Source organism: Paraburkholderia sp. SIMBA_030 (assembly GCF_046535245.1).
Taxonomy (GTDB): domain Bacteria; phylum Pseudomonadota; class Gammaproteobacteria; order Burkholderiales; family Burkholderiaceae; genus Paraburkholderia.
Genome location: NZ_JAWRXB010000020.1, coordinates 113,407 through 171,077, shown reverse-complemented (window position 1 = coordinate 171,077; position 57,671 = coordinate 113,407). Strand labels below are relative to the sequence as shown.

The window sequence follows — 57,671 nt, the reverse complement described above, 5'->3', positions numbered from 1 at the left end:
TGCCGCGCCGACGCCCAGCTGCCCGCGGTTGAACGAAAACGTGTACATGAAAATGGCCGGCAGCGATGAAGACGTACCCGGACCGCCGGCGGTCAATGCGACGACCAGGTCGAAGGTCTTGATCGTGATGTGGCAGAGAATCAGCAGCACGGAGAAGAACACCGGGCGCATGCTCGGAATCACGATCTTGCGGTAGATCGTGGGCAGACTCGCGCCGTCCATCTGCGCTGCCTTGAAGATTTCAGCATCGACGCCGCGCAGGCCAGCCAGGAACAACGCCATCACGAAGCCGGTGGATTGCCACACGGCCGCGACCACGACGCAGAAAATTGCCTTGTCCGGGTCGCCGAGCCAGCTGAACGAGAAGCTAGTCCAGCCCCAGTCGTGGAACACTTTTTCGAGGCCGATGCTCGGCGTCATGATCCATTGCCATGCAGTACCCGTCACGATGAACGACAGCGCCATCGGGTACAGGAACACGGCGCGCAACGCGCCTTCATTGCGGATCTGCTGATCGAGCAGGATGGCGAGGAACAGACCCAGGCCGATACAGATACCAATGAACGGAATGCCGAACCAGCCGAGGTTCGCGGCCGAGGTCCAGAACACGTCATTATCGAACAGCTCGCGATAACGATCGAGACCGACAAATTCATAGCGCGGCATCAGCCGCGAACTGGACAACGACAGATAGCCGGTAATGGCGATGAAGCCGTACACGAAGATCAGGCTGATCACGACGCTGGGTGCGAGCACCAGCTTCGGAATCCAGCGATCGGCAAGCGCCGCCATCGGCGACGCGCGGCGGGTCACGGAGGCCGTATTTTTCCCGTTTCCGCTGATAGAAGCAGTCACTACTCGACTCCTGCTGAAACTGTACCGCCGGGGCGCTCACGCCAGGAAAACGCGAGGCCGCAACGGCATTGGTGTGACTCTATGAAACCAGGGGCGGAGCCGCTCCAACATGCGGCTCGAAGGACGCGCCCGGTGTCCGCCAAGGGAACGACCGGGCGCACCGCTTCGTTGACTTCGCTTACTTGGTTTTCGCTGCCTTCGCGAGCGCTGCAACCGCGCTCTTCGAATCTTGCTGAGAGTTCATGAACTTCGTGACCACGTCCGAGATCGCGCCGGCTGCTGCATCCGGCTGAGCCATGCCGTGTGCCAGCGAAGGCACGTAGCCGCCCGACTTGATCGCCACTTGTTCATCCGCGTACGACTTCTTCGCGCAGTCGTCGAACTTGGCCATCGACACGCCCAGACGGACCGGGATCGAACCCTTGTTCAGGCTGAACTGTTCCTGGAAGTCCGGCGACATGATCGTCTTGGCCATCGCGAGCTGACCCGGCGTTGCTGTCTTCTGGCCCTTCTGCTGGAAGAACACGAACGAGTCGACGTTGAACGTGTATGACTTTTCCGTGCCCGGCACAGCGGCGCAGATGTAGTCCGAGCCCGCCGTCTTGCTGGCGTTGGCGAACTCGCCCTTGGCCCAGTCGCCCATGAACTGCATGCCGGCCTTGCCGTTGATGACCATCGCCGTTGCCAGGTTCCAGTCACGGCCGGTGCGGCCCGCGTCGAAGTAACCCTGGATCTTGCGGACCGTGTCGAACACGCCGACCATCTTGTCCGACGTCAGCGTCTTTTCGTCGAGGTCGACCAGCGCCTTCTTGTAGAAGTCGGAGCCTTGCGACAGCACCACGTCTTCCCACAGCGTCAGGTCTTGCCACGGCTGACCGCCCATCGCGATCGGCTGAATGCCGGCCGCCTTCATCTTGTCGGCCACGGCGAAGAATTCAGGCCACGTGGTCGGCGCCTTGCCGCCTGCCTTGTCGAGCGCCGCCTTGTTGATGTACAGCCAGTTCACGCGGTGCACCGAGAACGGTGCGCCGACGTAGTGACCGTCCGCGTGCATGATCTTGTCGATTTCCGGCGGCAGGTTCTTCTTCCAGTCGCCAGCAACCGCGTCGATCGGCACCAGCACGCCTTGCGAAGCCCAGTCCTGGATCAGCGGACCCTTGATCTGCGCAGCGCTCGGCGCGTTGCCAGAGATCACCTGCGTCTTGAGTGCCGTCATGGCAGCCGCACCTGCGCCGCCAGCAACCGCGAAGTCCTTCCACGTGTAACCCTGCTTCGTCATGTCGTCCTTGAGGACGCCGACGGCTTTCGATTCGCCGCCCGAAGTCCACCAGTGCAACACTTCGACCGACTCGGCGGCCTGCACGGCCGACACGCCACACATCAGACCCGCGGCGCACAAAGCGCCCATGATCGCGCGAATTTTCATTGCTTATCTCCTCCAGACACCTGAACAAAAAAACAAATGGCCCCTGATGTCGCCAGGGTGCTGTGGTTGGTTCAAACAGGCAAAACACTGGGCGATCGAGCACGGTCGGGCACATGCGCGAAGCATGCGCCGGCGGACCGGAGTTCGGCCGCTGGAAGCTCAAGAGATGAGTGGTTCGAGATGCAACTGACTGTCTCCTCTTTTGATTTTTGCCTGCCCGCGTCGCGCGCGGCAGACTCGAGGTGCCTCGCACGTTAACCCTGACAACCCGCCTGACAGCTCACCTGGAATTGCCCGGCAACCGCCTTGCCGACCGCTCAGCCACCCGGCTTTCCGCAAGGGCCGCCGGGCATGCTGGCACGTGCCGGCACGGAATGTCCGTTAACATGCAGGGGGCGCCCGCCGATTCGGGAAAACGCGCATCCTGCCTGACAGCGCACGCTTTTTTCATCGAATTAGCGCTACCTCTTGATTTGGATTGTAGTTAAACTACAATTCAGTGTCAAAAAAAATTTTATCGGACTACGGTCGCCCTTTTCGGTCACCACGGCGGCCCCCAGGATATCGACGGAGACTCATGCAAACCGACTCAAGTTTCACCTTCGTTCTCTTCGGCGGAACCGGCGATCTGTCGATGCGCAAGATCCTGCCGGCACTGTTTGAAGCACACCGCGCAGGCGGCATGCTGGCCGACAGCGGCAAGATCGTCGCAGTGGCGCGGCATGCGGCTGATCGTGACGGCTATATCGAATGGGTCAATGAGCACGTCAAGCCGCACGTCTCCGGGAAAGGTGTGGACGAGACCGCGTGGGCCAGCTTTCTGCAGCGCATCGAGTATGTGAAGCTCGACCTGGGCAAGCCGGAAGACTTCGTGCTGCTGCGCGACGCCGTCGGCCAGCGCGCCGGCATCCGCGTGTTCTATCTGGCAACGGGTCCGTCGCTGTTCGTGCCGATCTGCCGCGCCTTGGCGTCGGTGGGGCTGAACGAGAATGCGCGCATCGTGCTGGAAAAGCCGCTCGGCTACGACCTGAAGTCGTCCAACGCAATTAATGATGCGGTCGGCGAAATCTTCGCTGAAGAACAGATCTACCGGATCGACCACTACCTCGGTAAAGAGCCGGTGCAGAACCTGCTCGCGCTGCGCTTCGGCAATGCGCTGTTCGAGCCGTTGTGGCGCCGCGAGTGGGTCGAGAGCATCCAGATCACGATCGCCGAAGAACTCGGTGTCGAAGCGCGCGGCGACTTCTATGACAACACCGGCGCATTGCGCGACATGGTGCAGAACCATTTGCTGCAACTGCTTTCGATCGTCGCGATGGAACCGCCCCACTCGATGGACTCGGATTCAGTGCGCGACGAAAAGCTGCGTGTGCTGCGCGCGTTGAAGCCGATCGATCCGAGCGAGATCAGCAAGGTCGCGGTACGGGGCCAATATCATGCCGGCGTGATTCGCGGCAACTCGGTGCCGGCCTATGCGACCGAGCCGGGCGTGAAGCCGGACAGCACGACCGAAACCTTCGTCGCAGTGAAAGTGGAAATCGAAAACTGGCGCTGGGCCGGCGTGCCGTTCTTCCTGCGCACCGGCAAGCGTCTGGCGGATCGCGTCGCCGAGATCGTGGTGAATTTTCGTCCAGTGCCGCATTCGGCATTGGGCGCATCCGCACTGCGCGGCGGTGCGAACCGTCTGGTGATCCGCTTGCAGCCGAACGAAACCATCCGCCTCTACTGCCTCGCGAAGCAGCCGGGCGAAGGCATGAGTCTCGCCAGCGTCCACCTCGACCTCGCGTTCGACCAGTTCTTCCGCGAAGGGCAGATGGAGGCGTATCAGCGTTTGCTGCTGGACGTGATCCACGGGCGCCTCGCGCTGTTCGTGCGGCGCGACGAGCAGGAAGCCGCATGGCGTTGGGTCGAACCGATCCTCAACGAATGGGCGGCCTCGAACAAGCCGCCCAAGCCGTACGCATCCGGCACGTGGGGACCGGCGGCCGCGAGCGCGATGCTGGCGCAGCACGACACCTGCTGGCTCGAAGAAGAGAATTGAAACACGGCGCTGTGCTGTGCTCGATTGAACGCAGTACATCGCCCGAAAGACCGACCGACGAACTGAACGGAATGGCGCCGGTATCACCAGGGCGCCCGCGAGTCATCCCCCTCGCAGGCGCCGCGTGAGAGCAACGCGGCACATTCCGCAGACCTAACAAGAAAGCAGCACGGAGGAGAAGTGATCGAGCTTCACGCTTTCGACGATCAACGCGCCCAGTCCGACGCGTTGGCGAAAGCGGTTGGCGACGCGTTACATGCGTCGCTCGCCGCACAGGCGGCCGCGTCCGGTACCGGCACGTCCGCTACCGGCACGTCCGCTACCGGCACGTCCGCTACCGGCGCGCGCCCTGCAACGCTTGCAGTGTCCGGCGGCACCAGTCCACGTCCGTTCCTGCAGACGCTATCCACGCAATCCTTCGACTGGGCGCGCATCGCCGTGACGCTGGTCGACGACCGCTGGGTGCCGGAAACGGACAGCGCAAGCAATGCACAGCTCGTGCACGACACGCTGCTGCAGAACGCCGCAAAAAACGCCGCTTTCTGGCCGCTGGTCGACACCGCGCAAGACCTGAACGCGCACATTGCCGCGCTGAACGCCGACCCGCGCTTTAGCGCCGTGCCGGACGTCGCGATTCTCGGCATGGGCGAAGACGGCCACACCGCGTCGATTTTCGCGGATGCGCCCGAATGGGATCACGCGATCACCACGACCGAACGCTTCGTTGCCGTGCATCCCGGCAACGCGCCGCATGCGCGTGTGAGCTGGTCGTTGTCCGCGTTGAAAGAAGTGAAGCACCTGTTTCTGCTGATCGCCGGACCGCGCAAGCTGGACGTGCTCAATGCCGCCGCCGCTGCGCCACAAAAAAATGCCATCTCGAAGTTGGCAAACGACAAGGGAGTGAGACTCGATGTCTACTGGTGTGCAAACTAAGGCCGTTCCGGGCGCGGGCCAGCACGCCGATGGACCGAGGCTGCTGGCCGACATCGGCGGCACGAATGCGCGCTTCGCGCTCGAGACCGGCCCGGGCGAGATCACGTCCGTGCAGGTCTATCCGTGCGCGGACTATCCGGGCGTCGCCGAAGTGATCAAGAAGTACCTGAAGGATACGAAGATCGGCCGCGTGAATCACGCGGCGATTGCGATTGCGAACCCGGTCGACGGCGATCAGGTGAGCATGACGAATCACGACTGGAGCTTTTCGATCGAAGCGACGCGCCGCGCGCTCGGCTTCGACACGCTGCTGGTGGTGAACGACTTTACCGCGCTAGCGATGGCGCTGCCCGGCCTGACCGATATGCAGCGCGTGCAGGTGGGTGGCGGCAGCCGCCGGCCGAACAGCGTGATCGGCCTGCTCGGCCCTGGCACCGGCATGGGCGTCTCCGGCCTGATCCCCGCCGACGACCGCTGGATAGCACTCGGCAGCGAAGGCGGCCACGCCACGTTCGCGCCGGCCGACGAACGCGAAGACATCGTGCTCCACTATGCGCGCAAGAAGTGGTCGCACGTATCGTTCGAACGCGTGGCCGCGGGCCCCGGCATCGAAGTGATCTACCGTGCGCTGGCGGGCCGCGACAAGAAGCGCGTGGCCGCGAGCGTCGATACGGGCGAGGTCGTCAAGCGCGCGCTCGAAGGCGAGCCGCTGGCGGCGGAATCCGTCGACGTGTTCTGTGGGATTCTCGGCACGTTCGCGGGCAACATCGCGGTGACGCTCGGCGCGCTGGGCGGGATCTACATCGGCGGCGGCGTCGTGCCTCGGCTAGGCGAATTCTTCGTGCGCTCGTCGTTTCGCAAGCGGTTCGAAGCGAAGGGCCGCTTCGAGGCGTATTTGCAGAACGTGCCGACCTACGTGATTACCGCTGAATATCCGGCGTTTCTCGGCGTCTCGGCGATTCTTGCGGAGCAGTTGTCGAACCGCGCGGGCGGCGGCTCGTCGGCCGTGTTCGAGCGGATTCGCCAGATGCGCGATGCGTTGACGCCGGCCGAGCGCCGCGTGGCCGATCTCGCGTTGAATCATCCGCGCTCGATCATCAATGATCCGATTGTCGATATTGCCCGCAAGGCGGATGTCAGTCAGCCGACGGTGATCCGCTTTTGCCGCTCGCTCGGCTGTCAGGGGTTATCGGATTTCAAGCTGAAGCTGGCGACGGGTTTGACCGGCACGATTCCGGTGAGTCATAGCCAGGTGCACCTTGGCGATACCGCGACGGATTTCGGAGCGAAGGTGCTCGATAACACCGTGTCGGCGATTTTGCAGTTGCGTGAGCATTTGAACTTCGAGCATGTCGAGCGCGCGATCGATCTGTTGAACGGCGCGCGGCGGATCGAGTTCTATGGACTCGGCAATTCGAACATCGTCGCGCAGGATGCGCATTACAAGTTTTTCCGGTTTGGTATTCCGACTATTGCCTATGGCGATCTGTATATGCAGGCTGCGTCGGCTGCTTTGCTGGGCAAAGGCGATGTGATTGTCGCGGTGTCGAAGTCAGGGCGTGCGCCCGAGCTACTGCGTGTTCTGGATGTCGCCATGCAGGCGGGGGCCAAGGTGATTGCCATTACTTCCAGCAATACGCCGTTGGCCAAGCGGGCCACCGTTGCTTTGGAGACCGATCACATTGAAATTCGCGAGTCGCAGCTGTCGATGATTTCGCGGATTTTGCATCTTGTGATGATTGATATTCTTGCCGTTGGCGTCGCTATTCGGCGCGCTGTGCCCAGCGCGGATGTGGCGGAGACTGTCGCCAAGGCGCGGCAGGGAGCCGATGATGATGCTACCGCTGTGCTCGATTGGCTGAGCCATGGGGCGGCTTCTTCGGCACGGGATTAGGTTTTTTTGGCCTTCGCAGCGGCTTGGTTGTGAGGTTGCGGCGTTGGGTTTTGCTTGAGGTTGTTTGCCTGTGCGGCGCTTTGGTTGTGTGCCTGCGGCGTTGGCCTTTCCTTGCTTTGTTATTGGTCTATTAGCGTTCCCCCTGTGCGGGGGGCACCTACTTTTCTTTGCCGGCCGCAAAGAAAAGTAGGCAAAAGAAAGCGGCTCACACCGCCAGTTCTTAAGCGGGTCCCCTGGCTTGGAGGAGGTAGTGGAGCATCTGGAATCGGTGTTCTCGCACACTCCGCGCTGGTGACAAGGCCGTCATACTTCCGGCGGCGCTGCGCGCGCCGCGGCGGTACTTCATCAAACCGCCTGGCGATTTTGGCGCTTACGCCTGGTTCGGCACGGTGGCCCGCCCTCGTGTCACCAGTGCCTCGCTAAGGCAATAGCATCTCACTCGGAGTGGTGGCCGCACCCGCACACCTAGGCACTTCAGCTCGGTGAGGCGCCGAAGTGAAGTGCCGCTTGCGCTTTAAGGATTGCTGGAAAAGTAACGCCCGGCAGTGAATTCGGCGACACGCAGAATGCTACGGCTTGAAAGGTACCGCGGCGTTCGCCTCAACGTGCCGCGAAAACGACCAGAAAAGTAACGCCTGGCAGTTAATTTGGCGAGGCGCGGAAGATTGCCACGGTTTGAAAAATGCCGCGGCGGTTGCCTCAACATGGAACGGAAACGACCAGATGGTTTTGTGAAGTACCGCCACGGCGCGCGCAGCGCCGCCGGAAGTATGACGGCCTTGTCACAGGCGCGGAGTGTGCAGGAGCACCGATTCCAGATGCTCCACTATTCCCTCCAAGCCAGGGGACCCGCTTAAAAGTTAGCGGTTTGAGCCGCTTTCTTTTGCCTACTTTTCTTTGCGGCCGGCAAAGAAAAGTAGGTGCCCCCCGCACAGGGGGAACGCTAATAGACCAATAACAAAGCAAGGAAAGGCCAACGCCGCAGGCACACACCCATAGCGCCGCACAGGCACAGAGACTAAAGCAAAGACCACCACCGCAAGGCGCCCCTAGCTGTTGCCAGCCGTCTCCGACAACCGCTTAAGCGTCGCGACCCTCGCACCAATAATATCGATACGACCGCGCTCATCAATCAACGGCGTTGCAGCATCGAGATACGCCATCCATGCCTTCTGCGCGCGCACGAGCGTAGGGCGCGAACGCACGGGCATCTTCAACTGCAAGCGACGATAATAACGATTCAAATCAAACATCGCATGTTCGCAATGCGCGTCCGCGGTACAGGCCCGCAGGCGGCGCGGCGCGTCGGCGCCGGAACCCGCCTGAGCCACCGCGCTCCGCAATGCAAGTGCCCGATCCCGCACCGGCTGCAACTGCATATCGGCCTCGGCCAACACATACATCGAGCCATGTGTCGTTGCGAACACTGCCGCCAGTAGCTGCTTCTCAGCATCGCGCGAGGCCTGCCAGCGCGCCTGGCTCTTTTCCCACTGCTTGCGCTGCATGGGCGACAACTTCGGCTGAAGCTGCTGCCACGCATTGTCCAACGCAGCCTTCCAGCCGATCCGCGCGTCGTCCATGCACTGCACCTGCCCCGCCGTCGACGACATGTCGCTGCGCGCAAGACACGCGCGCATCGCCGCGTCGATCGGATCGGCGGCGGCCACTTCGGCGTGCGCCGCAAGCGGCGCCGTGCCGAGCACCGCCATTGACGCCAGCGCCAGCGCGAAAACAGCGCGACGCCAGCCGTCAATCGCGAGCAGGAACTTCACCATCCGCATCGTCAGGCGCGCACGCAATCGACGAAGTATTCGATGCGCCCGTTGATGGTTTCGCCGACAAGCCCGTGGATATCCGTGTGGAAACCCGGGAAGCGCTCGTTGAATTCGCGCGCAAAACGCAAATAGTTGACGATGGTCTTGTTGAAGCGTTCGCCCGGAATCAGCAGCGGAATGCCCGGCGGATACGGCGTCAACAGAATCGACGTAACGCGGCCTTCGAGTTCGTCGATCGGTACCCGGTCGATCTCGCGGTGCGCGAGCTTGGCGAACGCATCCGACGGCTTCATCGCCGGCTCCATGCTCGACAGGTACATCTCGGTCGTCAGGCGCGCGATGTCGTTTGCACGGTAGACGCTGTGGATCTGCTCGCACAGATCGCGCAGGCCGACGCGCTCGTACATCGGATGATGCGAGACGAACTCGGGCAGCACGCGCCACAGCGGCTGGTTGTTGTCGTAGTCGTCCTTGAACTGCTGGAGTTCGGTGACCATCGAGTTCCAGCGGCCCTTGGTGATGCCGATCGTGAACATGATGAAGAACGAATACAGCCCGGTCTTCTCGACGATGATGCCGTGCTCGGCCAGATACTTCGTGACGATCGCGGCCGGAATGCCGGACTCGCCGAAGCCGCCGTCCATATCCAGACCCGGCGTGACGATGGTCGCCTTGATCGGGTCGAGCATGTTGAAGCCTTCGGCGAGCGGGCCGAAACCGTGCCACGGGTCGTTCGGGCGCAGCATCCAGTCTTCGCGCGAGCCGATGCCTTCTTCGGCAAACTGGTCCGGGCCCCACACCTTGAAGAACCAGTCGTCGCCGTATTCGGCGTCGACCTTGCTCATCGCGCGGCGGAAATCGAGCGCTTCGGCGATCGACTCTTCGACCAGCGCGGTGCCGCCCGGCGCTTCCATCATCGCGGCAGCCACGTCGCACGACGCGATGATCGCGTACTGCGGGCTGGTCGACGTGTGCATCAGATACGCCTCGTTAAAGCGATGCTTGTCGAAGCGGCTGTTCTTCGAATCCTGCACGACGATCTGCGACGCCTGCGAAATGCCGGCCAGCAGCTTGTGCGTGGAGTGCGTGGCGAACACCAGCGCGCCGATGCGCGGACGGCCCGCGCCGATCGCATGCATGTCCTGATAGAACTCGTGGAACTCCGCGTGCGGCAGCCAGGCTTCGTCGAAGTGCAGTGTATCGAGCCAATCGCCGAGCATTTCCTTGATCATCTCGACGTTGTAGATCACGCCGTCATACGTGCTCTGCGTGATGGTCAGGATGCGCGGCTTGAGATTCGGGTTTTTCGCGAGCGCTTCGCGGGCAAACGGATTCGCCTCGATCTTCTTGCGGATGTTTTCCGGCTCGAATTCGCTGCGCGGAATCGGGCCGATGATGCCGAAGTTGTTGCGCGTCGGCGTGAGGAACACCGGAATCGCGCCGGTCATCGTGATCGCGTGCAGGATCGACTTGTGGCAGTTGCGGTCCACCAGCACGATGTCGCCGGGCGCGACCGTGCCGTGCCAGACGATCTTGTTCGAGGTCGACGTGCCGTTGGTCACGAAGAACACGTGGTCGGCACTGAAAATGCGTGCGGCGTTGCGCTCGGACGCGGCGACCGGGCCGGTATGGTCGAGCAGCTGGCCGAGTTCGTCGACGGCGTTACACACGTCGGCACGCAGCATGTTTTCGCCGAAGAACTGATGGAACATCTGGCCGAGCGGGCTCTTCAGGAACGCGACGCCGCCCGAGTGCCCCGGGCAATGCCACGAATAGGAGCCTTCATCCGCGTACTGCACCAGTTCCTTGAAGAACGGCGGCGCGAGCGAATCCAGATACACCTTGGTCTCGCGGATGATGTGGCGCGCGACGAATTCCGGCGTGTCCTCGAACATGTGGATGAAGCCGTGCAGCTCGCGCAGGATATCGTTCGGCAGATGGCGCGAGGTGCGCGTTTCGCCGTACAGGAAGATCGGAATGTCGGCGTTACGGCGGCGCACTTCGGTCACGAACGCGCGCAGCGCAATGATCGCGGCAGCCAGCTCCGGCGTTTCGCCCTCCACCACCACGTTATCGACGTACGGCAGCAGCTCGTCGTCGTCGATGGACAGGATGAAGCACGACGCGCGGCTCGACTGCTGCGCGAACGAAGTCAGATCGCCATAGCTCGTCAGCCCGAGCACTTCCGCGCCTTCTTTCTCGATTGCTTCGGCCAAAGCCCGGATGCCGGAACCCGAGATGTTCTCGGAGCGGAAATCTTCGTCGATGATGACGACGGGAAAACGAAACTTCATGGGCGATTCTCCAAAAAGAACGACCGCTGCTTTCGACTAAGCAGCGGTCACCCGAATAGCTGGTGGGTCAGTGCTGCCGGGCGTCACGTCTTGGGCAACGTGACGCCGTGCTGACCTTGATATTTGCCGCCGCGATCCGCGTACGACGTTTCACAAATCTCGTCGCTTTCGAAAAACAGCACCTGGGCGACGCCTTCGTTCGCGTAGATTTTCGCAGGCAAAGGTGTCGTATTTGAGAATTCGAGCGTGACGTGGCCTTCCCATTCCGGTTCGAACGGCGTCACGTTGACGATGATCCCGCAACGCGCATACGTGGATTTGCCCAGACACACGGTCAGGACGCTGCGCGGAATGCGGAAATACTCGACCGTGCGGGCCAGCGCGAACGAATTCGGCGGGATGATGCAAACGTCGCCCTTGAAGTCGACGAACGACTTCTCGTCGAAATTCTTCGGATCGACGATAGTCGAGTTGATGTTGGTGAAGATCTTGAATTCGTCGGCGCAGCGAATGTCGTAGCCGTAGCTCGACGTGCCGTAGCTGACGATCTTCCGGCCGTCTTCGGAGACGCGGACCTGATCGGGCGCAAACGGCTCGATCATGTTGTGCGACTCGGCCATGCGCCGGATCCACTTGTCGGATTTGATGGTCATAGTTAAACGCTGCTCGACGTGGGTGACAGATGTGTGACGGGTAACAAACCGGTAATGACCGGGCAACTGCGAGTGACGGTCCGCGGAAACGCTGTTGAGCCGGCGCCGCCGGGTCAGGCGTCCCCGGCTACGCGTCCCCAACGAAAGGCGCTTATTTTACGCGATTGAGAGAACGCTGCCGCGTATGTGGCCTGACAGCGGCCCGATCCATGTCCGGAGCCTGCTGCCGCGCGACGAAACGGCCATCCGCGCGCTAGCGATGCAAGCGGCATGCATGACTGACGCTCGTTAGCGCGTCATTGACGGATCAACCCGCATGCGAGCGCCGGGCCCGCGCCATGTTGCGGATAGGCATAGGGATCCGTGGGGTCGTGATGCAGCAGTACGGCGCGTTGCAACACCGACCGGATACCGTCGAGCGACACATCCGGCGCGACGATGAAGCCGGCGGCCACGCCGTTCGCATCCGCGTGAATGTTGCCGAGATCGCCCTCGACCCGCGCGCCCGCCTTCAGACGCTCGGCGGCCGGCGAGAACACCTGGCCGGCGCTGGAGCCGTCGGCGGCATTGCAGTCGCCGCGTTCATGCACTTGCAAGGCGTGGTCGCTATTGGGCGGCAAGCCCGTCAGGTTGTAGGTGACCTGCACGCCGTCCGAGCGCTCGATAAACGTCACGAGGCCGCGCGCCTGGTTGCCCACGGTGGGCAGCAACTGCGCGTCGGCGCGCTTTTCCTGTGGTCTCAGGAAGGCGCTGCAGCCGCATAACAGCACACTGCTGGCAGCCAGGACGATGAACGCATGCACCGCCTGCCCGTCGATTCGTTTTCCCATGCGATCCCTCTTGTCGGCCAGGCGGCCGCCCCTGCGGCCGCCGAGCCGAACTTGTGAAGCCGACATGATACCGCGAGAGCTGGCGCAAATTGACGCCTTGCGCCCCCGTCCGAACGACTGCTCAGGTGTTCTGCACGACGATGTTGGGAAACTTCGACGTCATGTCGCGAGCCCGCTCGGCGATATGGACCGCGACCTTGCGCGCAATCGACCGATAGATATCCGCGATGCGCCCTTCCGGGTCCGCCACCACGGTCGGCCGGCCCGAGTCGGCCTGCTCGCGAATCGCGATATCGAGCGGCAGGCTGCCGAGCACCTCGACGCCGTATTCCTTCGCCATCCGCTCGCCGCCGCCCGCGCCGAAGATATGCTCTTCGTGGCCGCAGTTCGAGCAGATATGCATGCCCATATTCTCGACTATGCCGAGGATCGGAATGCCGACCTTCTCGAACATCTTGAGGCCCTTCTTGGCGTCGAGCAGCGCGATGTCCTGCGGCGTCGTGACAATCACGGCGCCCGTCACCGGCACGCGCTGCGACAGGGTCAGCTGAATGTCGCCGGTGCCCGGCGGCATGTCGACGATCAGATAGTCGAGATCTTCCCAATTGGTCTGCCGCAGCAGCTGTTCGAGCGCGGAGGTGGCCATCGGGCCGCGCCACACCATCGGATTGTCCTGCTCGATCAGAAAGCCGATCGAGTTGGCTTGCATGCCATGGCCGGTCATCGGGCTCATCGACTTGCCGTCGGGCGACTCCGGGCGGCCAACAATACCCAGCATCATCGGCAACGACGGGCCGTAGATGTCGGCATCCAGCACGCCGACCGACGCGCCTTCGCTCGCCAGCGCCAGCGCCAGGTTCACGGCGGTCGTGCTCTTGCCGACCCCGCCCTTGCCCGATGCCACCGCGACGATATTTTTGACGTTCGGCAATAGTTTGACGCCGCGTTGCACGGTATGCGCAGCGATTTGCTGGGACACCTCGACGCGCGCGCCGACGACGCCCGGCACGGCTCGCAGCGCATCGGCGAACTGCGTGCGGATGGCTTCGAACTGGCGCGCGGCCGGATAGCCGAGCACCACGTCGACGCTAACCGTGCCGCCCTCCACAGCCACGTTCTTGATGTTCCTGGCGGCCGCGTACGGTCGGCCGGTATTGGGGTCGGCGACGGCCGCGAGGGCAGCGTCGACCAAAGCCCGATCGATACTCATTGACACTCCGTGGGGAACACTTGCGGCGCGGCAGAATCGAAGCCTCGGCCACACGCCGGAATTTGAAAGAAATTGTTAGACAGGATTGCGAAAACCAGGTATGCCGGGCACCCTTCGGGCAGGCGGAACGCCATGGGGTCGCATCGCTGCGTACTTCTTCCATCATTGTAGTGGTTGGCGCCAAGCCTTGCCGGAAGACCCTTCTTGGCTGTCGGACCGGACTGACAAGAGCCTAGGATTCTGCGGTTGTCTTGCTGGCCGTTTTACTAGCGCAACTTTCGCCGCTTACAGTTGCCGCTAATCACTGCTTTACCCGCTTCAATCAAGAGAGGAATCAAAATGAATGCAAAAATCATGACTCGCCTGGCTGTCTTCGCCGTCGCCGGTTCGTTGCTGGCTGGCTGCGCGACCCAACAGGGCACCAACACGGCTGTCGGCACGGGCGTGGGTGCAGGCACCGGCGCGGCACTTGGCGCGATCTTCGGCGGTGGCAAGGGCGCGGCAATCGGCGCGGGCGTCGGTGCTGCGGTCGGCGGCATCACCGGCTACAACTGGCAAGCCATTCACAACAAGCTGTCGGGCGCCACCAAGGGCACCGGCACGCAGATCACCGAGCAGCCGGACGGCTCGCTCAAGCTGAACATCCCGAGTTCGGTCACCTTCGACACCAACAGCTACGCGGTCAAGCCGTCGTTCGCGCCGGTGCTGGATCAGCTGACGCAGACCATGACCCAGAATCCGGAACTGACCGCCCAGGTGGTCGGCCACACGGATAGCACGGGCCAGCCGGCTTACAACCAGACGCTGTCGGTCAATCGCGCGGAAAGCGTGACGGGCTACCTGGCGCAACGCGGCGTGACGCCGCAGCGCCTGTCGGCACAAGGCATGGGCCAGAACCAGCCGATCGCCGACAACAACACCGACGCCGGCCGCGCTGCGAACCGTCGCGTGGAAATCTACCTGCGCGCCACGGCTCAGCACGCAACGCAATAAGGACAAGGCTCGAAAGGGATAAATCAGCCGGGCGCCGGGCTCTTTTACGCTTAATCGGCCGGTGTCCGGAGCGCCGTAGAAATCCGACGAAGGCAGTTCTCACGCGAGTTCGAAAAAAATTTCGAACTCTGCCGAAAATCCGCTGTCTTTCTCTACGGTACGTGGCTGGTTATGCCGCCGCGTCACCATTCTCCTCTTGTCGTTGTTGCTCCGGGGTTAATAGCCCCGGCTTTTTTTTTGGGCGCCCGGTTTATATAACTTCGCCCCCAGCTCTGCCGGCAGCCGTGACCCAGCCGGCCCGCGCCGCGCCCCTGCCCTGCTAGAATCAACCTTTCGTCCCACCGCAGGCTCCCACCATCCTTATGTCAGCACCCGCAACCGATCTCTCCGCAGGCGCGCCGCCGGGCCGTCGCCAGATTCTCGTCACGTCTGCCCTTCCGTATGCGAACGGGCAAATTCATATTGGCCATCTGGTCGAATATATCCAGACGGACATCTGGGTCCGGACGTTGCGAATGCACGGGCACGAGGTCTACTACGTGGGCGCCGACGACGCGCACGGCACGCCGGTCATGCTGCGCGCGGAAAAAGAAGGTCTGACGCCGAAGCAGCTGATCGACCGCGTCTGGCAAGAGCACAAGCGCGATTTCGACAGCTTCGGGATTTCGTTCGACAATTACTACTCGACCGATTCCGAGGAAAACCGCGTCCAGAGCGAATCGATCTACATGGCGCTCAAGGAAGCCGGCCTGATCGACGTGCGCGACATCGAACAGGCGTATGACCCCGTCAAGGAAATGTTCCTGCCGGATCGCTTCATCAAGGGCGAATGCCCGAAGTGCGGCGCGAGAGACCAGTACGGCGATAGCTGTGAAGTATGCGGATCGACTTACCAGCCGACCGAACTGATCAATCCGTACTCGGTCGTCTCGGGCGCCACGCCGATTCGCAAGACCTCGACACACTACTTCTTCCGCCTGTCCGACCCGCGCTGCGAGAATTTCCTGCGCGCGTGGGTGGGTGGTCTGGCGCAGCCGGAAGCGACCAACAAGATGCGCGAATGGCTCGGCGACGCCGGCGAAGCCAGGCTTGCCGATTGGGACATCTCGCGCGACGCGCCGTATTTCGGCTTCGAAATTCCGGGCGCACCCGGCAAGTATTTCTATGTGTGGCTGGATGCGCCGGTCGGCTATTACGCGAGCTTCAAGAATCTCGCCGACAAGCGCGGCCTCGATTTCGACGCCTGGGTTCGCAAGGGTTCGACCGCCGAGCAGTACCACTTCATCGGCAAAGACATTCTGTATTTCCACACGCTGTTCTGGCCGGCCATGCTCGAGTTTTCGGGCCATCGCACGCCGACCAACGTATTCGCGCACGGCTTCCTGACGGTGGACGGCGCGAAAATGTCGAAGTCGCGCGGCACCTTCATCACGGCGCAAAGTGTGATCGACACCGGTCTGAACCCGGAATGGCTGCGCTACTACTTCGCGGCCAAGCTGAACAGCACGATGGAAGACCTCGACCTGAATCTCGACGACTTCCAGGCGCGCGTGAACAGCGATCTGGTCGGCAAGTACGTGAACATCGCGAGCCGCGCGGCGGGTTTCCTGATCAAGCGTTTCGACGGCCGCGTGCAGGACAGCGCCATGCAGCATCCGCTGCTCGCCACGCTGCGCGCCGCCGTGCCGCAGATCGCCGCGAACTACGAAGCGCGCGAATACAACCGCGCGCTGCGTCAGACCATGGAACTGGCCGACACGGTCAATGCCTACGTCGACACCGCCAAGCCGTGGGATCAGGCGAAAGACCCGGCCAACGCGGTCGCGCTGCATGAGACGTGCAGCGTGAGCGTCGAGGCATTCCGTCTGCTGTCGCTGGCATTGAAGCCGGTGTTGCCGAAACTGGCCGAAGCGGTCGAAGGCTTCCTCGGCATCGAGCCGCTAGCGTGGGCCGACGCGAATGTGCCGCTGAGTTCGGCGCGTCCGATCAACGCGTACAAGCACTTGATGACGCGCGTCGATCCGAAGCAGATCGAAGCGCTGCTGGCAGCCAATCGCGATTCGCTGCAAGCCACGCCGGAAGCCGCAGCGCCCGCTGACGCCAAGACCAGGTCCAAAGCGAAAGCAGCAGCCGCCGACAAGGACGAAACGTCCGGCATCATCTCGATCGACGACTTCGCCAAGATCGATCTGCGCATTGCGAAGATCGTCGACTGCAAGGCCGTCGAGGGTTCGGACAAGCTGCTGCAACTGACGCTCGACATTGGCGAAGAGAAAACGCGCAACGTGTTCTCGGGTATCAAGTCGGCGTATCAGCCGGAGCAACTGGTCGGCAAGCTGACGGTGATGGTCGCGAATCTCGCGCCGCGCAAAATGAAGTTCGGCCTGTCCGAAGGGATGGTGCTGGCAGCATCGGCCACGGATGAGAAAGCGGAACCGGGCCTGTACGTGCTCGAACCGGACAGTGGTGCGAGGCCGGGCATGCGGGTGAAGTAACAAACGCGGCGTCAAACGCTTCAGCCTCGAACAAAAACGGCACGCTGTAACCGGCGTGCCGTTTTTTTATGCCGTTGCTTTGCTCAACCCTCCATCACCATCGCATCCGGTCGAAGCGCCGTGTGTAAAGCAGAACCATACCGTCGAACGTGCCGCCGTAGGCCGCGACCGACCAATACCGCGTCAGGTTGACCGTCACCTTGATCGCATTGCTCGCCGACTGCAGCCCCTGCTCGTAGCCGATCACGAGCCACTCGTTGATCGCCTTCGACACCATCACCACCTGCGGGTCGGTCAGCCCGACTTCGCTTCGGCCAATCGAAAACTCGTCGAGCCCGAAAGACTGCGCGATCCGCTTGCCGCTCGCGCTGCCGAGCAACGCCAGCGCGCTCGTCATGGTGCTTTGCTGACCGAGGTTATTGCCCTGGTCCGTGCCGTGGCCGAACAGCAGCCATGAGAGCTTTTCGTTGTCCGGCACGTTCGGCTCCGACACCAGCTTCGCGACCGGAGACTGGATCGTACCCGTGACTTGCACGCCCGCCTCGACCTGCTGATTGCGGCGCATCGCAAGGATGTTGATGCCTGGATTGGCCACCGGTCCATTGAACGTGAAGAAACCGTTCTCGATGCCGAGCTTGCGGCCGAACTCGGTGTAGGTCGAGCCCGGCGTCACGCGAACATTGCCGACTGCGCGCAGCGGCAGATTCGGCGCGCTCAACGCGGTGATCGTGCCGGTCAGGCCCAGGTCGGCGCCTTGGCCGCGGAAGCGGAAGTTGTTGCCGAGACTGATGTCGATGTTGGCGCGCGGCGCGAACGGGCCGACCGGCTTGTCGGTGCCGGCCACCGGGGCCGGCCGCTCGCCCGCCAGCGTGCCGTCCGGGCGCACCACCACCACGTCGTCACCGAGCTTCGGCGCGGACTGCTCCGGCATGTCGAACAGCGCGTGATCGACCGCGAACTTGCCGTTGATCGCCATGCCGCCCTGCGGCCCCGCGTTCGCGACGCTCGCGCTCCCCGACAGCGACATGTTGCGGTCGGGTGCGGCGAACAGCTCCAGCTTGTCGGCGACAATGCTGGCGCTCAGATCGGGCTGCGCGCCGTCCAGACGCACGCGGCCGGTGGCGCGCAACGTGCCGCTGGCGCCGTGAAATTCGACCTGCTGGAAGTCCACCAGATTTTCTGACAGCGCAATGCGCACCACCCCGTCTTTCAGCTGCACGCCCTGATCGACCATCGTCGCCGACAGCCCGTCGCCGAGCAGCGAGCCGGACAGATTCGGCTTGGCGACCGTGCCGCCGAGCGCAAGCTTGAGCGCGAGGTGGCCGTCGAGCAGATAGCTCGGGCCGAACAGGCCGCCGGTCGTTTTCAGCGACGGCACGTTCGCGTTCACGTTGCCGTTCAGCGCGCCCTCTTCGTTGACGGTCAGGAAGCCGTCGCGCATCACCAGCGTGGTATGCGCGTCGGCGTCGATCACGCCGATCCGGCTGGCCTGCGCGCGCACGGTGGCGTTGAGCCGGTTGCCGCCGCTGAATTCGGCGCGTGCGGCCATATCGGTAATGCCCAGCGACGCGAGGCCGCGGCCGATTTCGACCGTGACGTCGCCGCTGCGGCGTTTCAACTGGATGTGACCGCTCGCGGTACTACCGAGCGCGAAGTCCCAGTCGCTGTCGAACACCAGATCGGTTTTGACGGCCCGCGGCGCGCCGGTGATCTCGTGCCGCAGGTCCTGCAAGCGCGCCAGCGAAATGTCGGTCAAGCTGCCCGCCGACTGGATTCTGCCGTGGTCGAGGACGAACGATTTGAGGTTCAGCATTGCGCCTTCGAGCGTGAGACGTGTCGCACCCAAGGTGACGCGGTTCGGCCCGGCGCTGACGGCCAGCGGCGACTCGAGATTGAGCGCCGGCGTGCCGCGGTTTTGCAGGCGGCTGACGGTGCCGTCCCAGCGCGTGCCGTCGCGTGCTTCGGTAAGCTTGCCGTTGGCGGCGAGCGTCAGATCGAGCGGACGGTCCTGCAGCTTGCCGGTGGCCGCCGCCTCGAGCGTATGGTTCGCGCGCGTGCCGGACAGGCGCGCCGTGAGCGTGATCAGATCGACGCCGCCCGCGCTCAGATTGCGCGCGTCGGTGGTGAAGACGAGCGCGCCGTTCGCGCCGTCGCGCAGTTCGGCGTGGCCTTCCGCATGACCGATCCGGTTGGTGCCGAACGCTACGCTGTCGGCCTTGTACTTCAGCACGACGTTCGGATGCGCGAACGAGCCGGTGACGTCGCCATCCGCCGCGACGAGCCCCGCGAGGCCGAAGCCGAGGCGCTCCAGCTGCGGCGCATCGACGCGAAACCGCAGCCGGTCGCCGCGGGCGCCGAAGCTGCCTTGCAGATCGACCTGGTTGCCGGCCACCGACAGATTCGCGCGGCTCGGCAGAATCCGCGAGCCGGCTAACTGGACCGTGCCGCCACCGGTCAACGGCAGGCCATCGTAGACGCTCGGGCCCAGTTTGAATTCGGCCTTGGTGGTGAAGGTCGGGCCGAGTACGCCGGCCGCCGTCAGCGTACCGGTCACCCGCGCTTCGATCTTGCGGGCGGGCCGCGCGCCGCGCGGCGGCATTTGCGAAGTCAGCGTCAGCGGATCGAAATCGGTCAGCTGCGCTTTCAGGTTGTAGGTGGAATTCGCATCGTGCTTGAGCGCGCCGGACAGGTCGATACGGCCCTTGCCCGAGGTGACGCGCACGTCGTTGAAGCTCATCCGCGCGGGATCGAACGTCACCTTGCCCTGGGCGCGCAACGCCGCCTTCGGGTCGGCGAGATCGAGCGTCATGCTCTGGATGTCGTCGTTCAGACGGATGCCGATGGGACCGGCAAGCTGCGTCGGCCGCACGGCCGCTTCGAGCGCGTTCAGATCGAGTCCGGCGACTTGCAGATCGAACTGACCGCGCTTGCCGGTCAGCACGCCGCCGCCGGAAAGGGTAGCGTTCTTCACGAGCCGCACGTTCAGGTTGGAGATGCGCTGCGCCTGGGCGTCGAGGCGCACATTGGCGCGGGCGTCGATCACGGGCAGCAGGTCCTGGTCGATCGCGCCGGGTTTGGCGTTGACGATCGAGATCTGACCGGCCACAGCGAATCCCGAGGCGGCTTTCGGCGACGCCTCGGTGTTGACGCCGCCCTTGCCGCTTTTGACCGCCGCGCCCGCCGCATCCCCCCCAACCGGCTGCAACTCCGCCCGCACCGCCAGGTCGGCCAGCGGCGCACCGGGCGCGAACGCCTGCGGGTTGACGTGATCGAATGTGAGCGTCGCGCGTTGCAGCGGCACGTCCGCAAACGGCGCGGCCTCGATCTGCGCATGGCCGGAGAGCTTCATGCCGCTCGCATCCAGCTCGGCGACCAATTTTTCGAGCGAGCCGGTCAGATGCCCGCCGACCTGCACCGGCTCGTCATTGACCTTGCCCGAATAGCCGATGTCGCCCGTCAGCGGAAACGGCCGCACACCGTCGAGCTTCGCCGCTGCGGTCACCGCGCCGAACGGCGTATCGAGCCGGTCGATCGCGGCCTCGTGATGGCGCCCGTCGCTGCGGCCATGAAAGACGAAGCGGGACAGTTCGGTCGTCGACGCGCCCTGACGCAACAGCAGCTTCTCCACCTGCACGTCGCGGATGTCGAGTTGCAGCGGCAAACGCAAGTCTTGCGGCAGCCTCAGCGGCGCGCTGCTGCTCGACGATGCGCCCACCCGCGCGTCGATCGTACCGACGTGCAAATAGTCGATCGCGAAGCGCCAGGGCTCGCGAGTGAGCGCCCAACGGCCGGCCGCACGGTCGATCTGGATATCGGTGCCGCTGCCGTCGAAGCTGCGCCAGCGCAGCTGGCGCAGTTGCACGCCGCGCGCGAGCGTACCGCTTTCCAGCGTGCCCGTCAGCCTGCCGCCGAGCAGCTTGACGGCCGCGTGCCACGCATAACTGGTGCCGCGCTCGGTTGTCAACGCGCCGTACAGCAGGCCAATCGCCACCGCGACCAGCAGCACGAGCACCGCGACCGTCCACGCGAGCGTTTTCAACAGCAACCGCACGGGCCGGCGCTTAGGCGGCGGCGCAGGAGGTTGCTGACCCGGCGGGTGATCGCCGGGCGGCTGCGCAGGGGGTTGAGCGGAAACGTCCGTGGTCATGCGTGGTTCATGTGAGTGCAGGTTTCCATCAGAAAGCGATGCCCAGCGTCAGATACGGCCGCACGCTCCTGTTGCGAATCCCGTAGGCGACATCCACGTTGACCGGCCCTACCGGACTGCGCCAGCGCGCGCCCACGCCGACACCAGGATAAAAGACTTTCTCGCCCCAGGTATCGGTGGCGGTGCCGACGTCGAAGAACACCGCCGCGCCCCAATCGTGACTGAACCAGTGCTGATACTCGGCCGCCGCAGTGACCAGATATTTGGTCGGCAGCACCGAGCCGTCGACATTATTACCAATGCTCTGATAGCTGTAGCCGCGGATCGAATTCGAGCCGCCCGCGCGGAACAGCAGCGAAGCCGGAACGCCGCTTGAACTGCCGCTCGTGAACACGCCGCCGAGTTCGGCGCGCAACAGCACGAGGTCTTCCTTGCCGATCGGCAGGTACTGCTGGCCGCGGGCATAGCCGCGTATGAACGTCTGATCGGTCAGCGCGCCTTTGACCGCAAAGCCCGCTTCCACGTGAATCAGGTTGCCCGAACGCGGGAACAGCGGGTCGTCGGTATCGCGGCGGGTCCACGACCACGACGGCACCAGCGCGCGGCTGGTGATCGGCGCAATCGCGTTCTGGTCGAGCCGGTCCCGATAGAAGAGGATCGAATAGTTGTAGTCGATGAATTGCGCCGTGCGGGCCCGTTGCACGCCGGCGCGGAGACTGTAGATGCGCGTGTCGGAAACGTCGGTATTGGTGTAGGACGCCAACACGCTATTGGTCCACGCACGCGGCCCGGGCGGCATCGCGAGCTGGATTTGCCCGTACTGTTGAACCTGGTCGATGCGGCCGGCGATCGTGAACGGCCAGGCTTTGCCGAAGGTGTCGAGATACGAATACGAGCCCTGGATCAGCGGCCCGTTGTCGGTCGAGTAGCCTATCCCGCCGCGTATATTGTTGTACGGATATTCCGACACCTTCACATGCAGCGGCGTCTCGACCGGTTTGGCCGGATCGCTATCCACATCGATGGCGACGCTCGCGTAATACGGCGTGTTCTGCAACTGCCGCTGCAACTCGGCGACGCGCTGCACATCGTAGACATCGCCGACCGAAATCGGATTCACGTTATCGACGATATGCTCCGGATAGCGCCGCGTGCCGGACACGTCGAGCTTGCCCATCGTGAAGGTCGGCCCGCTGTCATAGGTGACGGACAGCTTCGCGTCGTGCGTGCGCGGGTCGATACGCGCTTCGGAGCGGTAAATCTTCGCGCCCAGATAGCGGCGCGCCTGCAGCGCCTTAAGCGACGCGTTTTTCGCGTCGTCCCAATCGCCTTGCGAGAACGGATCGCCTTCGCGCAGCGAAAATGCGAAGCGCGCGGCATTTTCCTGCGCCGGATCTTCGGTCAGCACCGGGCCGCGAAACGACAGCGAAATCGACGAAATGACGGTTTGCGGCCCGGGGTCGACGCTCACCGTGACGCGCTTCTGGCCGTCGACGGTTCGCACGTCGGTGCGTACGACCGGCGTGAAATAGCCTTGCGTGGCGGTCAGATCGCGCACCTGCTGCGGGGTCGCGGTGATGAGGAACTCGAACTGGTCCTCACTGATGTCGGCGCGCTTTGCGAAGCGCGCGAGGTCCAGATGCGCTTCGAGCAGCTTGCGCAGCGAGCGCGGCGAAGCCTCGATATCGACCTTGTAGCTGGCGCTGGCACGCGCGGCATGCGCGTCGGCGGCAGCCAGCGTCAGCATGACGATGCCAAACGCCAGCCACGCGCGCAGCCAGCGCCGAACGGGCGTCATGCGCCCGCGCGGCGCACCGGCTGCATCGGCCGCATCGGCATTAGCGCGCCGCACACGCGGCGTTTCGATCGCACATCCCGCCAAACAGGACCTCCGGCCGTGGTTAGTGAATTCTTTCGCTCGGGCTCGCCATGACGGCCGAAGCTCGCTATTTGACCACATCGGCACGGCCACGCGATCTATTGGAAGGGCGCTCGCGCAATGGCCAGACGGCGCGCAAGCCACGCTGCGCGTGGCACCCGTCGTGGTGCACACGCCCCCAAGCCGGTGGCGCGCCCGCCTTTGACTCGCCGCCGCGCGGGTTCCGGGCGTTTTTTGCTCGCCTGCCGCCGTTTTTCGTCCACGCGCGGCGCTTGCGGTAAAATCGCGAAGTCAAAGCGGCAGCCTTGCGGGTTCCTGTCAGGGACCGGCAGAACAGCCGCCATTTCACCCATCACGGACGTCGAGCCATGTATCAATCGGACATCACCCAGTTCCTGAACCAGCTCAAGCAACAAAAACCGAATCTGGAAGCTGAACAGCGCCGTGGCCGGTCGCTGCTGTGGGACAAACAGCCGATCGACCTCGAAGAACGCGCCGCGCAGAAAGCCTCGCGCGTAGAGCAGACGCCTTACTCGTACTATCAAAACTTCTAAGCGCGTGAGTCACGCCGACGAGGCCCGCGGCGCAACGCCGGCTCCCGCCGACGCCGCGCTTGCCGCCCCCGCCACCGATTCCACGCCCGACACGGTCGACGGCATTGCGTTCGCACGCCTGTACGGCGAGCCGCTCTTCAAGCTGCCCACGGATCTGTACATTCCGCCGGACGCGCTCGAGGTGTTTCTCGAAACGTTCGAAGGCCCGCTGGATCTGTTGCTCTACCTGATCCGCAAGCAGAACTTCAACGTGCTCGACATCCCGATGGCGGACGTCACCGTGCAGTATCTCGGCTACGTCGACCAGTTGCGCCAGACCAATCTCGAACTCGCGTCCGAGTATCTGCTGATGGCGGCGATGCTGATCGAGATCAAGTCGCGCATGCTGCTGCCGGTGAAGAAAGCCGATAGCGGCGAAGAAGCCGAAGATCCGCGCGCGGAACTGGTGCGCCGCCTGCTCGAATATGAGCAGATGAAACTCGCCGCGCAGCGCATCGACCATTTGCCGCAGCTTGGCCGCGATTTCCTGCGCGCCGATGTCTATATCGAACAGAGCATCACGCCGCGCTTTCCTGATGTGAACAGCGAAGATCTGCGCGCCGCATGGGCCGACGTGATCAAGCGCGCCAAGCTGGTCCAGCATCACAAGATCTCGCGCGAAGAGCTGTCGGTGCGCGAGCACATGAGCACGATCTTGCGGCGCCTGCAAAACTCGCGTTTCATGGAGTTTTCCGACCTGTTCGACACCGGCAAAGGCGTGCCGGTCGTGGTCGTGAATTTCATCGCCATGCTTGAACTGTGCCGCGAATCGCTGATCGAAATCACCCAGGCCGAACCGTTCGCACCGATCTACGTGCGGCTTGCTTATTTGCCGGCCTGACGCCGCAAAGCGGGGCCGCCTTGCGCCACAGTGGCCGAAAACGCCTCGTTTCGGTGCGCCCCTGCAACAAATCCACTACAATCCGGCGCTCCGAACCTGTCATTACCAGTGAGGCCGCGGCACGCGTGAAAGCCTGAGTTTTGCGCCAACCGAGCCTCGCGCCGTGCGAGGAAACCCCGTCCGATCATGAAAGTCATCAGCTCGATCCATGAATTACGCGACCAGTTGCGCGGCCAGAATCGCACCGCCTTTGTGCCGACGATGGGCAATCTGCACGAGGGCCATCTGTCGCTGATGCGTCTTGCGCGCCAGCACGGCGATCCGGTGGTGGCGAGTATCTTCGTCAACCGGTTGCAGTTCGGCCCGAACGAGGATTTCGACAAATATCCGCGCACGCTCGAAGCCGACATCGAAAAGCTGCAGAAGGAAAACGTCTACGTGCTGTTCGCACCGACGGAAAAGGATCTGTATCCGGAGCCGCAGGAGTACCGCGTGCATCCGCCGCACGATCTGGGCGACATTCTCGAAGGCGAATTCCGGCCTGGCTTCTTCCAGGGCGTCTGCACGGTGGTGATGAAGCTGATGTCGTGCGTGCAGCCGCGCGTCGCGGTGTTCGGCAAAAAGGATTACCAGCAGCTGATGATCGTGCGCAGCATGTGCCATCAGTTCGCGCTGCCGACCGACATCATCGCCGCGGAAACGGTGCGTGACGCCGACGGCCTCGCGCTCAGCTCGCGCAACCGCTTTCTGCAAACGGCCGAACGCGCCGAAGCGCCGACGCTGGCCGCCGAGCTCAATCGCGTGCGCGATGCGGTGCTCGCCGGTGATCGCGATTTCGCGAAACTCGAACAGGCGGCGATGGCGGCTCTCGCCGCGCGCGGCTGGCAGCCCGATTATGTCGCGGTGCGCAAGCGCTCGAACCTGCTGCCACCGGGCGCGCAGGACACGGACGCGCAACTGGTAGTGCTGGCCGCCGCCAAGCTCGGCGCCACTCGCCTCATCGACAACCTCGAAATCTGAATCTGACGCCGTTTGGTCCGCGCGAAGGCGCACAGCGCGCGCGCAAGAAGCTACAAGGGATTGATCATGCAACGCAACATGCTGAAGTCGAAGATCCATCGCGTCGCGGTCACGCACTGCGAACTGCACTACGAAGGCTCGTGCGCGATCGACGAAGACTTGCTCGAAGCTGCGAATATCGTCGAAAACGAACGGATCGACATCTGGAACATCAACAACGGCGAGCGTTTCTCGACCTACGCGATCAAGGGCGAACGCGGCAGCGGCATGATTTCGCTGAACGGTTCGGCGGCGCGGCGCGCGCAGCTGGGCGATCTGGTGATCATCGCGGCATTCGCGGTGGTCGATGAAGCGGAATTGAAAGCAGGCTGGAAGCCGGATCTGGTGTTCGTCGACGACAACAACAAGATCAAGGGCAGCCGCGACCACGTGCCGACCCAGAACTGGACGTAAGTCTCGCGTCCATCGCACGATTCCATGCAGCGGGCGGGCGTGCCGCATGCCGGCGCGCGTCAGCCCTTCTTGGTGGCCCCGTTCGTCCATTCGACGATCGGCTGCCATTGCTCCAGATCCTTCTCCACGCGGCTTTTCGCAACATCCCACAAAGTCAGGCCGTGCGCGGCCAGTTGCACGTAATTCTGCGTATCGCGTAGAAAGCCCAGCACCGGCAGCTTCAACCCTTCGACAAAACGATGCAGTTGCTCCGCTGAGCGTGTGCGCGCATCAACCCGCATTCCGACCACGCCGATCTCAATCGCGCCCCTCCGGACCGCTTTTTCCTTCGCCAGGCGCTCGAGAAAGTCCTGGGTGGCGAGAATATCGAACATTGACGGCTGCAACGGCACGATCACCTTGTCGGCCAGATCCAGCGCGATATTCAGACGATTGCCATGCAAGCCGGCCGGCGTGTCGATCACTGCGTGCTCGAGTCCCTTTGGAGGCCGCGCGGGGGCATCCTGGTTCACCTCCCAGGTTTCGATAGGCGGTAGCGTGGCGGGCCGCAGCGACAGCCACGCATTCGAGGACTGCTGCCTGTCCAGGTCCGCCAGCGCGACCCATTCGCCGGCCGCCGCGAAATAGCCCGCCAGATTGGTCGACAGCGTGCTTTTGCCCACGCCGCCCTTCGGATTCGCCACCACGATCACCGTCATGAATTCTCCCGGAAAGAAGGCTGGCGCTGCCAGCCGGTTTACCGCGTTTTTTGCTCTGAATTGGCCTGGCGTGTGTCCTGATCCGCACCGAATTCAGGTCCACCTGCTGATCTAGCCGTTGATAATATCGACAAATGCATCCAGGCCGAAGCCCCCGCACGGCTAATTGACGGCCCGCGGCAGCCGATTTTTCCACCGAGGACTCGAATCTCATGAGCAAACTACGCCCGGAATACACCATCGACCGCCTGCATGAGCGCCAGCGGGGCAAGCTGCCGGACTTGCTGGGCGTGCATGTCCTCGAACTGGATCAAGGGAGTTTGATCGCCGAATTGACCGTGCGCAGCGAATTGCTCGCGCCGAACGGCTTTTTGCACGCGGCCACGGTGATCGGCCTCGCCGACACCGCTTGCGGCTACGCGTGCCTCGCGCACTTGCCGGAAACGGCGCGCAATTTCACGACCATCGAGTTGAAAAGCAATTTTCTCGGCACCGCCACCGAAGGCACGATCCGCGCGGTCGCGAGAGGCGTGCATCTGGGGCGCAGCACGCAAGTGTGGGACGCCACCGTCACCGATCCGGGCGGCAGGACGATGGCGCTGTTTCGCTGCACGCAGATGGTGTTGTATTGACTGAACGACGCGACGCGACGCGACGCGGCGCAGCGCAGCGCCGCAGCGCCATAAAAAAAGCACGCGGCCTTACGGCGCGTGCTTTTTTACTAACTATTCCGCCGGCGGATGGCCGGAGTGGCCTGGCGGCCGCCTGCGCAGCCGCCCAGAGTATCAAGCGGTCACGGCGAGCGGCGCCTTCGCCCCGCTCAAAGCCAGCGCGCCGCCACCGAGCAGCGACTGCACGGCCAGCGTCACCGCCCAGAAGGCCGGATATTCCCAGCCGCCGTTCGGCGACGCGAAACCCCAGCCGTTATGCAGATGCGCCGACATTGCGCCGAGCATGAACGGCAGCAGCACCAGCGCGACCCAGCGGACCTGCACGCCCAGCAGCAGCGCGATACCGCCGATCAGTTCGACGAACGCCGTCAGGTAGCCGAGCCAACCCGGCAGGCCGAGCGATACAAAGAACTGCGCTGTGCCGGGCAGCGTGAAAACGAAAATCTTCTGCAGGCTGTGCGCGAGATATAGGACACCCAGCGCGAGGCGAAGCAGTAAAGCGGCCAGATCGGCGGAGCGGTTCGAGGTCATGTCAGGTCCTTTGGAGAGAGGCGGCGCATGTCCGCCGTCGATGTAAAAGACTTTATTCGAACCCCTGCGGGTGAAAAATCATCTACGCCGCTTTGATTATTTCCTATCAAGAGTTAATCTGCGCCGGCGAGTTAACACAGATCAGCCAATCGCGGCAAAAAGTTTCGGCAGATCGAGGTGCGCCGCCAGCGTATCGGCCAGCCGGTCGAGCGAAGCTTCGCGCAGCGCCGGGTAATCGATTGTCCCGGCGTCGCTCAGCCCCGCCCACGCCAGTAGCGCGGCACAAGCGGCCGGCGTGTCGAACAGGCCGTGCACGTAGGTGGCGAGGATTTGCCCATCGGTGGAGATTGCGCCATCGGGATGCGCGTCTTGCGCCTCGCCCAATTGCAGCGCGGGCGAAGCCAGCGCCGGGCCTTGCGTCGCGCCCATATGGATTTCGTAGCCGGCCACCTCGGGCGCGCCCGGCAAGGCGAGGCGCCCGGTCACGTTCTTCAGCGTTTTCTCGCGCGTCAGCACGGTCGAGTAATCGAGCCAGCCGAGGCCCGCGATCGTGCCCGGCGCGCCTTCCACACCGTGCGGATCGGCCACTTCGCGCCCGAGCATCTGCATACCGCCGCAAATGCCGATCACACGTCCGCCGTACCGCAGATGCCGTTGCAGCACCGCGTCCCAGCCTTGTGCGTGCAGAAACGCCAGATCGCCCGGCACGTTCTTCGAGCCCGGCAGGATGATCAGATCCGCTGGCGGCAGCGGCGTGCCGCTTCGCACGTAATGAAAATCGACTTGCGGATGGGCGCGCAGCGCGTCGAAGTCGGTGTGATTGCTGATGTGCGGCAGCACCGGCACGACCACGCGCAACATGCGCCCGGCGTCACCGCTGTGCGCTGCACGCAGTTCGGGCGGCAGCATGTCTTCCGCGTCAAGCGTCAGGCCGTGCAGGTACGGCACAACGCCGAGCACCGGCTTGCCGGTCTTCGCCTCGAGCCAGTCCAGGCCGGGCTTCAGCAAGCTGACGTCGCCGCGAAAACGGTTGATGATGAAGCCGCGCACACGCGCCTGCTCGCTTGCCGACAAACACGCGAGCGTGCCGGTCAGATGCGCGAACACGCCGCCTCGATCGATATCGGCCACCAGCACGACCGGGCAATCGACCGCTTCGGCGAACCCCATGTTGGCGATATCGCGCTCGCGCAAATTGATTTCAGCGGGACTGCCCGCGCCTTCGACGAAAATCGTCTCGTACGTCGCTTGCAAGCGCGCATACGATTCCAGCACCGCCTCGAACGCGACCGGCTTGTAGTCGTGATACGCGCGTGCATCGAGATTCATGCGCGCCTTGCCGTGGATGATCACCTGCGCGCCGCGGTCGCTGGTCGGCTTGAGCAGCACCGGATTGAGGTCGGTGTGCGCGGCAATACCCGCGGCGACCGCCTGCAAGGCTTGCGCGCGGCCGATCTCGCCGCCGTCGATCGTCACCGCGCTGTTGAGCGCCATGTTCTGCGGCTTGAACGGCGCGACCCGCACGCCGGCGCGCCGCGCGAGCCGGCATAAGCCGGCGACCAGCGTGCTCTTGCCCGCATCGGACGTGGTGCCCTGAATCATCAGCGTGCCGCGCGGCACGGGTGCATCGTCATGCACGATCGAAGTGGTGGTCACGGGAAATTGGGCTCAACGATGGGAAGGCCATGAAGCGGCAATCAAACGACAATGAAGCAGCAATGAAGCGATTCGAACGCGGCATTATCCCATCGCGCCGGGAGCGGGTGCGCGCCGGTACAATCACGCGATGATTTCCCGCGACCTCATCTTCGTTCTCGGCGGCGCCCGTTCGGGCAAGAGCATGCATGCCGAACAGCTTGCGAACGACAGCGCACGCCCCGTCACGTACATCGCCACCGCGCGCGTGGCCGGCGACGCCGAGTTCGGCGCGCGCATCGCGCATCATCGCGAGCGGCGTCCGGCGCACTGGCAGTTGCTGGAAGCGCCGATCGATCTCGCCGGCGCTGTGACGCAAATCGACGCGCCTGAGCACTGCATCCTGATCGACTGCCTGACGCTGTGGCTCGCCAACTTATTGTGTCCGCCTGAAGGCGACGGCTTACCCATCGATCGCTATCACGCGCATGTCGCCGCGTTCGAGGCCGCGCTACTGAATGCCAAAGGCAAGATCATCGTGGTCAGCAATGAAATCGGCCTGGGCGTGGTGCCGCTCGGTGCGGCCACGCGTCTCTACGTCGACGAACTCGGGCGGCTCAATCAACGCATCGCCGCATTGAGCACGCAGGTCACGATGCTGGTCGCGGGCTTGCCGCTCGCGCTGAAAACGGCAGGCCGCGCGTGATGCTGTCGCTCCCCATGATCGTCACGCTGGCGACCGCCGGCGTCGCCGTCGACCGCTGGTTCGGCGAGCCGCGCCTCGCGCATCCGCTGGTCGGCTTCGGCAAACTCGCGATCCGCCTCGAAGCGCGCTACAACACAGGCCGGCGCTTGCGGCTCAAGGGCCTGCTCGCGTGGTCGCTGGCGGTCGTGCCGCCGGTGTCGATCGCCTGGTGGCTGGTCAGCGTGCTGCCGTTTTTCGCGGCCTGCGCCGTGCACGTCGCGTTGCTGTGGTTCGCGCTCGGCGCGCGCAGTCTGCACGATCACATCGCGCCGATCGCGCAGGCTTTGGCGCAACGCGATCTCGCGCAAGCGCGCTTGCTGACCGCGCGCATCGTGTCGCGCGAAATCGCGCATGCGGATGAAGCCGCGCTGTCGCGTGCCGCGGTCGAATCGGCGCTGGAAAACGGCAACGATGCGATCTTCGGCGCGCTGTTCTGGTTCGCGATCGCGGGCGGTCCGGGCGCGCTCGGTTTTCGTCTGGCCAACACCCTCGACGCGATGTGGGGCTATCGCACACCGCGTTATTTGCGCTTCGGCTGGGCCGCTGCGCGCCTTGACGACGTGCTCAACTGGATTCCCGCACGCCTCACCGCGGCGAGCTACGCGCTGCTCGGCGACACGCACACTGCATGGCGTTGCTGGCGCGAGCAGGCGCCGCGCTGGGACAGCCCGAACGCCGGACCGGTGATGGCCTCCGGCGCGGGCAGTCTGAACGTGTTGATCGGCGGCCCGGCGGTTTATCACGGCGCGCTCGAACATCGGCCGACGCTCGGCGCCGGACAGCCCGCGAACGCCGGTCATGTGACGGCGGCGTTGATGCTGGTCGAGCGCGCGGTCATTCTCTGGTTGGCGGTGCTGATCGTGCTGGCTTTGCTGAGCGTGCCTTTTCATGGTTGATCACACAAATGAGCACATGAATGAGCGCATAGCCGATCTCATGGTCGATTCCAGCGCGGTGGTCCACGGCGGCAATCTGCACGAAGCTGCCGCGCGCTACGGCATGCCGTACGCGCAGTGGCTCGATCTGTCGACCGGCATCAATCCGCACGGCTATCCGGTGCCGCCCGCTCCCGCCGACGCATGGCGCCGCCTGCCCGACGAAGGCGACGGCTTCGCCGCCTGCGCCGCGCATTACTACGGCGCGCCCGATGCCGCGCATGTGCTGCCCGTCGCCGGGAGCCAGGCGGCGATTCGAGCGCTGCCGTCGTTGCTGCCGCGCGCGACGGTCGGCATTGCACCGCTCACGTACAGCGAATATGCGCCCGCATTCCAGCGTGCCGGACATCAGGTTTTGCCGCTGGATGTGTCGTGCGAGACCTTGCCCGATACGCTCACTCACGTGGTTATCGTCAATCCGAACAATCCGACTGCCGAGCACCTAAGCGCCCGCAAGCTGCTGCAATGGCATGCGCAATTGAGCGCGCGCGGCGGCACGCTGCTAGTCGACGAGGCCTTTGCCGATACGATGCCTTCGGCGTCGCTCGCGGCATGCACCGATCGCAACGGCTTGATCGTCTTGCGCTCGCCGGGGAAATTCTTCGGCCTGGCCGGCGTGCGCGCGGGCTTCGTACTCGGCGTGCCGGCGTTGCTCGAAGCGTTGCATCGTGCGCTCGGCGCGTGGACTGTCAGCGGCCCGGCTCGTCATGCAGTCAAAGCCGCATTCGAAGACGAAGCGTGGCAACGGCAAATGCGTGCCCGGCTTGCTGCCGACAGCGCGCGTCTCGTGAACCTGTTGGATACGCAAGGTCTTGCCACGCGCAGCACGCCACTTTTTGCGTGGTGCGCCGATGCGCGCGCCGCCGCGTTACATGACGAGTTGGCACAACGCGGCGTGTGGACGCGGTTATTCACGGCGAATGGCAGCGTGCGCTTCGGCCTGCCCGCGAACGAGGCTGAATGGGCGCGCCTCGACGAAAGTTTGCGCGACGGCATGCGCGTTATAGACGGCGTCAGCGCCCAATGACTCGACTCGCCCGCTTCGCCATCGCCACCGTGCTCTTCGCTACCGCTTTGCACGCGCACGCCGCGATCAACGTCACCGACGACACCGGCGCGACCGTCACCCTGCCCGCCCCCGCGCAACGCGTGATCAGCCTTGCGCCGCACGTCACCGAACTGCTCTATGCCGCGGGCGGCGGTGCGAAACTGGTCGGCGCCGTGTCCTATAGCGACTATCCGCCTGAAGCGAAACAACTGCCGCGTGTCGGCGACAACAAGGCGCTCGACCTCGAACGCATTGTCGCTTTGAAACCCGACCTGATCGTCGTGTGGCGTCATGGCAATGCGAAGCGTCAACTCGATCGTCTGCGCGAGATGCATGTGCCGTTGTTCTTCAGCGAGCCGCGTCGTCTCGACGACGTCGCCGTGTCGCTAACCCGACTCGGACAGCTGCTCGGCACCTCGCCCGCCGCCGATGCCGCGGCGGCCGCGTTCCGTCGGGACATCGCGCAATTGCGCACGCGGTATGCGAGCCGGCCGCCTGTCAGCGTGTTCTTCCAGGTATGGGATCGACCGTTGATGACGCTCAACGGCGAGCACATGATCAGCGACGTCATTGCGCTGTGCGGCGGCAGCAACGTGTTTGCGAAACTGGCACCGCTGGTGCCGACGGTGTCGACCGAAGCTGTACTCGCCGCCGATCCGGAAGCGATCGTCACTGCCGCGCCCGGCGCGACCAAACCCGACACGACCTTGCCGCAACTCGACAGCTGGCGAGCATGGCCGGGCTTGAAAGCCGTGGAGAGCAACAATCTGTTCGCCATCGACGGCGATCTGATCAACCGCCCGGCGCCGCGCATCGCGCAAGGAGCGAAACAGCTATGTGAAGACCTGGACGTGGCGCGTTCGCGAAGGAAGAGCGGCGCGCAATGAGGGCGCGCGATGACGTCAATGAAGCAGCGGCGAGCCGTCAGCGTGTGGCGGTATCCGGGCGCTTGAACGGCCAGCGCTCGAACTCGGAAAGCCGCAACCGGTAACGCGCGACGTTACCCAGATAAAGATGGTCCAGATCCGACTGGATCGCGTCGACGAAAGAAGACAAATCGCCCGCGGTGACGAGATTCTGCGCAAGCGTTTCGATCTCGCCGCGCGTGCCGGCCAAGCCGCCGCGAATCACCTCCTGCACCACCTGTATCAACGCATTGCGATACTTGAGCCGGAATGCGTCCGGCTCGCCGATCGATTGTCGAATCGCCAGATAGCGTCGACACGAACGCTCGTAGGCCCAGATGAAAACATCGCGCAGCAGCTCGACGCGATTGGTTTCGTACACGCCGAGCGTACCTTCGATATAAGCCTTCTCGGGTACGTCGACAAACGACAGCGGACAGAGATTCTGCCGGATCAGCGGGATGTTCGCGGTCAGACGCGAGACCCGTTTGTTGACGTCTTCGAATGGCTGCAGGTACGGCAGGTGCACCATGCCGAAGAAAGCCTGCTCGAATGGATCGTCGATTTGCGCCGCCTTGTTCAGCAGCGCCTCGAAGCATTCCGCGATCTGCTGCGGCACGGCAAGCGGAAAAAACACGGTGCCGCTGATCTCCACTTCGCGCGCGCGCAAACGGCCGCTGGCGAACGGGTCCGACATCAGGTTATCGGAGAGAATCGCGTGGAGGTTCAGCACGGTGAAACGGTTGAAGCCAACCTCGTCGGCGCTCTCGACAATCATCTCGATCGCGGCCTTGTGGTTGAGGATCATCTGCGTTTCCTGGGCGTCCTTGCCTTCCGCGATTTGCCCTTGCTCGATCAGGCGCACGGTATCCAGCCGCGTATAAGTGTTGCCCTCGAGCCGCGACGATGCCCACGACAAATCGATCAGAAGCCTGCTCATGATGTCGCGCGCGTAGGTGCCGGCCGGCCGCGCGTCCGCCGACGTGCGGCCCCACTCATGCAGGCGTTCGCGCTGCGCCTGGGATAGGTAAGCGTCCTGATTGGGACGGTAGCGTTCGAGAAATGCGCGGTTGTAGCCGACCGGCCGGCGCTCGTGCAGCGGCTTGTTCACCTCCGCGCGAACTTCCAGGCCTGCGGTCGACACAGGCACGTAGGCTTCGCCTGCGGTGCTGGCGCTTGTGAGAGCCTGGGAAGGAGAAACGGCCTCGCTTGAAGCGGAAATCCGCTTATAAGCGACCGCTCTGCCGCCGCCTTCCGAGGTAATCCGGCCGGCTTCCAGCAACGCATCAAGACGGCGTTGCAACGTGCGGCGCGGCATCGGATGCCGGCGTGCGGCAAGTGCCGCGGCAAGCGCGCGGGCGCCCTGCCCCTCAACGCTTGCGGCGATGAGTTGCTCGATCAGATCCAGTTCCTGTTTGATGCCGTTGCTGTTCATATGCGCCGCCGGGAAGTCGATGTGGCGCGATTACCCCTATTCACGCCACTTTTCTCATTGAATTGTGGCACAAATCGGATTATTCGCGCCACTTTCAAGTAAAAAGTGGCTCGAATAGGGTCTTTCTCGACAAATCTTCAGGAAAAGTGGCGCGAATAGAAATCCAATCGACTGGCGTCCGGCCGCCGGGGGGAAGCGGCAAGCCGCCCACGCAAAGCACTCAAGCATTCCACCTCACCAACGACCATTGCTGCGCATCATCGTCCCTATGTAGCCAGACGATTCCAGGCATCTCCAGCGACCACCGCAGACAGTTCTCCACCGGCACGTCCAGCACCAGCGATGCGATCACGCGAATCACGCCGGCATGCGTGACGACATACGCCGGCGTCAACTCGCGCGTCTGCGCGAATGCCTCGAACCACGCGCGCACCCGCGAGACGAATTGCGCGACGCTTTCGCCGCCATGCGCGCGCGCGTGTTCGAAGTTCGCCGCCCACTCGTCCAGCAACGCACGATCGATCGCGTCCCAGCGCTGCTGCTCCCAGGCACCGAAGTTCATTTCTTTCAGACGGTCGTCGTGACTGAGCGCGCAGCCGAACTCGTTCGCCATCACCTCGGCCAAGGTCGCGCAACGCGTCAACGGACTCGACATCAAGACGCGCGGTGGCGGCACCTGCAAAGTCGCGAGTTTCAAGGCAAGCGCGCTGGCGCAAACCTCTACATCCCCGGCAAGCGCTACGTCGCTTTGGCCATAACACACGCCCGCATCGAGCGCGACAGCGGGATGACGGATCAGGACGATATCCATGCGAGCCCCACGAGGTAGATGCTCAATTCAAAAATCTGTTGAGCGAAGCCCAGGCAGTCGCCGGTGTACCCGCCGATGCGTCTGACGAAATAACGGCCCATCGCAAAACGCAGCATCGCCAGGACGGCGAGTGTCACGCAGGCAAACCGCCAGTCGGGCCAGTCAGGCCAGAACAGCCACGGCAAACCGAACGCCGCGGCACAGCTCAACGCGGTCGCGCTCAAGCGTTGCGCGACCGGTTTGGCCTTGCCTTCGGCACGCACATAGTCGAGTGTGGCGAGATAGCTGATCGCGCAGACGCGGCTGGCCGCATGAGCCGCAATCATCAGACTTGCCGCGCGCATCGGCGGCATGGCGGCGAGCGTTTGCCACTTCAACGCAAGCGCGATCACGAGCGCGATAGCCCCGAATGCGCCAATCCGCGAATCGCGCATGATGCGCAACACATCGTCGCGCGCATAGGCGCCACCGAACGCATCGACGCAATCGGCCAGACCGTCTTCGTGAAACGCGCCGGTGACGACGAGCGACGCAGCCATCGACAGCAGCACCGCCACGCCCGCCGGAAAGACCCGCAACGCCGCGAGATAGACCAGCGCGCTCGAGCCGCCGATCAACACGCCGACAAGCGGAAAATAGCGCGCCGCCGCGTTCAGATAGTGCGGCTCATAGCCGACCCAACGCGGCACCGGCACGCGCGTGAAATAGCCGAGCGCCGTGAAGAAGTAGCGCAGTTCCGCGAGCGGATTCATGAGCGGAGCGGGCCTGCGAGTTTGCGAGGCCACTGATCGCGAGGCTGCTTATGCATCGCGATCGGCGACGCCGGCCGATTCGAAACTCGCCATCTCGCCGACGAACGCGGCCGCCGCGCGCAGCAACGGCACCGCGAGCGCCGCACCGGTGCCTTCGCCGAGACGCATATCGAGCGACAACAACGGCAGCGCGCCGAAATGGTCGAGCATGCGCCGATGCCCCGCTTCGTTCGACGCATGCGCGAACACGCAATACTCGCGCACGTTGGGCTCGAGCGCGTCGGCGACCAGCAACGCCGCGGTCGCGATGAAGCCGTCGACCAGGATCGTCATACGCGCTTCGGCGGCGGCGAGATACGCGCCTGCCATCATCGCGATTTCGAAGCCGCCGAAGGTGGCGAGCACGTCGAGCGGATCCGTGGATACGGCGTGACGCGCGAGCGCCGACGCGAGCACGTTGCGCTTTTTCGCGAGCCCCGCGTTGTCGAGACCCGTGCCGCGGCCGACGCATTCGTCGATCGGCACACCGCACAGTCGGCTCATCAAACACGCGGCCGACGACGTATTCGCAATCCCCATCTCGCCGAAGCCGATGACGTTGCTGCCGAGCGCTGCGTGATGCCGCACGCGAGCAGCGCCCGCCTGCATCGCTGCCAGCGCTTCGTCGCGCGTCATCGCGGGTTCGTGCGCGAAGTTGCGGGTGCCGGCCGCGACCGGAATGTCGGTCAGACCTTCAGTAGACGGCAACGGTGTCGCGATCCCCGCATTGACCACTTCGAGTTCGGTACCGGCAACGCGGCTCAATGCATTGATCGCCGCGCCGCCCGCGAGGAAGTTGGCGACCATCTGCGCGGTCACGGCTTGCGGATAGGGACTCACGCCTTCATCAGCAATGCCGTGATCGCCGGCAAACACGATCATCGCCGGACGGTCGACCGTGGGACGCGTGGTGCGCTGGATCAAACCCATTTGACGCGCCAACGCCTCGAGCCGGCCGAGGCTGCCGGGCGGCTTGGTCTTGGTATCGATGATGTGTTGCAGTTCGTCGCGCAACGTTTGATCGAGCGGTTCGACCTCGGGCAATCGCAGCAAACCTGGCAAGGAAGTCATAGACGTTTTTCGGGTTTTTCGGAAGAGAGGATGTTTTTTGTGAAGCACTTATAAAGCGCTGATGAAGCGTTTAGCTTGCCCGAGTGTCATCACCGCCGGGCGATTCGTGACGCGAGCGCGACGCCGGAATCAACGCCTCATGCTCGCCGTCGCGAATCAAAATCAACGGATAGCCGAATGCACGGCTTGTCAGCTCGGGCGTCAGCACATCGTGCACCGGCCCGGCATAGGCACCGCCGTCGCCGTCGAGCAGCAGCGCATGCGTCGCGAAGCGGCGCCCGAGATTCAGATCGTGACACGAAAACATCACTGTACGCCGAGGCTCGCGCGCCCAGGCGGTCAACGCGTCGAGGCAATCGATCTGATGATGCAGATCGAGATGCGACAGCGGTTCGTCGAGCAGCAACAACGGTGCTTGCTGGCACAACACCGCGGCCAGCGCGACGCGTTGCCGTTCGCCGCCCGAGAGCGACAGCACGTCGCGCGCGGCGAATTCGGCAAGGCCTAGCGTATCCAGCGCGGCATGCGCGGCAGCGCGATCGGCCTCACGCTCCCAGCCCCAGCCGGTCAGATGCGGAAAGCGGTTGAGCGTTACGATATCGAGCACGCTCGCACTGAACGCGTCGTGCGCGCTTTGCGGCATCAAGGCGCGACGCTGCGCGAGCGGCAGCGGCTGCCAGTCGGAAAGACGCATGCCATCGAGTTCGACGTGCCCGGTTGACGGATGCGAGAGGCCGGCGAGCGTCGAGATCAGCGTCGTCTTGCCCGCACCGTTCGGGCCGGCGATGCACCAGATCTCGCCTTCGTAGAACGTATGCGTGAACGCATCGAGCAGCGTTCGCGAGCCGGCGCGCAACGTGACACGTTGCGCGCTGAGCGCGGCATGGGCGGGGTTGGGTGCTTGCATCATCGGCGCCTGCGCAACAGCATCCACAAAAACACCGGCACGCCGACGATCGAGGTAATCACGCCGACCGGCAATTGCGCCGGCGCGATCACGGTGCGCGCGATCAGATCGGCGCCCATCACCGCGACACCGCCACCGAGCGCGGCCGCCGGCAGCAGCATGCGCTGATCGTTGCCGAACGCGAGCCGCAGCGTATGCGGCACCACCAAGCCGACAAAGCCGATGGTGCCGGCCGTCGTCACCGCCGCGGCCGCCGCCAGCGACGCCACCAGATACACGCGCATGCGCAGCGGCATCACCGCGACGCCGAGCGCCTGAGCAGCGGCATCGCCACGCAGCAGCACATTGAGCCGCGGCGCCGCGGGCACGATTGCGATCAGCACGACGAGCAGCGCCGCGAGCGCGGTCCACGGCATCGCGCCGCCGTTGAGGTCGCCGGTCAGCCAGAACAGCATGCCGCGCAGGCGATTGTCGGGCGCAACGTTGAGCAGCAGCGTGATGACGGCGCCCCAACCGGCCGCGATCACCGCGCCGGTCAACAGCAGACGCGGCGATGTATCCTGCGGCTCGCCGCGCCACAACTCGCGGCGCGCCAGGCCGAGCACCAGCAGGATCGACACGAACGCCCCCGCGAACGCGCTTGCATCGACGATCCACCACGCGCAACCGGCGATCATCGCGACGAGGGCAAAAGTCGCCGCGCCGCCCGACACGCCTAACACGTAGGGCTCGGCCAACGGATTGCGCAGCAGCACCTGCAACAACGCGCCGGCTAACGCGAGCAACGCGCCGCACGCGAAGCCGGCCACCGCGCGCGGCAAACGCAGCGTGCGCACGATCTCGCCTGCAAGATCGGCCGACTCGACATGCGACGGCATGAGCGCCGCCAGCACACGCGCGGGCGCGAGCGGCACGCTGCCGAGCGCGAGCGACGCGATCAGCACCGCCAGCGCGAGCACGGCAAGCGCGAGCCAGATCGCGGCCGCGCGCTTCGCGCTCATGACGGGCATCGCCGTCGTGATCATCGGACCCGGGCTGCGGTTCATTCGCGCAATCTCAGGCAAGCGCGCTCGTCACTGCTGCTGCCAACCGACCGTGAGATATGCACCGCGCCGCGGCGAATTATACGAGTAGGCCGTTTCATAGTCCTTGTCCAACAGGTTCTGGATTTGCGCGGCCACGTACCACGCCTTCGTGATGTTGTAGCGCGCCGACAGATTCACCACACCGTAGCCACCCAACTTGCCGCTGCTATCGTCGCGCGGGCCGCTGACGATCCACTCGCCGCCGACACGCCACCCCGCCATGCTGCGATTCACCGCCAGCGACGCGAAACGCCGCGCACGCCGTACGAGGTCGACATCGTTGTCGAGATCGACGGGATTTTGCAGCGTCACCGACGCACGCACATCCGTCTTGCCGAGATGACCGCTCCACGATCCCTCGAGTCCCTGCACTTTCGCATGGCCGACGTTCTCCGCCAGATAGATGCCCGGCGTGACCTGCCGGTAGTCGATCAGATTCGAATAGCGTGTCTGGAACGCGCTCAGGCGCATCACGCCGAGCGCAGTCGACGCGTACTGCAGCGCGGCTTCGATCGAATGACTGCGCTCAGGTTGAATCGACGGATTGCCGCTGATCGGATAGTACAGATCGTCGAAACTCGGCGCGCGAAACGCATCCGAATAGCTTGCGCTCACCTTCCAATGCCCGGTGATGTCGAAGCCGTAGCCGAGATAGTAACTGTTCGCCCCGCCGAAATCGGAATACTGGTCGCGCCGCACGTTGGCCTGAATCTGGCTGCGCCCGAAGCGCCCCGTATAGCCGGCGAAGCCCGAATTCACATGCCGGCCGGGGGCCGCGAACGTATCCGAGTCGAGGCTCTGATCGAGATGCTCATAGCCGACTTGCAGTTTCTGCTGCGCGGCGAGCGCGAAATCGTTCTGCCACGTGTACTGGCGATTGTCGGTATCGAAGCGGCCGTTGTACACGCCGTTGGTGTTCGACACGCTGCGGTCGTCGCCTTCGGCGACGATAAAGTGGCTGGTCCACCAGTCGGTCACCTTGCCGTTCGCGAACACCGACATTTGCCGCACTTTGCTATACAGGTTGTTCAGATCGGTTGGCACGCCGTACGCGTTGTCGTAGCTATTGTTGCCGTTCGACTGGAAATACGTGACGCCTGCGTCCCACCTGTCATTGAACCTGTGACGCAACGAGGCAGAGATGCTCTCGTTCAGATAGCCGTTCGCATTCGGATTTGCGTTGGGCGCCTCAGCCGGATTGAGCGACGAGAAGCCGTCGTCCTTCGAGCGCGCGAGCGAGAGGCTGAAGGTGGTCTTGCCGTCTTTATCCAATGCGCCGTTCAGACCGGCCTGTTGCGTCTGCGTGTGATAGCTGCCGTAGCCCACCGAAAAATTGAAGCGCGGCGGATGATCGCCCCCGTCTTTCGTGAACACCTGCACGACGCCGCCGATCGCACCCGAGCCGTATAACGCGGACACGTTGCCGTTCACCACTTCGACGTGATCGACCTGATCGAGCGGGATCTGCGCGAGTTGCGGCGCACCGAGGCTCACCGAGTCGACCCGCACGCCGTCGATCAGCACCAGCGATTGAGTCGACGATGCACCGCGCAGGAACAGGCTCGCGGTCGAACCAGGGCCGCCCGTGCGCGAGATTTGTGCACCGGGCGCAAGTTGCAGCAGGCCGGGCAAATCGGTCGCGGTCGTGTCGGCGATATCCTGCTGATCGAATAGCGTGGTCTGCGGGATCGTATCGGCGAGCGGCTGCGGCCCGCGCTCGGCGGTGACCACAACGGGCGACAACATCGTGAGAGAAGAACTCGCCGTGCCGGTATCCGACGAACTCACTGAAGAAGAAACTGACGAAGCAGCAGAAGAAGACGCAGCCTCAGCGTGCGCGACGAGCGGCAGGCCCGCAAAGGCGAGCATCGCCGCGCGAGCGATGGGGGACAGCATGGGACGATATTCCTGTGGATAGCGTGCGCGGCCCGCTTCCCCGCAGGCCGATGCGTAACGAGGCGCCCGCGCTTTTTACGAATTTGCGCGGGACGCACCTCTCTCTCTGGCCGGTATCCGGGCTGGCGACACAATCGATCCCACCTTCCCACGCGTGACGCGCAGTGGCACACTCGCATGTCTAGCTTCGAACACACTATCAGGATCGACCTGCATGACGCCATGCGGTCGCTTACCGTTGCGGGGGCAGCGCAGGCTGGCGCGTTCAGGCGAACGTCGCGCCCTGCTTCCCGTTTAACTGCGCGCACTATCGAAAAGCACGCGCGGGCACCAAAGTGCGGCCAGTTTAGGAGCGCCCCCGGGGTCCGTCAAGAATGGTTAATCCGTGCTCGATCGGTTCGGTCAAGTGCAGATTATTGTCCGATGCAGGCGTCGTTTTTCGTCATATGGTCGATAAAAGGCTGCACAAAGCGAGGTTGTTACGTCTCGAAACGAGACAATTGTCGGAACCTGCGACATTCCGCGCTAAAATGCGAGGTCTTTAGAGGACGCAGCACATGCTCACCGAACTCGAAACACTTTCACAAAATATCGGCAAGCTGATTGCGATCAGCCAGCGCCACCATGAAGCGCGACTCGCGCTCGAAGCGCAGCTCGCCCAAACGCGCGCCGAAGCGGAAGCCACGCGTACCGAACTCGCGTTGCTGCGCGAGGAACGCGATGCGCTGCAAGCGGAACGCGACGCGCTGTCGGCGAAGATCGACGACGCACAGGTACGCCTGAATGCGATTCTCGAAAAACTGCCGCGAGCACGCGCGCAGACCGAGCCTGATAATCAGCTCGACCTGCTCGAACCCGAACAGCACGAGGTCGAAGCGGACAGCGCCGCCATCCGCCACGGAGAAAATGCATGACCACCAAGCAGATCGAAGTATCGATTCTCGGCGTGCCGTATCGTCTCGCCTGCTCGCCGGAAACCGAAGCAGCGCTGCTCGAGGCGGTGGCGCGCGTGGATGCCGAAATGTCGAAGATCCGCAATAACAGCAACGTGCGCGGCACGGATCGCATTGCCGTCATGGCTGCGCTGTCGCTGGCATCGGAACTGCTTAAGCTGCAAACGAGCGTGCGACACGGAGAAGCATTTCCCGCTGAAGAAATCCGGCGTACAATGCGCCAAATGAACGAACAACTGGGTACTGTGATCCAGCAGTACAGCATGCAGTAAGTATCTGGTGGCCGGTCCTGAGACCGGCTGCGGATTCAAACAAAATGCATGAGCAAAGACTCAGCAAGTGTTTGAGTTCAATCGGTTTAGCTTCCCTGCCTGGTTCGCCAAGGTCATATATTCCTTGAACCAATGCCATGTGCACGGTTGTGGAAATTTGTAGCACGGGTGTGCGCGTCACTCTGTCTGATGTACCCGAAGTGCTGCTAACTGCGACCAATTCTGAATCCTCGGTTCAGGATGCCGGCCTAGCGGCTAAGGCGGGGACCTTATTTAAACGGCATCGGACTTTGGTTCGGTGCCGTTTTTCTTTGGGCCTCAAGTTTCTTCACGTTTCTTTCGCATCTTCACCTTCCTGACGTTCAATTCGATTCATGCGCTACTGGCTAATGAAGTCCGAACCGGACGAAGCAAGCATCGACCATCTCGCCAATGCACCGCAACGCACGTTGCCGTGGACCGGCGTGCGCAACTATCAGGCGCGCAACTTCATGCGCGACATGATGCAGGTCGGCGACGGCGTGCTGTTCTATCACTCGAGTTGTCCGGAGCCGGGCATCGCGGGGCTCGCGGAAGTGTCGTCCACCGCTTATCCGGATCCGACGCAGTTCGACAAGAAGAGCCCCTACTACGATCCGAAGTCGTCGCAGGAAACGCCGCGCTGGCTGCTCGTCGACGTGGTGTTCAAGAAGAAGATCCCGTTGATTCCGCTTGCCGCGTTGCGCGAGCATGAAGAACTCGCGGACATGCGCGTGCTGGCGAAGGGCAACCGTTTGTCGATCACACCGGTGACCGAAGCCGAATGGCGCTTCATCACGAAACGGCTTGTTTGAAGCTGTATTTGCACGTGCTACGTGTCGTCGCTGCCTCACATGCGAAACAGAAGCAAACCAGGACCCAAACGTTAAAGCTACGTCAAATTGGGGAACCAAGCCGAGGTTACAAGCGCCTAACGGGCTCGCAAACGGGACATGCAAACGCCGTGCCATTGCATCCCCTTCGCTCCAATCGCGCACCTGTTCAAGCAAGGAAGGAGTCCAAGAATGACAAAAAACACTGCACGTGCACTCGCACTCGCTCTTGCGTGCGTGACCCCTGCCGCTCTCGCATTGACGCCTGCCATGGCGCGCGCCCAAAGCATGACGCAAAATCAGCCGGCCGGCGTGCTGTCGCTGAATGCACAGGCAAGCGCGGACGTGCCGCAAGACGTCGTCGATATCACGCTGTTTTATGAGCAACAAGCGAGCGATCCGTCGGCGCTCACGTCAACGCTGAATCAGCACGCCGATTCGGCGCTGCAAAAGGCCAAGGGTGTGAATGGCGTGACCGCGCGCACAGGTTCGTTCTCGATCTATCCGTCGACCGACCGTGACGGCCGCATTTCCGCGTGGCGCGGCCGTACGGAAGTCGTGCTCAAGTCGCACGACTTCGCCGCCGCATCGAAGCTCGCTGGTGAGATGGCATCGATCATGCAGGTCGGCAACGTGCAATTCTCGTTGTCACCCGAAGCGCAGCGCGCTGCCGAACAGAAACTCACCGGCGAAGCGATCAAGTCGTTCCGCGAGCAGGCTTCTTCGTCGGCGCAGGCGTTCGGCTACAGCGGCTATTCGATTCGCGAAGTCAACGTCGCGCACAACGGCGTCATGCCGCGTCCCATGATGATGATGAGCGCACGCGCAATGAGCGCCGACGCGAAGGCCTCGGCACCGCCGATCGAAGGCGGCACGTCGACGGTGACGGTCAATGTGTCGGGCTCGGTGCAGATGAAGTAACGCGTTTTTACGCTGTACGTACCTGCTGCAAAAGAAAACGCCATGGCATGCCGTGGCGTTTTTCATTGGCTACGATCAACCGTAGTGATCAGTTCGCCCCGACCGCCTGAACCTGCTGACGGCGCGCGCGGCGATATGCCCACACCAGCATGACGATGCCCGCGAGAATCATCGGCAGCGAGAGCCATTGGCCCATCGAGAGGCCCATTGCCAGAAGCCCAAGGAAATCGTCCGGCTCGCGCGCGAACTCCACCGTGAAACGTGCAAGCCCGTAGCCGATCAGGAACACCGCCGAGATCGCGCCCATCGGCTTCGGTTTGCGCGAGAAGAAAAACAGCACGAAGAACAACGCGACGCCTTCGAGCGCAATCTCATACAACTCCGACGGATGGCGCGGCAGCATGTGATATTGCGCAAACACTTCGTTCAGATGCCACTGCGCGGCCAGTTGCGGATGCGCGGTAAGCCAGGCAGCGTCATCGGGCGCGGCGCCCGGAAACAGCATCGCCCACGGCGCCGTCGGATCGGTCACGCGCCCCCACAATTCGCCGTTGATGAAGTTGCCGAGGCGCCCTGCCGCGAGCCCCGTCGGCACCATTGGCGCGACGAAATCGGTGACTTGCAGCCACGAGCGCTTGCGTTGATACGCAAACAGCACCATCGCCAGCGTCACGCCGAGGAAGCCGCCGTGAAACGACATGCCGCCTTCCCACACCTTGAAGATGTCGAGCGGATGTGCGAAATAAAAACTCGCTTTGTAGAACAGCACGTAGCCGAGCCGGCCACCGAGAATGGTGCCGATCACGCCGTAGAACAGCATGTCGTCGATGTCCTTGGCGCTCCAGCCTTGCGCGGCGACGTACGGCAAACGCAGACGCAGCCGGCCGACGACGATCGCCGCGATAAACGCGACGAGGTACATCAGTCCATACCAGCGCACAGCGAGCGGCCCCAGATGAATGGCAACGGGGTCGAAATTCGGGTGAATGAGCATCGTGTTGTTATGGGCAGTTCAGGTTCAGAAGCGGATTGTCCAGTAGCGGGCGGCGCGTGCATCGTGCAGCGCATGCATTGGACGTTTCGGCGTCAAATGCGTTCGCAACGCACCTAGCGAGGCGACCCAGGCAACGCAGCACCCTTCGCCTCGACCGTGGCCGCGTGCGCGCGCACGATCTCGATGAAGCCGGCCAACACCGGGCTCACCTCCGCCGTCCGCCAGACGAGTCCCGTCTCGATCGCCGGCACCGACTCGGAGAGCGGCCGGTACACGACGCCGGTGCGGCGCAGATTACGCAACGATTGCGGCACCAGTGCGACACCCATTCCGGCCGACACAAGGCTCACGATCGTCTGCATCTGAATCGCCTCCTGGCCGACCCGGGGCGCGAGGCCCGCCACGCCGTAGCAATCCATAATGATGTCATAAAAGCCTGGCGCCAGACGTCTTGGGAAGATGACGAGCGGCGCATCGGCGACGTCGCGCAGGCTGATCGGCGCGTCCAGCCACTCGGCGTGCGCCTCGGCAGCGCCACCCACACGCGCCGCCATCTCCGACGACATCGCGATCACCAGCGGTTCGCGCGCGATCGGCAGCCATGAGAGCTGGCTAGCATGCCGCGACGGCAGCGGCGCGATCACCAGCCCGGCATCGATGCGCCCGGCCACCAGTTCGTCGATCTGCACGTCGCTGGTCGCTTCGGTCAACTCCAGCCGCACGCGCGGATGATGCGCGCCGAAATCGCGCAGCAACAGCGGCAGCAGGCCGTAATCCGCCGTGGAGACGAACGCCAGCGACAACACGCCCGCCTCGCCGCGCGCCAGACTCTGCGCCAACGGCCGCAGCCCCTCGGCGCTCGCCAGCAGGCGCTGCACTTCGGGCAGCAGATCCGCGCCCACCGGCGTCAATTCGACCGAGCGCTTGGTGCGTGCGAACAGCGCGACGCCGAGCGTCTCCTCCAGCGCGCGAATGGCTTGCGACAACGGCGGCTGCGTCATCGAGAGGCGCGCGGCCGCCCGCCCGAAGTGCTTTTCTTCGGCGACGGTGACGAAATAGCGCAACTGGCGCAGGTCCGGGATGGCAGGCAACATGATTAATACATTTTACGACCTAATCAAGCCTGAATAATATATTGGACACGTGCTTTGCAAAACTGCATCCTTGCGCGACGCGTCGGAACTAAACTGGACTGACGTAGCCGGCGAGCCTCCCGCCGCGCGCGACGCATCGAAACAGCAAAGCGCGCAGCGAACCCGCCGCACCGATCAAAACAAAACAGACTGGAGTTCCCCATGGCATACAACCGTCGTTCGAAGAACATCACGCAAGGCGTGGCGCGTTCGCCGAACCGCTCGATGTACTACGCACTCGGCTATCAGAAGGAAGATTTCGACAAGCCGATGATCGGCATCGCCAACGGTCACTCGACCATCACGCCGTGTAACGCCGGCCTGCAACGCCTAGCCGACGCAGCAGTCGTCGCGGTCAAGGGTGCCGACGCGAATCCGCAGATCTTCGGCACGCCGACCATCTCGGACGGCATGTCGATGGGCACTGAAGGCATGAAGTACTCGCTGGTGTCGCGCGAAGTGATCGCCGACTGTATCGAGACCTGCGTGCAAGGCCAGTGGATGGACGGCGTGGTGGTGATCGGCGGCTGCGACAAGAACATGCCGGGCGGCATGATCGGCCTCGCGCGCATGAACGTGCCGGGCATCTACGTGTATGGCGGCACGATCCGTCCGGGTAACTGGAAGGGGACGGACCTGACCATCGTGTCGTCGTTCGAAGCGGTCGGCGAATTCACGGCAGGCCGGATGTCGCAGGAAGATTTCGAAGGGGTCGAAAAGAACGCATGCCCGTCGACGGGTTCGTGCGGCGGCATGTACACCGCCAACACGATGAGCTCGTCGTTCGAAGCGCTCGGCATGTCGCTGCTGTATTCGTCGACGATGGCCAATCCGGACCAGGAAAAGGTCGACTCTGCAGCCGAATCGGCGCGCGTGCTGGTCGAAGCGGTCAGGAAGGACCTGAAGCCGCGCGACATCATCACGAAGAAGTCGATCGAAAACGCCGTGGCCGTGATCATGGCGACGGGCGGTTCGACCAACGCCGTGCTGCACTATCTGGCGATCGCGCACGCAGCGGAAGTGGAATGGACCATCGAAGACTTCGAGCGCATGCGCAAAAAAGTGCCGGTGATCTGCAACCTGAAGCCGTCGGGCCAGTTCGTCGCGACCGATCTGCATAAGGCAGGCGGCATTCCGCAAGTCATGAAGATTCTGCTCGACGCAGGTCTCTTGCACGGCGATTGCATCACGATCACCGGCAAGACGCTGGCCGAAGAACTGAAGGACGTGCCGAGCAAGCCGCGTGCCGATCAGCAGGTGATTTTCCCGATCGAGAAGGCGCTGTACAAGGAAGGCCACCTCGCGATCCTGAAGGGCAACCTGGCACCGGACGGCGCCGTCGCCAAGATCACCGGCCTGAAGAACCCGGTCATCACCGGCCCGGCCCGCGTGTTCGACGATGAACAAAGCGCGCTGGAAGCGATCCTGGCCGACAAGATCAAGGCCGGCGACGTCATCGTGCTGCGCTACCTCGGTCCGAAGGGCGGCCCCGGCATGCCGGAAATGCTCGCCCCCACGTCGGCGATCATCGGCAAGGGCCTCGGCGAAACCGTGGGCCTGATCACCGACGGCCGCTTCTCGGGCGGCACGTGGGGCATGGTGGTCGGTCACGTCGCACCGGAAGCGTTTGTGGGCGGCACGATCGCATTCGTGCAGGAAGGCGATTCGATCACGATCGATGCGCACAAGTTGCTGCTGCAACTGAACATCGACGATGCCGAACTGGAACGCCGCCGCGCCGCATGGCAAGCACCGAAGCCGCGTTACACGCGCGGCGTGCTGGCGAAGTACTCCGCGTTGGCGCTGCCGGCCAACAAGGGCGCCGTCACGGGCTGATCGTGCATCGAGCGTGCGCAGATTCGCCTCGGTTCGAGGCGGATTAACGCATCGCCCGGCACTATGTAAAAGCTACGTAAAAACTACGTAAAAAACTACATAAGAGCGCAAAGGGGCGTACCGAAAACCGTGCGCCCCTTTCCTTTTATAATGCGTGCACCACGAGTCGGGCACCTGCACCGACGGAGACCATCATGAAATCAATGTCGTATGCAGCGCTTGCGGTGGCCAGCGTGTTGATCGCCGCGTCAGGCGCGGGCAGTTCGGCGCATGCGGAAGCCGCTCAAGGCCTCGCGCTTGCCCAGCAGCAGAACTGCATGAGTTGTCACTCGGTGACGCGTCCAGTCATGGGGCCGGCGCTGCACGATGTCGCCGCGAAATATTCCGGACGCGAAGATGCCGCCACGTATCTGAAGCACAAGATCATGGATGGCAGCACGGGCGTGTGGGGAGCGGTACCGATGCCCGCGAATACGCAACTCACGCCCGATCAGGCGGCCACGCTGGCGAGCTGGGTCTTGACGCTTAAATAAAGACGCTTGAATAAAAAAAGGCGCTCGGATCAAGGCGCACCCTCTTCCTGTTTAATCGCGGCCCGAGCGCCGCGCAATTTCTTCCTCTACCGCTTCACGTACCCAACCGGTCATTTCCGTCTCCAGCGTCAGCGCCACTTCGCGCGTGATCTGGTTGACGAGCCATGCGGTGTGCTCCTGCAACGCAACACGGCAGTGCGCTTCGACAAGGCCACGCCCCTCTCCCGTCAGAAAGCCCGTGAACCGCCCGCGCAGACGTTCGGCGATTGCATCGGCATCGAGATTCGGATGAGCCGGCGCTGGGGCCTCGTGCACGAAATCGGGCGGCACGAGCGCGCCGGCCTCGATCGGCGCACGCGGCTCAGCCCGATCGAACACGCCCGCTGACGGCGCGGCGAATGGGGGCTCGCGCCCGTGCTCCGCTTCACTGGCCTTTGACGACTTATGCGGCTTTTTGGCGCGTGCATGCGGTTCCGGCGCGAGTGTGGGCTCGCTTGCATGCGCGGGTTCCGGTGCAAGGGTCGGTTCTTGCACAAACGTCGGCTCTTGCGCAGTGGCGGGTTCGGGCGCCGGCTGCGTCGACGGTGCGGCCGTATCGCTTTGCGCGTGGCGCGTCTGAGCGGGATCGCCCGGCACGAGAATCTCGTGCAGAACGGGGATCGAATTATCGTGGGGATCGGACACGCGCAACCTCCGTTTGGTGGGTCGAAGCTGAGGCAGACCGCGCACGCGCCGCGTTCGACACGATAAGATGCGACGCGACGCGGAATGAGACCTAGCTGCCTTGCTTGTAGTTGTTCAAAGCATAGCCGCGATCGCGGTAAAACCGATAGCGTTCGCGGCCCGCAGCGAGTTCGTCGTGTGCGTTGCCGACCACTTCCAGCAATCTTTCGAAGCGCGCGAACTGCGCCGGCACCGAAGCGCCGAGATTGAGCAACACCTGATGGTGCGGCACATCGTCGAGATTCGACGCCAGCACGATCGGCGTTTCTCCGGCGAGCGGCGAGCCCGCCATGCAATGCGGCACGAAGTCGAGCGGCGAGAAGGTCCACAGCTGTTCGTCGAAAGCCCGCAAGCGCGGCGGCTCGGCCAGCACGACGGTCGGCTGGCCCGCCTGATACGCCTTGCGGATCAGGCGGCACGCATACAGCAACGAATCGCCGACGTTCGAGTGAAAGTCGATTCTCGTCATCGGCGGCTCCGCTTTGCGTCCACAGCAACTTTACTGCAATGCGTCATTGTGCGGCGCGACCGTCCGCGGCCCGGTCGATCAGGAACTGCGCGAGCAACGGCACCGGACGGCCGCTGGCGCCCTTCGCCGCGCCGCTCTTCCAGGCCGTGCCGGCGATGTCCAGATGCGCCCACGGATACGCTTCGGTGAAGCGCGACAGGAAGCAGGCGGCCGTCACGCTGCCCGCCGGACGGCCGCCGATGTTGGCGAGGTCCGCGAAGTTCGACTTGAGCTGATCCTGATACTCCTCGTCGAGCGGCATGCGCCAAGCCGGATCGGACGCTTCACGCGATGCGTCGAGCAGTTCGCCCGCCAGCGCGTCGTCTTTCGAGAACAAACCGCTGTTGTGATGGCCCAGCGCGATGATGCAGGCGCCCGTCAGCGTGGCGATGTCGATCACGGCTGCCGGCTTGAAGCGCTCGGCATAGGTCAGCGCGTCGCACAGGATCAGCCGGCCTTCGGCATCCGTGTTCAGCACCTCGATCGTCAGGCCCTTCATGCTGGTGACGACGTCGCCCGGCTTGGTGGCGGTAGCCGACGGCACGTTCTCTACCGCCGGAATGATGCCGACGACGTTGATCTTCAGGCCCATTTCCGCGACTGCGCGCAACGTGCCCAACACCGAACCGGCGCCGCACATGTCGTACTTCATCTCGTCCATGCCTTCGCCCGGCTTCAGCGAGATGCCGCCGGTGTCGAACGTGACGCCCTTGCCGACCAGCACCACCGGCGCGGCTTTGGCGGCGCCGCCGTGGTACTGCAGCACGATGAACTGCGCCGGTTCGACCGCGCCGGCCGTGACCGACAGGAACGAGCCCATCTTAAGCGCTTCGCACTGCTTTTCGCCGAGCACTTCGACCTTCAGCTTCCAGTCTTTGGCGAGCTTCTTCGCGGTGTTGGCGAGATAGGTCGGCGTACAGACGTTGCTCGGCAGGTTGCCGAGGTCGCGCGTCAAATCCATGCCGTTGGCAAGCGCAGCGCCCTGCCTGGCGGCGAGCTTGGCGGCCTTCTCGTCGCCGGTATTGACGCTGAAGACGATGCGCTTTAACGCGCGCGCCGCGTTGTCCGGCTTGCTCTTCATCTGCGTGAACTTGTAGGTCAGCTCACGCAGCGCGAGGATCGCGGCGCGCACGCCCCAATCGGCCGAGCGCTCGAGGATCGGCAGTTGTGCGAGCGTAAAGGTGACCTGGACGATCTTGGTGCCCAGCAATGCGCGCCAGGCGGCCCGCACGGCTTCGCCGTAGGCTTTCTGGCTGAAAGCATCCTGCTTGCCGAGGCCGACCAGAAGAACGCGCGAGGCACCGATGCCGGATACTTCGTGCAGGAACAGCGTGGTGCCGGCCTTGCCGTCCATGTCGCCGGCTTTGATGACGCGGGTCAACAGGCCCTTGGTGGCCGCGTCGATTTCCAGCGCAGCGCCCGAGAGCGTTTGCGACTCGAACACGCCAATTACGATGCAATCGGATTTCCCGGTCAGGAAACCGTTTGACGAGCCTTTGGTCCAATCACAGGCTTTTATGCTAAAGTCCATCGCGCTTGTCCTCGGATAAAGTCTGGGCTTAGGATGAAAGCCGCAATTATCCGCTATTTTTCCCGCGGCGGCTGCACCGGGGGCGCGATGGGAAGCAACCCGCGCGCCACTGAGAGCGCCCCCTCTCGTCATCAATAATGATCTTCGAACGCTCCCTCCAGCGCGAACTCGCGTATACGGCTGGTGCCGTGTTCATGGTTCTCCTCACGCTCGTGCTGACGACGATGATGATCCGCATCGTCGGCTTCGCAGCCTCGGGCGAGATCGATCCGCGCGACGTGCTGGTGCTGATCGGCCTGACCGTGATCGGCTATCTGGCGATCATGCTCGTCGCGACCCTGTTCGTGTCGATCCTGTTCGTCCTGACGCGGTGGTACAAAGACTCCGAGATGGTCGTGTGGCTGTCCTCGGGGATCAGTTTGACCCGTTTCATCAAGCCGATCGGTCTTTTCGCCACGCCGATCATCATCCTTATCATGTTCTTCGTGTTCGTCGGCTGGCCGTGGTCGAATCAGCAGAGCAAGCTGATCCGCGCGCGCTTCCAGCAGCGCGACGAGGTCTCGCTGCTGGCGCCGGGCCAGTTCCGCGAGTCGGCCACCAGCCACCGGGTGTTCTTCATCGAAAAGATGTCGCCCGATCAGGGGCACGTCGAGAACGTGTTCGTGACCAGCACCGAAAACGGCAAGGTCAACGTGGTGGTGTCGAAGAACGGCCATACCGAGACGCACAAGAACGGCGATCGCTTTGTGGTGCTGGAAAACGGCCGCCGCTACGACGGCGAACCGGGGCACCCGGATTTCCGCATCATGGAGTTCGAGCGCTATGGCGTGAAGATCCAGAGCCAGCCGGTTGTCAGTACACCGACCACCACCGGCACGCCGACGCTCGATCTGTTCCGCAATCCGACCCGCGAAAACCTCGCCGAATTTGCATGGCGCGCTGGGCTGCCGCTGATCGCGATCAACCTGATGCTGCTGGCGATTCCGCTTGCGCACCAGAACCCGCGGCGCAGCCGCACGATCAATCTGGTGATGGCCGTCCTGATCTATCTGACGTATTCGAATCTGTTGAACGTGGTGCAGTCGTGGATCGAGCAAGGCAAGATATCGTTCGGGGTTGGGCTCGTGAGCTTGCACATCGTGGTGGCGGTGGTCGTCGCGTTCATCTTCTGGCTACGCGTGCGCAATCGGCCGCTGTTCACGCGGGCGATGTTGAGCCGCTCGTCGCAGGGAGCCTGACCGATGCGCATCTATGAAAAGTACTTCGCGCGTCAGGTTTACCTCACGTTCGTCTTTATTCTGTTCGCGTTTTCGGGGCTGTTCTTCTTCTTCGACCTGATCAACGAACTGAACTCCGTCGGCCACGGCAACTACAAGTTCCAGTACGCGGTGCTGCGCGTCGCGTTGCAGACACCGTCGCGTTTCTACGAAATCATTCCGGTGGCTGCGCTGATCAGCGCGATCTACGTGTTCGCGCAGATGGCGGCGAACTCCGAGTACACGATTTTCCGCGTGTCGGGCCTCGCGACCAATCAGGCGCTGCGCTCGCTGCTGAAGATCGGCATTCCGCTGGTGTTCCTGACCTACGTGATCGGCGAAGTAGTCGGTCCGTACACGGATCAGTTGTCGGAGCGCGTACGGCTGGAGGCGCTGGGGTCGTCGGTATCGAGCAATTTCGAGTCGGGCGTCTGGGTGAAGGACACGCTCACCGCGCGCGCGGACGGCGAGCAGGTGACGCGCTTTGTGAACGTCGGCGAGTTGAGGCCCGACGCGACCATCAGCAACGTGCGGATTTACGAGTTCGATTCGCAGTTCCGGCTCTCGAACGTGCGAATTGCGAAAAGCGGCACGTACCAGCCGCCGGGGCATTGGCGCCTGACCGGCGTGACCGATACGCAGTTGCTCGACGTCCCCCCTCCTCCCGGCACCCCGGCTGATGCGTTGAATCCGGTGTATCGGGCGAAGCAGGTGGTATTGCCCGAGTATTCGTTGCGCTCGGAACTGACGCCGCAGATTTTGTCGGTGCTGCTGGTGTCGCCTGACCGGATGTCCATGTTCAACCTGTTCCGCTACATCCAGCATTTGACCGAGAATCACCAGGACACCCAGCGGTATGAGATTGCGCTGTGGCGCAAGCTGTTGTATCCGTTTGCGGTATTCGTGATGCTGGTGTTGTCGTTGCCGTTTGCGTATTTGCATACGCGGGCCGGCGTGGTTGGTGTGAAGGTTTTCGGCGGGATTATGCTGGGGATGAGTTTTCAGCTGTTCAATACGCTGTTCTCGCATATCGGCACGTTGAATACCTGGCCGGCGCCTTTGACTGCGGCTACGCCAGGGTTGGTGTATCTGGTGCTGGGGCTGGTTGGGTTGAAGTGGGTGGATCGCCATTAGGAGCCTTTGTCATGGCTACACATGGGATGGTGTTGTTCGCGCATGGCGCGCGAGATGTTCGTTGGCGCGAGCCGTTTGAGAGGTTGGCCGATAAGGTTCGCGGTAGTGCTGCCGCTGGGCCGGTTTTGCTGGCTTTTCTCGAGTTGATGGAGCCTGATCTGCCTACAGCTGTGGGGGCGCTTGTCGCCGACGGGTGTTCTGCTGTTACCGTCGTGCCTGTGTTTTTTGGGCAAGGTGGGCACGTCAGGACGGATTTACCTGCGGTGATCGAGCGCTGTCGCGGGTTGTATCCCGCCGTTGAGATCAAGTGCGCCACTGCCGTCGGCGAGGATGATTCTGTTCTCGATGCAGTGGCTAGTTATTGCCTTCGGCAGGTTTAAGTTTTTTTTGCGCGTAGCGCCTGGCTGGGTTGTGTGCCTGCGGTGTTGGCCTTTCCTTGCTTGGTTATTGGTCTATTAGCGTTCCCCCTGTGCGGGGGAGCACCTACTTTTCTTTGCCTGCCGCAAAGAAAAGTAGGCAAAAGAAAGCGGCTCAAACCGCTAACTCTTAAGCGGGTCTCCTGGCTTGGAGGGGTTAGTGGAGCATCTGGAATCGGTGCTCCCGCACACTCCGCGCCAGTGACAAGGCAGTCATACTTCCGGCGGCGCTGCGCGCGCCGTGGCGGTACTTCATAAAACCATCGGTTCTCTTCGCGCTTGCGCGTCGGCTAAGCGCGGACGTTCAGTTGCATGTAGTTGCGCGACTCGCGGCTGGGTAGTCGGGCGCGCCTCAGCAGTACTTCAAAAAATCACCGGTTTTTTGGCACCTCGCCGAGGCGAAGCCGATGGCCCCCACCGCACGCAAGCGAAGCCACTGGTGTGCTGGCAGACCGTTCCGGCGAGCACGCAGTGCGAGGCGGGAAGAATGACTGCCTTGTCACCAGCGCGGAGTGTGCGAGAACACCGATTCCAGATGTTCCACTACCTCCTCCAAGCCAGGGGACCCGCTTAAGAGTTAGCGGTTTGAGCCGCTTTCTTTTGCCTACTTTTCTTTGCGGCAGGCAAAGAAAAGTAGGTGCTCCCCCGCACAGGGGGAACGCTAATAGACCAATAACAAAGCAAGGAAAGGCCAACGCCGCAGGCACACAACCAATGCCGCCGCCAAACGCAAAAAAATCAGGCCGCGACCAACACGCCATCCGCGGAGCGGACAACCCCCTGCTGCCGGGCAGCAAAAGCCTCTCCGATCATCAGCAAACTAGGCTGCGAATCATCAACCCATTTTTGCGCTTCGCCGCAGGCGAGTTCTTCAAGCGTGAGGGTGAGCATCCGCTCGCGTTCCGTACTACACGCCTCGACAATCGCCACAGGCGTCGAAACCGCCCGCCCGGCATCAATCAATTGCTGAGCAATCTCGACACCGCTATCGCGGCCCATATAGAACACGAGCGAATCCGCATTAACCTGCTCACGAATCTCATCGGACCCCGGAGCCCGGCTAAAAGTCGCCAGAGCAACGCTCCGCGACACGCCACGCAGTGTAAGAGACCGTTTCAACGAAGCAGCACTCGCCAGCGCAGCCGTAATGCCGGGCACGACCTCGTACTCGATACCGGCGGCTTCAAGCGCCCGCATCTCCTCATCCGCACGCCCGAACAACATCGGATCGCCGCCCTTCAGGCGAACCACCACATCATGCTCGAGAGCAGCATCCACAATCTGCTTGTTGATGAACTGCTGCGCCGTCGAAAGCTGTCCGCAGCGCTTACCGACAGCAATCCGCCGCGCATGAGAAGGCGCATAGTCGAGCATCGCGGGCTCGACCAGCGCGTCGTGCAGCACGACATCGGCGGCGCCCAACAGCCGCGCCCCGCGCACCGTAATGAGGTCTGCAGCACCCGGCCCTGCGCCGATCAAATAAACCTTACCCATTTGCATCAACCTATTCGTTGAGGCGCTTGCGGTGCGCGGCCACGCGTCGCCCGCTTACGCTGAAAACGCCCGAATCATGCCGGCCGCAACCGTGTGATGGGTCGCTTCGTCGATCAGCACGAATGCACCCGTGCCTTGATGCGAATCGTACACGTCGCACACCAGCGGCTTTTGCAACGTCAACGCCACGCGGCCGATGTCGTTCATCGCCAGTTCCTTGCGATCGGTCGCCTGCGACAGCGTATGCACGTCGAGCACTTCCTTGATCGCGCCGATCCGCGCGAACACCGTGTTAGTGGTCTGCTTCAACAGATACTTGCGTTGCGTCGACAGCGGCGTGTCGTCGAACCAGCACAGGTCGGCTTCCAGCTTCTTGGCCGGCTCCGGCGCCGCTTCGCTCAGCACGAACGTATCGCCGCGCGACACGTCGACGTCTTCCGCCAGACGGATCGTCACCGTTTGACCGGCAAACGCGCGGTCCACTTGCGCCGTGCCGCCCGTCACCGGCGCGATGATCTCGGCAACCGTCGCTTCGCGATTCGCCGGCAGCACGACGATCGAGTCGCCGACCTTCACCTCGCCCGCTTCGATACGGCCCATGTAGCCGCGGAAATCGTCAGCCTGGCTGCCGTCCTGACGTGCCACCCACTGCACCGGGAAACGCAGCGCCTGGCCCGTCGGAACCTCGACCGGCAACGCTTCGAGCAGGTCCAGCAGCGGTTCGCCCGCATACCAGGGCATGCTTTCGCTGGCGGTCACGATGTTGTCGCCCTTGAGCGCCGACACCGGCACGAAGCGCACGTCGTTCAGGCCCAGTTGACGCGCGAGCTCCACATACGCGTCGCGGATCTCATTGAAGCGCGTTTCGCTGTAATCGACCAGATCCATCTTGTTGATCGCCACAATCGCGTGCTGCAGGCCGAGCAGCTTGACGATCGCGCTATGACGCTTGGTTTGCGGCAGCAGTTGCGCGACGCCGTCGACGAAGGTCACACGCGTCGCGTCGACCAGAATGATCGCCGCATGCGCGGTCGATGCACCCGTCACCATATTGCGCGTGTACTGCTCGTGGCCCGGCGTATCGGCGATGATGAACTTGCGCTTCGCGGTCGCGAAGTAGCGGTACGCGACGTCGATCGTGATGCCCTGTTCGCGCTCCGCTTCGAGGCCGTCAGTCAACAGCGACAGATCGATTTCGTCGCCGACGGTACGCTTGTTCTTCGCGCGCGACAGTGCCGAGAGCTGGTCGCTCAACACGGCCTTGCTGTCGTACAGCAGGCGGCCGATCAACGTGCTCTTGCCGTCGTCGACGCTGCCCGCAGTAATGAATCGCAGCACGCCGAGGTCTTCTGGTTGATGAATATTCATGATGTTCCTTGTCCTTGTCGACCAGAGTTAGCGCTTTAGCGCTTACTCTGGTCCCATGCAAAGCTGTCGACCAGAGTTAGCGCTTTAGCGCTTACTCTGGTCCCATGCATTAGAAATAACCTTGCTTCTTACGCTGTTCCATCGCGGCTTCAGAGACCTGATCGTCCATCCGCGTCGCGCCGCGTTCTGTGATTTCGGTCACGGCCGTTTCGGCGATGATCTTCTCGAGATCGTCAGCGTCGCTTTCCACCG

The 57,671-nt window shown here is 63.2% G+C and carries 50 protein-coding genes, 1 other RNA gene and 1 riboswitch (2 of these 52 only partly in view); of the genes, 24 read left to right on the top strand and 27 right to left on the bottom strand.

Translation table 11 applies throughout. From position 1 onward, the window contains the following. A protein-coding gene (locus tag SB772_RS30040) for a carbohydrate ABC transporter permease (protein ID WP_410836781.1) crosses the window boundary here: on the bottom strand, window positions 1-855 show its 5' portion. It extends 87 nt beyond the left edge of the window; only the first 855 of its 942 coding nucleotides appear in the window; it begins with the start codon at window positions 853-855; the stop codon falls past the left edge of the window. Window positions 856-1,033: 178 nt separating this feature from the next. After that, window positions 1,034-2,281, bottom strand: a complete 1,248-nt coding sequence (locus tag SB772_RS30035; RefSeq protein WP_410836780.1) for an ABC transporter substrate-binding protein — start codon at window positions 2,279-2,281, stop codon at window positions 1,034-1,036. Window positions 2,282-2,858: 577 nt separating this feature from the next. Here SB772_RS30035 and zwf point away from each other — a divergent pair. The 3 genes from zwf (at window position 2,859) to SB772_RS30020 (ending at window position 7,149) form a co-directional block, all read left to right on the top strand. Then, entirely contained in the window at window positions 2,859-4,322 is a 1,464-nt protein-coding gene (zwf, locus tag SB772_RS30030; protein ID WP_410836779.1) for a glucose-6-phosphate dehydrogenase, read from the top strand. 180 nt (window positions 4,323-4,502) lie between these two features. Beyond that, complete coding sequence (gene pgl / locus SB772_RS30025) at window positions 4,503-5,255, top strand: 6-phosphogluconolactonase (protein WP_410836778.1); 753 nt, start codon at window positions 4,503-4,505, stop codon at window positions 5,253-5,255. Further along, entirely contained in the window at window positions 5,233-7,149 is a 1,917-nt protein-coding gene (locus SB772_RS30020; RefSeq protein WP_410836777.1) for a bifunctional transcriptional regulator/glucokinase, read from the top strand. Before pgl ends, SB772_RS30020 begins: the two co-directional genes overlap by 23 nt. Window positions 7,150-8,198: 1,049 nt before the next feature. Here the strand turns inward: SB772_RS30020 and SB772_RS30015 are convergent. The 5 genes from SB772_RS30015 to apbC form a co-directional block, all read right to left on the bottom strand. Further along, window positions 8,199-8,924, bottom strand: coding sequence for a lysozyme inhibitor LprI family protein (locus SB772_RS30015; RefSeq protein WP_410836776.1), 726 nt, complete (start codon window positions 8,922-8,924; stop codon window positions 8,199-8,201). A gap of 8 nt (window positions 8,925-8,932) precedes the next feature. Continuing rightward, complete coding sequence (locus tag SB772_RS30010; protein WP_410836775.1) at window positions 8,933-11,218, bottom strand: Orn/Lys/Arg decarboxylase N-terminal domain-containing protein; 2,286 nt, start codon at window positions 11,216-11,218, stop codon at window positions 8,933-8,935. A gap of 83 nt (window positions 11,219-11,301) precedes the next feature. Next, window positions 11,302-11,871 carry a dCTP deaminase gene (gene dcd / locus SB772_RS30005; RefSeq protein WP_028200499.1) on the bottom strand — a complete coding sequence of 190 codons (570 nt, stop codon included), beginning with the start codon at window positions 11,869-11,871 and terminating at the stop codon, window positions 11,302-11,304. A gap of 296 nt (window positions 11,872-12,167) precedes the next feature. Then, window positions 12,168-12,701 carry a superoxide dismutase family protein gene (locus SB772_RS30000; protein ID WP_410836774.1) on the bottom strand — a complete coding sequence of 178 codons (534 nt, stop codon included), beginning with the start codon at window positions 12,699-12,701 and terminating at the stop codon, window positions 12,168-12,170. A gap of 121 nt (window positions 12,702-12,822) precedes the next feature. After that, window positions 12,823-13,911 (bottom strand): iron-sulfur cluster carrier protein ApbC, encoded by a 1,089-nt coding sequence (gene apbC, locus SB772_RS29995; RefSeq protein ID WP_410836773.1) that lies wholly within the window; start codon window positions 13,909-13,911, stop codon window positions 12,823-12,825. A gap of 339 nt (window positions 13,912-14,250) precedes the next feature. On the opposite strand from apbC, the gene SB772_RS29990 reads away from it, so the two are divergent. Then, complete coding sequence (locus tag SB772_RS29990) at window positions 14,251-14,904, top strand: OmpA family protein (RefSeq protein ID WP_410836772.1); 654 nt, start codon at window positions 14,251-14,253, stop codon at window positions 14,902-14,904. A gap of 362 nt (window positions 14,905-15,266) precedes the next feature. Then, window positions 15,267-17,399: a methionine--tRNA ligase gene (gene metG / locus SB772_RS29985; RefSeq protein ID WP_410836771.1), complete on the top strand. Its 2,133-nt coding sequence runs from the start codon at window positions 15,267-15,269 to the stop codon at window positions 17,397-17,399. A gap of 94 nt (window positions 17,400-17,493) precedes the next feature. On the opposite strand, the gene SB772_RS29980 is transcribed toward metG, so the two are convergent. Next, a complete protein-coding gene (locus tag SB772_RS29980) occupies window positions 17,494-21,546 on the bottom strand; it encodes a translocation/assembly module TamB domain-containing protein (RefSeq protein ID WP_410836770.1) in 4,053 nt (1,350 codons plus the stop codon). 28 nt (window positions 21,547-21,574) lie between these two features. Then, window positions 21,575-23,428, bottom strand: a complete 1,854-nt coding sequence (locus SB772_RS29975; protein ID WP_410836769.1) for an autotransporter assembly complex protein TamA — start codon at window positions 23,426-23,428, stop codon at window positions 21,575-21,577. A 365-nt stretch (window positions 23,429-23,793) separates the two neighbouring features. On the opposite strand from SB772_RS29975, the gene SB772_RS29970 reads away from it, so the two are divergent. The 4 genes from SB772_RS29970 (at window position 23,794) to panD (ending at window position 26,332) form a co-directional block, all read left to right on the top strand. After that, complete coding sequence (locus tag SB772_RS29970) at window positions 23,794-23,979, top strand: DUF3460 family protein (protein WP_410836768.1); 186 nt, start codon at window positions 23,794-23,796, stop codon at window positions 23,977-23,979. A 4-nt stretch (window positions 23,980-23,983) separates the two neighbouring features. Then, the gene (locus tag SB772_RS29965) at window positions 23,984-24,859 is read left to right on the top strand and encodes a segregation and condensation protein A (protein ID WP_410836767.1); all 876 of its coding nucleotides are present in this window, start codon (window positions 23,984-23,986) and stop codon (window positions 24,857-24,859) included. Between the two features lie 186 nt (window positions 24,860-25,045). Beyond that, window positions 25,046-25,879, top strand: a complete 834-nt coding sequence (gene panC, locus SB772_RS29960; protein WP_410836766.1) for a pantoate--beta-alanine ligase — start codon at window positions 25,046-25,048, stop codon at window positions 25,877-25,879. A 66-nt stretch (window positions 25,880-25,945) separates the two neighbouring features. Further along, window positions 25,946-26,332 (top strand): aspartate 1-decarboxylase, encoded by a 387-nt coding sequence (panD, locus tag SB772_RS29955; protein WP_012432059.1) that lies wholly within the window; start codon window positions 25,946-25,948, stop codon window positions 26,330-26,332. Window positions 26,333-26,391: 59 nt separating this feature from the next. On the opposite strand, the gene SB772_RS29950 is transcribed toward panD, so the two are convergent. After that, the gene (locus tag SB772_RS29950; protein WP_410836765.1) at window positions 26,392-27,030 is read right to left on the bottom strand and encodes a ParA family protein; all 639 of its coding nucleotides are present in this window, start codon (window positions 27,028-27,030) and stop codon (window positions 26,392-26,394) included. 212 nt (window positions 27,031-27,242) lie between these two features. On the opposite strand from SB772_RS29950, the gene SB772_RS29945 reads away from it, so the two are divergent. After that, the gene (locus SB772_RS29945; protein WP_410836764.1) at window positions 27,243-27,662 is read left to right on the top strand and encodes a PaaI family thioesterase; all 420 of its coding nucleotides are present in this window, start codon (window positions 27,243-27,245) and stop codon (window positions 27,660-27,662) included. A gap of 153 nt (window positions 27,663-27,815) precedes the next feature. Here the strand turns inward: SB772_RS29945 and SB772_RS29940 are convergent, their stop codons facing one another. Beyond that, window positions 27,816-28,232 (bottom strand): DoxX family protein, encoded by a 417-nt coding sequence (locus SB772_RS29940; RefSeq protein WP_410836763.1) that lies wholly within the window; start codon window positions 28,230-28,232, stop codon window positions 27,816-27,818. A gap of 141 nt (window positions 28,233-28,373) precedes the next feature. Continuing rightward, on the bottom strand, window positions 28,374-29,834 hold the full coding sequence (locus tag SB772_RS29935) for a cobyric acid synthase (protein WP_410836808.1): 1,461 nt from the start codon (window positions 29,832-29,834) through the stop codon (window positions 28,374-28,376). Window positions 29,835-30,018: 184 nt separating this feature from the next. On the opposite strand from SB772_RS29935, the gene cobU reads away from it, so the two are divergent. From cobU to SB772_RS29915, 4 genes are read left to right on the top strand one after another with little or no spacing between them, the layout of a single operon-like run. Further along, window positions 30,019-30,573, top strand: a complete 555-nt coding sequence (gene cobU / locus SB772_RS29930) for a bifunctional adenosylcobinamide kinase/adenosylcobinamide-phosphate guanylyltransferase (RefSeq protein WP_410836762.1) — start codon at window positions 30,019-30,021, stop codon at window positions 30,571-30,573. Next, a complete protein-coding gene (cbiB, locus tag SB772_RS29925) occupies window positions 30,573-31,508 on the top strand; it encodes an adenosylcobinamide-phosphate synthase CbiB (RefSeq protein ID WP_410836761.1) in 936 nt (311 codons plus the stop codon). Before cobU ends, cbiB begins: the two co-directional genes overlap by 1 nt. A gap of 16 nt (window positions 31,509-31,524) precedes the next feature. Further along, window positions 31,525-32,574, top strand: coding sequence for a threonine-phosphate decarboxylase CobD (cobD, locus tag SB772_RS29920; protein ID WP_410836760.1), 1,050 nt, complete (start codon window positions 31,525-31,527; stop codon window positions 32,572-32,574). Continuing rightward, window positions 32,571-33,482, top strand: coding sequence for a cobalamin-binding protein (locus SB772_RS29915; RefSeq protein ID WP_410836759.1), 912 nt, complete (start codon window positions 32,571-32,573; stop codon window positions 33,480-33,482). Before cobD ends, SB772_RS29915 begins: the two co-directional genes overlap by 4 nt. A gap of 37 nt (window positions 33,483-33,519) precedes the next feature. Here SB772_RS29915 and SB772_RS29910 read toward each other — a convergent pair whose 3' ends face one another. The 7 genes from SB772_RS29910 to SB772_RS29880 all read right to left on the bottom strand — a co-directional run bounded on the left by SB772_RS29910 (window position 33,520) and on the right by SB772_RS29880 (window position 41,496). Continuing rightward, a complete protein-coding gene (locus tag SB772_RS29910; protein WP_410836758.1) occupies window positions 33,520-34,935 on the bottom strand; it encodes a Fic family protein in 1,416 nt (471 codons plus the stop codon). 220 nt (window positions 34,936-35,155) lie between these two features. Continuing rightward, on the bottom strand, window positions 35,156-35,746 hold the full coding sequence (gene cobC, locus SB772_RS29905) for an alpha-ribazole phosphatase (protein WP_410836757.1): 591 nt from the start codon (window positions 35,744-35,746) through the stop codon (window positions 35,156-35,158). After that, complete coding sequence (locus SB772_RS29900) at window positions 35,731-36,498, bottom strand: adenosylcobinamide-GDP ribazoletransferase (RefSeq protein ID WP_410836756.1); 768 nt, start codon at window positions 36,496-36,498, stop codon at window positions 35,731-35,733. Before SB772_RS29900 ends, cobC begins: the two co-directional genes overlap by 16 nt. A gap of 48 nt (window positions 36,499-36,546) precedes the next feature. Further along, on the bottom strand, window positions 36,547-37,608 hold the full coding sequence (gene cobT / locus SB772_RS29895; protein ID WP_410836755.1) for a nicotinate-nucleotide--dimethylbenzimidazole phosphoribosyltransferase: 1,062 nt from the start codon (window positions 37,606-37,608) through the stop codon (window positions 36,547-36,549). A 70-nt stretch (window positions 37,609-37,678) separates the two neighbouring features. Then, complete coding sequence (locus SB772_RS29890) at window positions 37,679-38,518, bottom strand: ABC transporter ATP-binding protein (RefSeq protein ID WP_410836754.1); 840 nt, start codon at window positions 38,516-38,518, stop codon at window positions 37,679-37,681. After that, window positions 38,515-39,561, bottom strand: a complete 1,047-nt coding sequence (locus SB772_RS29885; RefSeq protein ID WP_410836753.1) for a FecCD family ABC transporter permease — start codon at window positions 39,559-39,561, stop codon at window positions 38,515-38,517. Before SB772_RS29885 ends, SB772_RS29890 begins: the two co-directional genes overlap by 4 nt. Window positions 39,562-39,588: 27 nt before the next feature. Beyond that, complete coding sequence (locus SB772_RS29880) at window positions 39,589-41,496, bottom strand: TonB-dependent receptor domain-containing protein (RefSeq protein ID WP_410836752.1); 1,908 nt, start codon at window positions 41,494-41,496, stop codon at window positions 39,589-39,591. A gap of 90 nt (window positions 41,497-41,586) precedes the next feature. After that, window positions 41,587-41,846, bottom strand: a riboswitch (cobalamin riboswitch). A gap of 207 nt (window positions 41,847-42,053) precedes the next feature. On the opposite strand from SB772_RS29880, the gene SB772_RS29875 reads away from it, so the two are divergent. From SB772_RS29875 to SB772_RS29855, 5 genes are all read left to right on the top strand, one after another. After that, window positions 42,054-42,410 (top strand): ATPase, encoded by a 357-nt coding sequence (locus SB772_RS29875; RefSeq protein ID WP_410836751.1) that lies wholly within the window; start codon window positions 42,054-42,056, stop codon window positions 42,408-42,410. Continuing rightward, window positions 42,407-42,721, top strand: a complete 315-nt coding sequence (locus SB772_RS29870; protein ID WP_410836750.1) for a cell division protein ZapA — start codon at window positions 42,407-42,409, stop codon at window positions 42,719-42,721. The genes SB772_RS29875 and SB772_RS29870 overlap by 4 nt, the downstream gene beginning before the upstream one ends. An 89-nt stretch (window positions 42,722-42,810) precedes the next feature. Then, window positions 42,811-42,992, top strand: a non-coding RNA gene (gene ssrS / locus SB772_RS29865) — 6S RNA. A gap of 103 nt (window positions 42,993-43,095) precedes the next feature. Further along, a complete protein-coding gene (locus SB772_RS29860) occupies window positions 43,096-43,554 on the top strand; it encodes an EVE domain-containing protein (RefSeq protein WP_410836749.1) in 459 nt (152 codons plus the stop codon). Between the two features lie 210 nt (window positions 43,555-43,764). After that, the gene (locus SB772_RS29855) at window positions 43,765-44,493 is read left to right on the top strand and encodes an SIMPL domain-containing protein (RefSeq protein WP_410836748.1); all 729 of its coding nucleotides are present in this window, start codon (window positions 43,765-43,767) and stop codon (window positions 44,491-44,493) included. Between the two features lie 88 nt (window positions 44,494-44,581). On the opposite strand, the gene lgt is transcribed toward SB772_RS29855, so the two are convergent. Both lgt and SB772_RS29845 read right to left on the bottom strand, forming a co-directional pair. Next, entirely contained in the window at window positions 44,582-45,487 is a 906-nt protein-coding gene (gene lgt, locus SB772_RS29850) for a prolipoprotein diacylglyceryl transferase (RefSeq protein ID WP_410836747.1), read from the bottom strand. Between the two features lie 113 nt (window positions 45,488-45,600). Beyond that, window positions 45,601-46,581, bottom strand: a complete 981-nt coding sequence (locus SB772_RS29845; RefSeq protein WP_410836746.1) for a LysR family transcriptional regulator — start codon at window positions 46,579-46,581, stop codon at window positions 45,601-45,603. Window positions 46,582-46,782: 201 nt separating this feature from the next. Between SB772_RS29845 and ilvD the strand changes: the two genes are divergently transcribed. Further along, the gene (gene ilvD, locus SB772_RS29840) at window positions 46,783-48,456 is read left to right on the top strand and encodes a dihydroxy-acid dehydratase (RefSeq protein WP_410836745.1); all 1,674 of its coding nucleotides are present in this window, start codon (window positions 46,783-46,785) and stop codon (window positions 48,454-48,456) included. 194 nt (window positions 48,457-48,650) lie between these two features. Beyond that, window positions 48,651-48,989 (top strand): c-type cytochrome, encoded by a 339-nt coding sequence (locus tag SB772_RS29835; protein ID WP_410836744.1) that lies wholly within the window; start codon window positions 48,651-48,653, stop codon window positions 48,987-48,989. Between the two features lie 51 nt (window positions 48,990-49,040). Here SB772_RS29835 and SB772_RS29830 read toward each other — a convergent pair whose 3' ends face one another. From SB772_RS29830 to SB772_RS29820, 3 genes are all read right to left on the bottom strand, one after another. Beyond that, the gene (locus SB772_RS29830) at window positions 49,041-49,673 is read right to left on the bottom strand and encodes a DUF2486 family protein (RefSeq protein ID WP_410836743.1); all 633 of its coding nucleotides are present in this window, start codon (window positions 49,671-49,673) and stop codon (window positions 49,041-49,043) included. 91 nt (window positions 49,674-49,764) lie between these two features. Further along, window positions 49,765-50,181, bottom strand: a complete 417-nt coding sequence (locus SB772_RS29825) for a DNA polymerase III subunit chi (RefSeq protein WP_410836742.1) — start codon at window positions 50,179-50,181, stop codon at window positions 49,765-49,767. A gap of 43 nt (window positions 50,182-50,224) precedes the next feature. After that, entirely contained in the window at window positions 50,225-51,751 is a 1,527-nt protein-coding gene (locus SB772_RS29820; RefSeq protein WP_410836741.1) for a leucyl aminopeptidase, read from the bottom strand. Between the two features lie 137 nt (window positions 51,752-51,888). Between SB772_RS29820 and lptF the strand changes: the two genes are divergently transcribed. The 3 genes from lptF to SB772_RS29805 are packed head-to-tail and all read left to right on the top strand — an operon-like array spanning window position 51,889 to window position 54,521. Then, the gene (gene lptF / locus SB772_RS29815) at window positions 51,889-52,989 is read left to right on the top strand and encodes an LPS export ABC transporter permease LptF (RefSeq protein WP_410836740.1); all 1,101 of its coding nucleotides are present in this window, start codon (window positions 51,889-51,891) and stop codon (window positions 52,987-52,989) included. Between the two features lie 3 nt (window positions 52,990-52,992). Continuing rightward, window positions 52,993-54,141: an LPS export ABC transporter permease LptG gene (lptG, locus tag SB772_RS29810; RefSeq protein ID WP_410836739.1), complete on the top strand. Its 1,149-nt coding sequence runs from the start codon at window positions 52,993-52,995 to the stop codon at window positions 54,139-54,141. Between the two features lie 11 nt (window positions 54,142-54,152). Continuing rightward, window positions 54,153-54,521 (top strand): sirohydrochlorin chelatase, encoded by a 369-nt coding sequence (locus SB772_RS29805; protein ID WP_410836738.1) that lies wholly within the window; start codon window positions 54,153-54,155, stop codon window positions 54,519-54,521. A 774-nt stretch (window positions 54,522-55,295) separates the two neighbouring features. On the opposite strand, the gene cobA is transcribed toward SB772_RS29805, so the two are convergent. The 3 genes from cobA to cysD form a co-directional block, all read right to left on the bottom strand. Further along, a complete protein-coding gene (gene cobA, locus SB772_RS29800; protein WP_410836807.1) occupies window positions 55,296-56,051 on the bottom strand; it encodes a uroporphyrinogen-III C-methyltransferase in 756 nt (251 codons plus the stop codon). Between the two features lie 54 nt (window positions 56,052-56,105). Continuing rightward, window positions 56,106-57,422 carry a sulfate adenylyltransferase subunit 1 gene (locus SB772_RS29795; RefSeq protein WP_410836806.1) on the bottom strand — a complete coding sequence of 439 codons (1,317 nt, stop codon included), beginning with the start codon at window positions 57,420-57,422 and terminating at the stop codon, window positions 56,106-56,108. A gap of 106 nt (window positions 57,423-57,528) precedes the next feature. Beyond that, window positions 57,529-57,671: the 3' portion of a sulfate adenylyltransferase subunit CysD gene (gene cysD / locus SB772_RS29790; protein WP_410836737.1), read on the bottom strand. 820 nt of this gene lie beyond the right edge of the window; 143 of the gene's 963 nt are visible here — the last part of the coding sequence; its start codon lies beyond the right edge, outside the window; the stop codon is at window positions 57,529-57,531.

Coding starts and splice junctions, on each gene's coding strand:
- SB772_RS30010 (WP_410836775.1), bottom strand. CDS start 11,218: ATGAAGTTTCGTTTTCCCGTCGTCATCATCGACGAAGATTTCCGCTCC.
- SB772_RS29915 (WP_410836759.1), top strand. CDS start 32,571: ATGACTCGACTCGCCCGCTTCGCCATCGCCACCGTGCTCTTCGCTACC.
- SB772_RS29885 (WP_410836753.1), bottom strand. CDS start 39,561: ATGAACCGCAGCCCGGGTCCGATGATCACGACGGCGATGCCCGTCATG.
- lptG (WP_410836739.1), top strand. CDS start 52,993: ATGCGCATCTATGAAAAGTACTTCGCGCGTCAGGTTTACCTCACGTTC.
- cobC (WP_410836757.1), bottom strand. CDS start 35,746: ATGGATATCGTCCTGATCCGTCATCCCGCTGTCGCGCTCGATGCGGGC.
- cbiB (WP_410836761.1), top strand. CDS start 30,573: ATGCTGTCGCTCCCCATGATCGTCACGCTGGCGACCGCCGGCGTCGCC.
- SB772_RS29945 (WP_410836764.1), top strand. CDS start 27,243: ATGAGCAAACTACGCCCGGAATACACCATCGACCGCCTGCATGAGCGC.
- SB772_RS29890 (WP_410836754.1), bottom strand. CDS start 38,518: ATGATGCAAGCACCCAACCCCGCCCATGCCGCGCTCAGCGCGCAACGT.
- cobA (WP_410836807.1), bottom strand. CDS start 56,051: ATGGGTAAGGTTTATTTGATCGGCGCAGGGCCGGGTGCTGCAGACCTC.
- SB772_RS29950 (WP_410836765.1), bottom strand. CDS start 27,030: ATGACGGTGATCGTGGTGGCGAATCCGAAGGGCGGCGTGGGCAAAAGC.
- SB772_RS29805 (WP_410836738.1), top strand. CDS start 54,153: ATGGCTACACATGGGATGGTGTTGTTCGCGCATGGCGCGCGAGATGTT.
- SB772_RS29935 (WP_410836808.1), bottom strand. CDS start 29,834: ATGATTCAGGGCACCACGTCCGATGCGGGCAAGAGCACGCTGGTCGCC.
- SB772_RS29990 (WP_410836772.1), top strand. CDS start 14,251: ATGAATGCAAAAATCATGACTCGCCTGGCTGTCTTCGCCGTCGCCGGT.
- SB772_RS30035 (WP_410836780.1), bottom strand. CDS start 2,281: ATGAAAATTCGCGCGATCATGGGCGCTTTGTGCGCCGCGGGTCTGATG.
- apbC (WP_410836773.1), bottom strand. CDS start 13,911: ATGAGTATCGATCGGGCTTTGGTCGACGCTGCCCTCGCGGCCGTCGCC.
- SB772_RS29980 (WP_410836770.1), bottom strand. CDS start 21,546: ATGACCACGGACGTTTCCGCTCAACCCCCTGCGCAGCCGCCCGGCGAT.
- zwf (WP_410836779.1), top strand. CDS start 2,859: ATGCAAACCGACTCAAGTTTCACCTTCGTTCTCTTCGGCGGAACCGGC.
- lptF (WP_410836740.1), top strand. CDS start 51,889: ATGATCTTCGAACGCTCCCTCCAGCGCGAACTCGCGTATACGGCTGGT.
- SB772_RS29970 (WP_410836768.1), top strand. CDS start 23,794: ATGTATCAATCGGACATCACCCAGTTCCTGAACCAGCTCAAGCAACAA.
- SB772_RS29845 (WP_410836746.1), bottom strand. CDS start 46,581: ATGTTGCCTGCCATCCCGGACCTGCGCCAGTTGCGCTATTTCGTCACC.
- SB772_RS29855 (WP_410836748.1), top strand. CDS start 43,765: ATGACAAAAAACACTGCACGTGCACTCGCACTCGCTCTTGCGTGCGTG.
- SB772_RS29820 (WP_410836741.1), bottom strand. CDS start 51,751: ATGGACTTTAGCATAAAAGCCTGTGATTGGACCAAAGGCTCGTCAAAC.
- lgt (WP_410836747.1), bottom strand. CDS start 45,487: ATGCTCATTCACCCGAATTTCGACCCCGTTGCCATTCATCTGGGGCCG.
- panD (WP_012432059.1), top strand. CDS start 25,946: ATGCAACGCAACATGCTGAAGTCGAAGATCCATCGCGTCGCGGTCACG.
- cobT (WP_410836755.1), bottom strand. CDS start 37,608: ATGACTTCCTTGCCAGGTTTGCTGCGATTGCCCGAGGTCGAACCGCTC.
- SB772_RS29910 (WP_410836758.1), bottom strand. CDS start 34,935: ATGAACAGCAACGGCATCAAACAGGAACTGGATCTGATCGAGCAACTC.
- SB772_RS29900 (WP_410836756.1), bottom strand. CDS start 36,498: ATGAATCCGCTCGCGGAACTGCGCTACTTCTTCACGGCGCTCGGCTAT.
- SB772_RS29870 (WP_410836750.1), top strand. CDS start 42,407: ATGACCACCAAGCAGATCGAAGTATCGATTCTCGGCGTGCCGTATCGT.
- dcd (WP_028200499.1), bottom strand. CDS start 11,871: ATGACCATCAAATCCGACAAGTGGATCCGGCGCATGGCCGAGTCGCAC.
- SB772_RS30015 (WP_410836776.1), bottom strand. CDS start 8,924: ATGGTGAAGTTCCTGCTCGCGATTGACGGCTGGCGTCGCGCTGTTTTC.
- SB772_RS29875 (WP_410836751.1), top strand. CDS start 42,054: ATGCTCACCGAACTCGAAACACTTTCACAAAATATCGGCAAGCTGATT.
- cobU (WP_410836762.1), top strand. CDS start 30,019: ATGATTTCCCGCGACCTCATCTTCGTTCTCGGCGGCGCCCGTTCGGGC.
- ilvD (WP_410836745.1), top strand. CDS start 46,783: ATGGCATACAACCGTCGTTCGAAGAACATCACGCAAGGCGTGGCGCGT.
- SB772_RS29860 (WP_410836749.1), top strand. CDS start 43,096: ATGCGCTACTGGCTAATGAAGTCCGAACCGGACGAAGCAAGCATCGAC.
- SB772_RS30000 (WP_410836774.1), bottom strand. CDS start 12,701: ATGGGAAAACGAATCGACGGGCAGGCGGTGCATGCGTTCATCGTCCTG.
- metG (WP_410836771.1), top strand. CDS start 15,267: ATGTCAGCACCCGCAACCGATCTCTCCGCAGGCGCGCCGCCGGGCCGT.
- panC (WP_410836766.1), top strand. CDS start 25,046: ATGAAAGTCATCAGCTCGATCCATGAATTACGCGACCAGTTGCGCGGC.
- SB772_RS29825 (WP_410836742.1), bottom strand. CDS start 50,181: ATGACGAGAATCGACTTTCACTCGAACGTCGGCGATTCGTTGCTGTAT.
- SB772_RS30020 (WP_410836777.1), top strand. CDS start 5,233: ATGTCTACTGGTGTGCAAACTAAGGCCGTTCCGGGCGCGGGCCAGCAC.
- SB772_RS29940 (WP_410836763.1), bottom strand. CDS start 28,232: ATGACCTCGAACCGCTCCGCCGATCTGGCCGCTTTACTGCTTCGCCTC.
- cobD (WP_410836760.1), top strand. CDS start 31,525: ATGAATGAGCGCATAGCCGATCTCATGGTCGATTCCAGCGCGGTGGTC.
- SB772_RS29835 (WP_410836744.1), top strand. CDS start 48,651: ATGAAATCAATGTCGTATGCAGCGCTTGCGGTGGCCAGCGTGTTGATC.
- SB772_RS29880 (WP_410836752.1), bottom strand. CDS start 41,496: ATGCTGTCCCCCATCGCTCGCGCGGCGATGCTCGCCTTTGCGGGCCTG.